Genomic DNA, 57671 nt, shown 5'->3' with positions numbered 1-57671 from the left:
AATATTTTGTGGGACGGAATGGGATTGATAGATGAATCTATTTTTCCTGATGATAAAAACGGTTTTATTTACTGTAGAAGCCATTTCTTTAAATCGTGCCTTTTTAGAGGAAATGTCCAGGAATATTTTAGAGACTACTACGGCCGCGGTTACGATACTGCATGTGCGACGGACATGTTGGGACGCAAGATAAAAATAACAGATATTAAGGTAATTATAACAGAGAACTCCTTGAAATGGTTCAAATTTATCGATCTGATGAGCAAAACGGGGGATGCCGCTGAGGCTTTCCGCTATTATGAAAAGTTTATGAAAAAAGATGGAGAACTGTTTGGTGTTGTAAAAACGGGACACAGCAGTAAATATGGAAGATTACAGAGAGTTTCCTTTCAGATAAACAATACATTACTGACAAAGGATGAAAATGTCCTTAGAAAAATTGCGGAAGTAAGTACGGAGTTTTGTAACAGGCTTAAACTCGACGATGATTTTTTTGTTGATTATCTGGAAATGGAAGGTACTGCAAAATACAGCATCTATAACGTATTGGGCGCCTTGTACCGGTGGAACGACGAATTTCGATTTATGGAGTATTTTAAATGTAAAAAAGATAAAAGAATAAGTGAATTCAAGAAAAGGCTGAAATTAGGAAAGTTATTACAAGTAGGAGATAACTTGACGATATGCGGAAATCCGGTTGCCATGCTTATGAAGGTTACAGGACAAAATTTCATCGATGAAAACTGTTTTAACCAGCTTAGGGAAGGAATACAGTGTTATACTTCCCGGTTTGAAGCGAATGAAAGAATGGCGGGTTTTCGCTCTCCGCACAATTCTCCGAACAATATTATACACTTGATAAATGTATATCCTCCCAGATTGATAAGATATTTTCCGAATTTGGGAAACAGTGTAATTGTAATCAATGGGATCGAAACGGATGTCCAGTGCAGATTGAACGGACAGGATTTGGACAGTGACAGTATTTTTGTAACAAATCAGGAGGAAATGGTTACATTAGCTAAAAAGGCATACATAGAATATCCTACGATTATAAATAGTATCCATCCCGATTCCACTGGTGAATACGATAAAAGTATGCTTTCTTATGCAAAAATGGATTCTGCCATATCGTCTGCACAATATCATGTGGGGGTCGCAAGCAATATCGCGCAGTTGGCTTTGAGTTATTATTTTGATGAGGGCTGCAATAACCGTGAACTGGAAGACATATTTATTATTTGCAGTGTGCTGGCCCAAGTAGCCATCGATTCGGCAAAAAAGAGTTATAAAATAAATATCGGTTCTGAACTATTGAGACTCAATAAAATGCAATGTATGGAACGGTACAGGAAGTATCCCGTTTTTTACGCGGAAGTTCAAAAGTATAATAATAAAAAGAAAAAGAAAAAATTGAACATAAAAGAGGAGGAAGTTGAATTTTTTAATTGCCCGATGGACATTTTGTACCGCATTCTTGATAAGGATATTCTGGATAAGAGAGTCTATAAGGAGACAAATACAAAAACATATAAAGAAAGTGTATATGGAGTGAAACCCATTTTTGAAAATAGAGGGAATAAAGCGAATTCAGACAGAAAACAGTGCAAAAAAATGATAGATTTAGTAAATGAATACAGTGAAATAGTTGGTAAACTCGATGGTGCGAACGAAACATATTATGACGAGCGTATGAACGAATTTAATATTTTGACGGACAGGATAAAAAACATCACGATAACATCGGACACAATGTATGCTTTACTGGAGTTTGCTTTTAAATCGGGAAACGAGTATTTAAGAGATGATTTGCTGATTACATTATATGACAAAGATAAAGATAAATTTTTAAATTGCTTTAAAAAAACGGAAAAAAGTCCACGAAAAAATGGGGAAAGCGCTGAAAAATAAGGAAATTCAATCTCTGCCTATGGAGGGAAGGCGAAGGGAACTTATTGCCATGGTTATGCATGGTTGGGAGATCGTTGGGGGAGCTTTTGGAATAAAAAGATTCATATGAAAAGGAAAGGAGGATATGATGACTCAGGAAGAATTAAGAACTCTCTATAACGAGAGGCTGAAGAGGGAAAAACAGTTATTTATTGCGCAGGAGACGGGAATCTGTATAACAGTGTTATCAAAATTCCGAAATGGAAAGCTCGATCTTTATGACTATCTTTTTGAAAAATTAGAAAAATATCTTTGTAATTAAATCAAAGGCATATCGCCAAAAATTCCTATGAAAAATAATGACCGGCTTTGTTGTTTTGTTGTACATGCATTATCGTAAACAGGGTATAAAACATAGATATAAATAGTAAAATATGGTACGATATAGAAAAAGAATGTGGGTTCGTACAAAACCAGAGATAAAATCAGGTATGACGGCTGAAGTGAGAATAATTGTTTGAATTGTCATTCATAAACAGTAAATTAGGAGGGGCGATATAATGGGAAGAAAAATAATTTGTGAATCATGTGGAACAATTTTTAAAGAGGAAATATTAGGTGATGCAACTATATGTCCAGTATGTGGCGCTGATTTAAGTGGAGATGATGTCCAGCGTGGAGAGGATGAGCATCCGGGATGGGTTACGTGGTGGTATTTAAAAAATAAGGAGTGTGGAGGTTTGTCTCTGTGGGATAAAATGCCATTATATCCAGAAGAATTTGAAGTGATAAAAGAATTTAAAGCACCACCGAGAGATGCTAATGGCTCAGATAAAGCGAAAGAAATCCTACGCACCTACATCCCAGACGCATTTGCCCCAGCCCAGGAAGAGCCACCTATCAGTTGCCCTTATTGCTTTAGCACAGAATACACACTTATGAACCGAGGTTACGGTCTACTTACTGGCTTTATAGGAAGCGGAAAAGTTAAAAGAGTTTGTAATCGGTGTAAACGGGAATTTTAAGAGGTAAATAGTAGGGTTCAGGGAGGAATTGTAATGGGAAGAAGAATTGTATGTCCATCATGCAATACAATTTTTGATGAAGATTTATTAAAAGCAAAAAGTAGTGAGAATAATTGTTTAGTATGCGGGGCTAATTTGAGTGGAGATGGTGAGCCGAATGTTACGGATGAGCATCCGGATTGGATTACGTGGTGGTATTATGGTTTTAAAAGTAATAACGGGAAAACAACAATATTAAAAGATGAACCGATAGATTTAGATAAACACGGGGATAAATTCTTCCTTATTAAGGAATTTAAAGCACCGCCTAGAGATGCTAATGGCTCAGATAAAGCGAAAGAAATCCTCCGCACCTACATCCCTGATGCATTTGCCCCGGCCCAGGCAGAGCCACCAATCAGCTGCCCTTATTGCTTTAGCACAGAATACACACTTATGAACCGAGGTTACGGTCTACTTACCGGATTTATAGGAAGCGGAAAAGTTAAAAGAATTTGTAATCGGTGCAAACGGGAATTTTAAGAGGTAAATAGTAGGATTCGGGGAGGAATCGTAATGGGAAGAAAAATTGTATGTCCATCATGCAATACAATTTTTGATGAAGATTTATTGAAAGCCAAAAGTAGTGAAAATAATTGTTTAGTATGTGGGGCTAATTTAAGTGAAGATGGTGAGCCGAATGTTACGGATGAGCATTCCGATTGGATTACGTGGTGGTATTAGGGTTTTAAAGAGGATAATGGGAGAACAACTTCCTTGAGAGACAAGCCGATAGATTTAATACGGTTTGGAGACACGTACTTTCTAATTAAGGAATTTAAAGCACCACCTGAAAGTAATCCGGGTGGATTAGATGAAGTGAAGCGTATTCTACGCACCTACCCGATGCGTTTGCTCCGGCAGCGGAAGAACCTGTAATACGCTGTCCTTACTGTTTTAGCACAGAATACACCTTACTTAATAAAGGCTATAGTCTATTTACAGGATTTTTAGGTTCTGGAAAAATAAAACGGGTATGTAACCGTTGTAAGAGAGAGTTTTAAGAACAATTAGATTGGAATACTTAAAGAGAGGCAAAAGTCTCTCTTTTAATATGCGCAAAACGGAGGAATTAAATGTCCAATAATAATTTTATGGTCGAACTGATAGCGGCATTAAATATTAAATCGTCGAAAAGACAAGTTAATACGGAACTAAAACAACTAGAGAAGACTCTAAATAAATTACGGCTGACGGCTACCTTATTAAAGGGTGACAGCAAGAGTCAAATTAAACAGGCTGTAGATTCAATCCAGTTACAGCTTACACCAATTAAGTTGAAAGCAAAATTAGACGAAAGAGCATCTAAAAGAGCAGTCAATGATGCATTAAAACATATTTCGTTTAGTGACATTAAAATCAATGAACAAGGACTAAAGCTCAAAGTACAAAAAGCACTTTCAAATGTTCAGTCTGCTGTTTCTAAAACACCTGTTTCACTTGATTATACGTTCAAAAAGAATAAACTGCATAACGCTCTAACAACTTTCCTGAGTAAAAACAGTAAAATCGGAGAGTCATCAGTACTACTTAAAGAATCGGATAACCTGAGAACATTGTTTGACAACATTAATGACAAAAGAACTGCTATAGAAGCAGCGGATAGCTTTAGGCTGTTTAAATCCGAAGTGCAGGCTACAGGATATGTTGGTTTGTCTACGACGGATAAGCTCAAAAGTATGATGTCAAAGATTGGTCAGATTGGAAATTTATTCGGAATCGGAGCCATGGCAGTACGGCAATTTTCTAAATCGTTGAATACTTTAAAAAGTAATTCGACAATACTCACTGAAATTGCTAAAACATCAGATATGACTGCAAAACAGATTGCAGAAATTGGAAATGCTTCTTTTGCTATTGCTTCAAAGTATGGGACACGCTCTAGTAGCTACATAGAGGGTGTACGTGAAATGGCACGTTCCGGATATGATTCGATGTCAAAAGATCTTGGCGAATTATCAGTACTTGCCCAATCTGCTGGTGATATGACAGCAGACAGTGCCAACAACTACCTTCTGGCAACAGATGCGGCATACAAATATAAAGGTAGTATTGAAAAGCTTACTGAAGCATTAGACGGTGCAAACTATATCAGCAATCGCAATTCTGCTACGCTGACGGATATTGCTGATGGTGTGCGGGTAAGTGCTTCATATGCAGCAGAGGCCGGAGTGGAAATTGATGAGTTAACAGCGGCCGAGGCTACTATGATCGTTACTACCAAACGATCAGGTTCTGAAATGGGGCGTGCATTTCGTTCCATTTTATTAAATTTGCAGCAGGTGTCAGGCGAATTTGATGGAGAGATTATTGACGAGGAATCATTAAAGAAGGTAAAAGATAGGTGCCATAGCTTAGGCGTAGAGCTTGAAACTATGACTGCCGAAGGTGCAAAATTGCGTAATCCTATGGAAGTCTTAAAAGAACTTGCGCAAGTTTATAATAGCCTACCGGATAGTAGTGCAGACAAGCAGGGACTTATTTCTGACCTTGGTGGAAAGAATCATGCTAATGCACTCTCTGCGCTCCTGAGCCGGTGGGATCTCTATGAAAAAATGCTTGGCGAATTTTCGCAGGGTACAGGTTCTTCTCTAGCTGAGGCAGCAAAAACGGCTGACTCATGGGAAGGCCGTCTCAATGCATTGCAGAATCAGTGGGACTCTTTTGTAAATCATATTACAAGTCAAAATATGATAAAAGGTAGTATCTCTGCGCTTGATTCCTTGATTGGTGGAGCAGAAATGTTGGTTGATACATTAGGCGCTATACCAACACTATTAACTACCATCACAGGGGCTTATACTGCACTTAATAAAAATTATGGCATTACTCAGGTATTTAATCCTGAAAGCGGTAAAATGGATCTTCAAGGGAATATTATGGGGATTAATATTACTAATATTAAAGCTCAGAAAAAGCATTTTGAAGAAGCTGCGGTTGTTATTGAACATTGGAATGCAATACTTAAAAATGGACAAAACGATTTAAAAGATCTTGGCGAATCAGTAGTTAAAAATAACGCACAACTAAAAGCGTATTTATCCAGTTGTACGGACGGAACAGCCTCTTTAGCTGGTTATCAAGCCTCTCTTAGAGCTGCCGGTATTCAAACAGATGCATTAAGGTTAAAAACTGTTTTAATGACATCGGCTATAACATTTGGAGCAAGTTTTGCTATCCAGGCGGCAATGACAGGGATTATGAAGTTAGTCCAGTCTCATGAAATATTGCGTCAAGAAACCCAACAAGCTGCACAAGCTTATGCAGAAGTATCCAAATCAATTGATTCATATGCCAAACGCTATCAAGAGCTACATTCAGCATTGTTGCAAGCACGAGATAATGAAGAAGAGACATATAACATAAAGAAACAATTACTCGATTTACAGCTTGAACTCAATGATCGGTTTGGTGAAGAATATGGAAAGGTAAACCTTCTTACCGATGCCTACCGTGACCAAACAGATGCAATCAGAGATTTAAATAAAGAGGCTGCCCAAAGATATCTTAATGAGAATGAAAAGGGTATTAAAGACGCTACGGATAAAATGTCAGGGGAAGAACATTACAATCTTAGTTACACGGGAATGGTAGGCACAACAGATGAAGGTAAGGGACTATTAGAAATTGCTGAAAAGTATAAGGATGCCGGAATTACCGTGAGAGATGAATTGGGGACAGGGGACTATGCACAATTCTCAATTCATCTCTCTGCCAATGCTGAGGATGCCTATGATACAATTAACAAGTTTGAGACGGATGTTAGAAATAAGGCTAAAGAACTAGGCAATGAAAATATTTATGATGATGTACTTGAAATATCATCGAAAGAACTTAATCGTTCCAAGACAATTATTGATGATTATGGAGAACAGTACAAAAAGGGATTAACAAATCAGATTATAGTAGATGAGAAATTATCCCCACAGTTTGAGATGGCAATTCAGGCTGTAGAAGATTATAATGAGTCGGTTTTAAAGAGTGAAGAGCCTTTTAAAGATGAAAGAGTGCAAGCTGCCTACCAGAATTTACAGCAGATAAAATCTGGTATACAGGATAACGAAGAAGAATGGGGGAAATATGCGTCCATAACAGGAGAAGTGTTTGAACAAGCCAATACGGAGGCTTATGAATACGCAGAAAAACTGAAAAATGGATCGTACGATAAAGGAATTGCTGAAGTGGCCGATAAGACGGCTACCGAGTTAAAAGCAATCTTTGACTCGGGCAATGCTGATAATCCATTTGTACAGCTTGTACAGGGGGCAAAAGAATATAATCTGGAACTTGACGATGTCATCTCGATTTTAGAGCAGCTTGGATATATCCAGAAGGAGACTTTTTCTGATTCAGGAGAGGTGAAGTACGATTCACTGGAAACAATGATTAAAAACGTGAACGGCCTGTCAGAAGGATTTGAGTCACTGAATCAAATCATGGCATCCATTAAGGGCAAAGATAAATTTGACATCTCCCTGCTGGATGATAATAAGTTTAAAGAGAATTTCTCCGGTTTAGGGGAAGCGTATACCGATTTCATTTCCCAAATATCCGAGTCACCAAAGGACATCACTGCATGTAAGAGCGCATTTAATGAATTGATTGGAGCGTGGATTCAGTCAGAAGAGGTTCTGAAAAATATTTCTGACGAGACCTATGATACTACTACGGCAATGCTTGAAAACATGGGTGTGACAAATGCAGCAGAAGTAGCAGCAAATGCACTTGCTATTAAAAAAGCAGAAGCAGCATGGGCAACAGAAGACTTATCGAACAAAACACGTGACGAAATTTATTCGCTTGCAGAAGAGAACGGAGTAGTTGGAAATGCTCAGGATGCCTTTTTCTCTTACATTGCTCAGAAGGCACTGGACGAAGTAATAAATACTACCGGGGATATTAATGCATTAGCGCAGGTATGTAAGGCATTAGGTTTGGCGGCTGATGCATGGAGAAGGTATTATGCAGCGAAAAAGCAATTGGCAGACATAGCCTCTGGTAAATCGGTAGCAACTCCACATGGATGGGGCGGTGAGCTATCGGTTGACGATTGGAAAGCGCAACTGGAATCTACCCAGGCCGAAGCATTTAAAGAAAGTGCTCAGATGCTTGAAGATATGGCAAAATCAACTCCTGAATATGGCGGAGGTACTAAATCAGGCAAAACAGGAGGAGGCGGAGGTTCCCAAAAAGCAAAAGAGGAACAAAAGAAAGTCCTCGACTGGATTCCGGCAGCATTAGACCATGTTGAAAAGGAACGGCAAAAGGTTGTAGACATCATAGAGGATGAGAATGTAGCTTATGAGAAGCAGCTCTCCCTCACGCATGAATTACTCGCAAACGATGAGGAAGTAATACGGGTAAACAAAGAGGCTCTTGATATCTACCTGAGCCAGTGGGAAGCAGTCCGTCAGAAAATTATTGAGGCATTTGGTGAGACAGAAGGTAATGCTCTGATTAGTAAAATTATGATGGGGAATACCTCTCCTGAGGATTGGAGAAACGAATTTAGTTATGATCCCGATGATAAAACCATGTCTGCAAAGGTGAAGCTTTTGGAGGATGGCAAAGAGGCTTTTGCAACCTTTACGAAACAGGATGAGAAATACAAAAACAAGATAGAAGAGCACACTGAGGATCTTAAACGACAATTTGAAATCCGAGTGAATATTATCAAAGAATCCCTGGAAGATTTAAAATCAGAGATGAGTCAAATCGAGTCGGAAATAAGTCTTAAAGAAATTACAGGCCGCATTATTACGGAGTCTGATTACCGGGATATGATAAATCTGGCTGATGGACAAATAGACTTACAGTATGAGCAGATTGATGTTTTAGAAGAGTATTTGGACGAATTAGATGAAGGAAGTGCCGAATGGTACAATGTCAAGTCTCAGATATCAAGCTGTAAAGACGCCATAAGGCAATGCGAAGAAAATCAAGCCAAATGGAATGAAGAAATTCTAAACCTCCCCGTCCGCAGAATTGAACGGTATTTGGAATTGCTCGGATTTATCAAGCAAGACCTCAGGAATTTCATTGATGAGCAATCCAGTTTGGGTAAAGATACATCACAGGAGCAATTACAAAAGCTAATTGAATTATCCTCTAAGCAAATCGAAAAGCTGAACGAAGAACACGAAGAATTGGTCAAAAAGCTGTCTAACTATGATTATGGCAGCGACAAGTTTAACGAAGTCCAGAAGAGCATTCAGGACTGTGAAAACGAAATGTCTTCTCTGATTCAGGAACAAATCCAGTACAACAAACAAATCCTAGATATCCCCCTCAATAAAATCAACGATTTAAAAGAGCAGCTTAACAGTATAAAAGGTGCATTAGATAACGTTACAGGCGATTACGACACAGCTATCTCTGCTGTTATTAATACGATCGAGAAAGAAATCGACAGTTATAATGACATGAAAGAAGCGGCAGAGGAATCCTATGAAGCCAGGATTAAACCATTACAGGATGAATTGGATTTATTGAATAAAACTAATGAGGCACGTCAAATTCAACTAGATGCAGAACAAAGTTTGTATGATCTGGAACGTGCTAAAAACCAGAAAACAACGCAAGTTGTAGAAAATGGTGAGATTGTTTATCGGGAAGATATAGATGCAGTCAGAAACGCTAATAAAGCGCACGAGGACGCACTGTACAATAAAGCGAAGTATGAACTGGAACAGCAGATTGAGTCACTGGAGAAAGAACGTGATGATCTTTTAGAAAGCTATGACGGACAAATCGATAAACTGAATGAAATTAAGGACAGATGGTCTGAAATAGCGGATAACATCCGTGATGCAAATGAAGCGGCCCATGCCTCCGATATTCTCGGCGCCGGCTGGGAGGATAAAGTCACTACCGGTAATGATAAAGACATCTATGATGCAATGGTAAAGAATTATGAGGCTGTAGAGGCTCAGAAGGAAATGTACCAGAAACAAATTGATGCAGCGGAAAAGGTATCGTCTCTTATGGAACAGTATATAGCAGCTTTCCAGAGTGGGACAATGAGCTATCAGGATGTACTCTCTAAATTCGATGAGCTGATTCTTGCAGCCAAAGACGGTTTCTCCTCTCAGGAATATCTGGATGCACTTTTAAACGTTTCGGGTAACAGCGATACGGCATCGGCATTGGAAAACATACAAAGCCAGATATCCGGTTTTTACGAAGATTTCAAAGCTTATCTGCAAGCGGCACACTCAAACAGTGAATTAATATCAAAGTATACATCCACCTGGGAGGAAATTAAAAAGACCCTGGAGGAACAGCTGGTGGCACTGAAGAAGATGGCTGAGGAAGAGGCTAAGAAAGTCGCTGATTCCAAGCCGTCCTCCGGAGGTAAGGGAGGTAAAGGCCACTCTTCTTCCAAAGGACCGAACTGGAATACACCGGATAGACAGGCAGAAGGCCCGGCAAAAGAAATTGAGGAACGGGAAAAAGCAAAGAATTCTCACAAAGATGGACTTGAAAGCAGCCCGGTTGGGCGTACTGTCAGCAGCAACACGGAACTTATCAGAACACTGGGACTTCGAAAACTCAATCCGGAAGAGATCGCTTCTATCCTTCATGAAGGAGAGGTCGTAGTTAACCCGGAGCAGATTGATCAGGTGGCGGAAAACTTTAATGCACTGGAAAAACTGGCACTGAGTGAAGAACAAAAGCAGCATTTACTTCAGTATTCTTCTCAAATACCGGTCAGCTTACCGGAATTTACCCCTTTTAAGCAGGCATATAATCCGTCGGCTACTGTAAAAGAATTTAATTTTAACATGGGCGACATTAATTTGAACAGTGTTGATAATACACAGAAGCTGGTAGATACCATTGCCAGAGAATTTGACTCGGCATTATGTCAAAAATTTTCCAAATACTAAAACGATTTGAGGATGCCTGGTCCTTTGGGCATCCTTTTCTAACGGGAGGTGAAATATAATATGAATTATTCTGAATTAGTTCAATACATAGCAGAGAAAACCACGGCACAGGTTGATAAAATGATAAAGAAAGAAGTAAATTCCGATAAGACTTTTACGGCCCAGATTACCGAGACGATAAATGCCACTACGTGCCGCGTGTTATATTGCGGAAATACCTTTACGGTTTCTAATATCATGCAATGTGATGCCGGTGATGTGGTGCGTGTCTGTGCTCCATGTAATAATTGGACGGATTTATTTGTTGTAGAAAACAAAACTAAACGGAGCAGATAAATTAAACGCTTTTTATTCCTTTTTATTCGCTTTTTATTTCCCCATGCGTCGAAAACACGTCGCCGGGAGCGGGGAGACTAATAATACCGGGAGTGGAATGGTCGATGTTAGAGCGTTGATTGAAGGAATGGAACAGTAATAATGGTAATGGAATTAGTGCATACAGCAGTTCAAAGACAAAATAAAAAAGTAAAAAAAGAGACAGCCTGAAAATGGGTGTCTCTTTCTTCATAAACTTTGTATATAACACAACCGGCATATTGGATTATTTAATGGATTTTTACTTATTAGGAGTAAAAGTAGTAGTATATACATACCATTCTTGAGCCTTGGTCGTTTGGTAGGAATAAATAATTGTAATTGTATCTTTTGTATGTTTGTAACTGTTAACCTGAACATCGGTGTATTTTATAGGATCAAAATAGGATACGTATACCTTTTGGACTCCTACAATATCATCTGTAGCATCATTGATAGAATAATTAGCGGTGAGTTTTATGGAATTATTTTTAACTGAAACTGTTGAAGAGTAGGTCAATATTGTTCGTGGTTCAATTGAGACACTATTAGTATCGTTTACTGTACTTTTATTAAGTGCCGCTGCATAAGATTCAAATCCCAGTATAAAAAAGCACATCATGAATGAGAGCATCAAAGAAATTATAGTTTTTTGAATTCTCATGTATGGTCTCCTTTCTAATCAATGTAATCCAACAATGCCGGTTGGCTTGATATCTCGAACATTTCTGATTCTAAAATAGACCGCCTCCTTTTTCTTTCTAAGATCTATTAAATCGTTTCCTCGAAAAGTGATTTCTATGCTTTGAGTAGTATCTACACTTTTATTTTTCGCAAGCTCTTCTATTTTCTTCCAAACTTTAGGAGATGCTGTGTAGTAGATATCCATTCCATACTCTGTTGGATCAAATGTTCCTAAAGTTGCTTTCAATAGGACCCCTTCATCGTTCTGCTCAATTATTTGGCAGTGAACAATACGGACAAATTCATATTTATTATAGTAATTTTTTCCGATGATTAATAAACATATTATCAACAAAATAGCAATAATCAAGGTCTTTCTTTTTTTCATTGAACCCTCCTTTTTTCAGAGTATCTTATGGGAAAACTATATGGGAAAAGGCAGAATAAATCAATAGAGAACAGAAGTATTAAGAATAATAAATGGAATAGTAGGAATTGTAAAGTAAATTTAAGAAAGTAATCTGTTATAAAACAATATATTTTTACGTTCTATTTATCAGTATATTTCTTCTCAATAAAATTTCTCACATCTTCACCAATCCCTTTATTTGTTTTTTGCACCGATAAAGAAAAATCTATAGCTATCCTATATTATAGTGATGACAAATCAGCACAAATTTACCGCAATGGCATTATCAAAGATTGTGAATGCGTAGGCATTCGAGTTGAAAGATTTATGCTTGCCGGGTCAGATGCGTCTATCTATACCATCAAAGAAATTCAAAAAACTGTAGATGCAGTCATTCTTCAGAAACATTCCCAGATGAAAAAACATATTCCGCTTATATATCCCCACAGAAAGACGCAGATAATATACGTGGTGACAGTCCTTACATTTCGTGTACAGCATTGGCTATTATGGAAATACTGAGATCAGAAGACCTGGCAGGTAAACATTGCGTAATACTTTCAAGGAGCAGAACAATTGGTTTACCTTTGATGGAATTACTGATCAAAAAAAATGCTACGGTTACAATATGTCACTCACAAACACGAGAGTTGGATTATTTACTTCAAAATGCGGATATAATTATTTCAGGTATGGGAAATTCAGGAATTTTGGAAAGTAAAAAAATTATACCTGGAACCATTGTTATTGATGCAGGAATAGGCTTTAAAGACAATAAAACAATAGGAGACTTACATTACTATGAATCCAAAAACGAGATATCATATACGACAGTTCCAGGGGGGATAGGACTGATTACACGGATGTAACTTCTTGAGAATGTCTTAAAAGCATATAAATTGAACCATATGGAGGAATAGAATTGAAAAGAATAGTAGCAATTTTGTTAATGACACTGTTGTACTGCAGCCCTGCCTTTGGGCAGGAGAAGAACAATCTAGAAACCGATAGTACGGCACAGGAAAGCATTAATACTAATGAAACAAAAACAATGTATGCAAAAGGGGAATTTGATATATACTCTTCTCCGGATGAGGAGTCAGAGGTACTTGGAACATCATTAAAAAACACATCCTTCGAAACAGTTGGCTCCCTTAATGAGTGGACGACCATAACTACAGAAGCTGGTTTTGCTTATATCAAATCTGAACATCTGCAAGATAATCCATTATTTGAATATACTGAAGAAGAACTTTATACTATGGCGCATGTGATTTGTGGAGAGGCACAAAGCTGTTCTGATGAAGAGCAGCTATATATTGGTTCTGTTGTTCTAAACAGAGTGGTGCATCCAGCTTTCCCCGATACAATTGAAGGGGTTGTTTTTCAAAAAGGCCAGTATGCGTGTATAAAAGATGGAAACTATTACAGAGAACCGACTGAACGAAACTGGGCTAATGCTAAGTGGCTATTGGAGAACGGCAGTGTCCTCCCGTCCAATGTCATTTGGCAGTCCGGCGGCAGACAGGGAAAAGGTGTTTATGTGAAAACAAAGTGGCATTATTACTGTTACTAATTTTTAGCTAACCCTCTCATTTACTGAGGGGGTTATTTTTAAAGGTGGTAGATCTTATAGAAAATAAAGAGAATAAAGAACAGAACGACTTATTGCAATATGCTATCACACAGGGGATAATCGACTTGGCTGATGTGCGAAAGGATATGCAAGAAAAAGAAAAGCAGAGAATTTTAAGAAAGCCCCCCTATGATATTTGGCAGTCGAATGACGGAAGGTGGAAAACCTATCTGCCAGATGAAACGAAAGCAAAAAGAACTTGAGTGATCTAAATTATTTGTACTTGAACCAATGGGCTAATCTGTTGGTGAAAAATAATAACTTGATAACAAAGAGCAAGTTTTTCTGGTGAGTGAACAGAAAATTGTTGCTGACACCGCACGATACAAGTTTGATGCCCGTCCGTGGTGTATTACACCTTTAATTATATTACTTAATTAAACACTATGTAGTAGTGCAGGGATAACTAATAAAAGCAATCATAAAACCAGGAAAACATATATATCGTCATTATTTGACTGTGGCATTAATTTTAATACGGTTCGGGAGCAAGCAGGACATGAAGACGAGCAAACATCTTTAAAAAATTATTGTTTTGACCAAAAAGATGCAACGGAAAAAGAAAGAGAACTGGAAAAAGCAGTTAACATACGGATGATTATTTAAAAAGTGTAATCAAGTGTAATCAAATTTTTTCAAAAGCAAAAACCCCGGAACCATTATAAAATAAGGATTTCAGGGCTATTAATTAGTAGCGGAAGGGAGATTTGAACTCTCGACACCACGGGTATGAACCGTGTGCTCTAGCCAACTGAGCTATTCCGCCATATTTTGTTTTCAATGGGGCCTATAGGGCTCGAACCTATGACCCTCTGCTTGTAAGGCAGATGCTCTCCCAGCTGAGCTAAGACCCCATTTGCATGTCCCTCAATCGCGACTGCTTAGATAGTATAATATTTATTGATCCAATTGTCAATACTTTTTTGACAATATTTTATAGAAATTTTCTTCTCTTTTTACTATGAAGTATGCTATAATTAAAAACAGTGAATAAAACAGATGTTTTTGCGGTCTTCTGCCTGCCGGCGGCCGCTTTAAAATGTTACGGTTCATAGCCCTGCAGTGGTTCGGCAGTTCTGCGAATGGTAACTAAAATATACAGAACAACGGAGGCTGTGATGTATTATTTTATTATAAATCCCCACTCCAGGAGTGGATACGGTTATAAAGTCTGGAAGAGAATTGAAAAACTGCTGAAGCTGGAATGCGTGGAATACAAGGCATTTCTGACGGAGAGGCCGGGACAGGCGGCCGAGTTTGCCGATCAGCTTACGAAGGGGTGCAAGGAACCTAAGATCATTGTGGTTGTTGGAGGAGACGGTACGGTTAATGAAGTGCTGGACGGGCTTTCTTTTTGCAATACGATTACGCTTGGGTATATTCCGACCGGTTCCGGCAATGATCTTGCCAGGAGCCTGAAACTTCCGCACTCCCCGAGAAAATGTTTAAAGAAGGTTCTCCATCCCAAATATCATAAACTTATGGACTACGGCGTTGTCACCTACGGAGATGATGTAGTGAAACACCGCAGATTTGCCGTGAGCGCCGGCATCGGCCTGGATGCGGCTGTCTGTCATAATCTTCTTTATTCAAGAGTAAAACCACTGTTCAACCGGATTCATCTTCAGAAGATGAACTACATTCTTGTCGGTATCAAGCAGTACCTGATGGCAAGGCCAGCGAAGGGATATATCGTGCTGGACGGAAACAAGAGGGTAGAATTTAATTACATTTATTTTATATCTGCGCATATCCATCCTTTTGAGGGGAACGGATTCAAGTTTGCGCCCAAAGCGGACTGCAGTGACGGCAGACTGGAGATTTGTGCGGTCAGCCATTCTTCGAAGATGCAGGTGCTGTCGATCCTCTGGCGTTCTCTGTTAAAACGTTCCCATAATAAGGGACTCAGAACTTACCAGTGCAGGGAAGTCCAGATTCACACGGACAGGCCGATGGCGGTTCATGTGGATGGGGAGAGCTGTCTGTACCAGAGCGATCTGCATGTGCGCTGTATTGAGCGGAAGGTCAGGATCATTGTATAAGGAAGTAAAAGGAATGACGAAATTAAATGACAGAAAGGATAGACAATATGAGAATCGGACAGGGATATGATGTCCATAGACTGACGGAGGGCCGGGATTTGATCCTCGGCGGCGTAAAAATACCATATGAGAAAGGCCTGCTGGGCCATTCCGACGCCGATGTACTGGTGCATGCGGTGATGGATGCTCTTTTAGGGGCGGCCGCGCTTGGAGATATCGGAGAACATTTTCCCGATACGGACCCTGCCTACAAGGGAATATCCAGTATTGAGCTGTTAAAGCACGTGGGAAAGCTGCTGGAGGAGAACTGTTATATAATAGAGAATATCGATGCGACAATCATTGCCCAAAAGCCGAAGCTTCTGGCCTACCGTCCGCAGATGATGGAGAATATCGCCGCGGCTCTCGGCATTGAGAAGAGCCGCGTCAATGTCAAAGCGACGACGGAGGAGGGCCTTGGGTTCACCGGAAGCGGAGAGGGAATTTCATCCCAGGCAATTACCCTGTTGACGACGGTAGACAATTACTGCTATGATAGGGAAATGATGCAGGGCTCCGGCTGCGGAGGCTGCTCCGGCTGTTCGGCCGCCAGGTAAATCAAAGAAGGTAAGTTAATAAAAAGGAAATTCAATCATAACGATAAGAAATAACAGGAGAAGCAAAGTATGAAAATTTTCAACACTCTGACCAGAAAAAAGGAAGAATTTGTCCCCCTGGAAGAAGGCAAGGTTAAGATGTATGTATGCGGGCCAACCGTATACAATTTTATTCATATCGGCAACGCAAGGCCGATGATTGTATTTGACACGGTAAGACGTTATTTTGAGTATAAGGGATATGAAGTGAACTATGTATCCAACTTTACCGACGTGGATGACAAGATTATTAAAAAAGCAATCGAAGAGGGCGTGGACGCCGACACCATCTCCAAGAGATATATCGAAGAGTGCAAGAAAGATATGGCGATGATGAACGTGAAACCGGCCACCACCCATCCGCTGGCAACGGAGGAAATCTGCGGCATGCTCGACATGATTCAGGATCTGATCGACAAGGGCCATGCCTACACGGGCAAGGATGGCACGGTATACTTCCGCACCAAGTCGTTTGACGGCTATGGAAAGCTGTCCCATAAGAACCTGGAAGATCTCCAGTCGGGTTTCCGCGAGATCAAGGTGACGGGAGAGGAAGACAAGGAAGATCCGACCGACTTTGTGCTCTGGAAACCGAAGAAAGACGGGGAGCCGTACTGGGAGTCACCGTGGTGCAACGGCCGTCCGGGCTGGCACATCGAGTGCTCCGTCATGTCCAAGAAATATCTGGGCGATTCCATCGACATCCATGCGGGCGGAGAGGATCTGATTTTCCCGCACCATGAGAACGAGATTGCTCAGAGTGAGGCATCCAACGGAACTGAATTTGCAAAATACTGGATGCACAATGCATTTTTAAACATTGACAACAGGAAGATGTCGAAGTCCCTCGGCAATTTCTTTACTGTCAGGGAAATCAGCGAGAAGTATGACCTTCAGGTTCTGCGTTTCTTCATGCTGAGCGCCCACTACAGAAGCCCGCTCAACTTCAGCGCCGAGCTGATGGAAGCTTCCAAGAACGGCCTCGAGAGAATCCTCACGGCGGTAGAGAAGCTGAATGACGGACTGAAGACGGCAGAAGGCGTTATGACGGACGCTGAGAAAGAGAATGTAAACGCTGCGAAGGAATTCGTTCAGAAGTTTGAAGATGCCATGGACGACGATTTCAACACGGCCGACGCGATTTCCGCCATTTTCGAGCTGGTGAAATTCAGCAATACGACGGCTGCCGGAGCGTCTGAGGAATATTTAACCTGGATGAAGGAAACCATCGAGAAGCTCTGTGACGTACTCGGAATCATTACGGAGAAGAAAGAAGAAATCCTGGACAGCGAGATCGAGGATATGATTGCGCAGAGACAGCAGGCCAGAAAAGACAAGAACTTTGCCCTGGCAGACGAGATCCGCGGAAAACTTCTGGACATGGGAATTGTCCTGGAAGACACAAGAGAGGGCGTTAAATGGAAACGTGCCTGAACTGTTTTAAAGATGCGCTGAAATTGAAAAAAGTAGAGGCCAGGGAATATTCTCCCCTGGCCTTGGCATATCTGGGGGATGCCGTTTATGAGCTGGCAATCCGCACCTTTGTCATGAATCACGGCAACACCCAGGTCAACAAGATGCATAAGAGGACGGCAGCCCTTGTCAAGGCGGAGGCCCAGGCCAATTTCTATAAGGTTTTGGAGGAAGAGCTGACCGAGGAGGAAAAGGCCGTATACAGAAGAGGCAGAAACGCCAAATCGGTGACGATGGCAAAGCATGCCACAATGAAAGACTACAGGATGGCAACCGGATTTGAGGCCCTGATGGGATATCTCTACCTGACGGAACAGATGGGGAGGATGGCTGAACTTTTAGGCCACGGCCTTTCAAAGTTGGGCGAGATTGAGGCGGATGGCGGACCGGAAGCGCTGAATGGGCAGGAGGAAAGTAAAACGGATGAAACAGAATGACACCAGCGCCTGCAAAGCCGGAGATACCGGAAACGATGCAGGTGAAGACAGTGTAAGATTTGAAGAACTGACGATAGAGGGGCGCAATGCGGTGCTGGAGGCGTTCCGTTCGGGAAAGACGATAGACAAGCTCTTTGTGCTGGACGGCTGCCAGGACGGCCCGGTGAAGACCATCACCAGGGAAGCCAGAAAACAGGATACGATTATCAATTATGTTGCGAAAGAGAGACTGGATCAGCTCTCCGATACCGGGAAACACCAGGGCGTGATCGCCTATGCCGCCGCATACAAATACGCGGAAATAGAGGACATGTTCAAACTGGCTGAGGAGAAGGGCGAGCCGCCGTTTCTCTTTATTCTGGACGGAATCGAAGATCCCCACAATCTCGGCGCGATCATCAGGACGGCCAACCAGGCGGGGGCACACGGGGTAATTATACCGAAAAGACGGGCCGTCGGACTCACTTCCACAGTGGCGAAGACGTCGGCCGGTGCGATCAATTATACGCCGGTTGCCAAGGTGACCAATATTTCAGCCACCATTGAGGAGCTGAAGGAAAAGGGACTCTGGTTCGTCTGTGCCGATATGGGCGGAGAGGTGATGTACCGCCTGAACCTGAAAGGGCCGATTGGCCTGGTAATTGGAGGCGAGGGAGACGGCGTCAGCCGCCTGGTGAAGGAAAAATGCGATATGGTGGCATCCATCCCGATGAAGGGCGATATCGATTCCCTGAATGCCTCGGTGGCGGCAGGTGTCCTTGCCTATGAGATAGTAAGGCAGAGGATGAATTAGGGCCTTACTCTCCACAGAACTGCGGTTTTTGCAGGGCCGTGAACAGTAACCATTCAGGACATACGGAAGAGATTATGTGCAGCAGATATTTTACGGAAGATGAAACGTCCGGAATCCGGACGGATGTGCGTCCCTGTGACGAAGCGGCGGTGCTGGTTTCGGAGAGGGGCAAAACGATAGTGCGAAGGAAGATGTACTGGGGCTTTCATCCTGCAGTCAGCGAGGGCAGGGGCAGCGGGCAGACGGTTTATAACGCACGTGTGGAAACTGCGCCGGAAAAGGCGATGTTCCGGGACTGCATGGCCAGGCGCCGCGTGGCGGTACCGGCCGGCGGCTTCTACGAATGGAACCGCGCGGGTGAAAAGGCAGTTTTCGAGCCCGCGGCGGGAAGAAAACTGTATTTTGCGGGCTGTTACCGGTTTGAGGGAGACGAACCCCATTTTGTAATTTTGACGACGGAACCCAACGAATCTGTGAGGAAAATCCATGACAGGATGCCGTTGATTCTGAAACAGGAACAGCTTGAAAGCTGGCTGTCGGCCGGCGGAGATTACCGGGAACTGCTGAAACAGACGCCCGGGGAGCTGAAAAGCACCATGGACTATGAGCAGCAGACGTTTGAATTTATCTGAGATATGTCTCTACAGGCTGCGCCGTCAATCAATAAAAAAAGAGTGAAATAAAAAAGAGTGAAAACCGTTATTTTTCGGTGTCCACTCTTTTTTATTCTGAGAACCGGACAAACGGACATGATAATAGCGATAGGGCGACATATCATCATTTTCAAATATTAAAAATAAAAACTTCATTTGCAAAATCTGATTATGGAGGAAAAACATGAATGAATGGTTGGTAAAAATCAGATTTTTAATTCCCTTCCGGCCGAGGCGGAGAAAGCTTTTACGCAGGCTCTGGTAGAAAATCCGGACGCCATTACACATCTTACGCTGGCTCAGATAGCCGCGGACTCCAACCGCAGCGAGGCATCGGTCATCCGTTTCTGCAAGAGGATGGGATATCACGGATACATGGATCTGAAGGATGCGTAGCGCCGGAGAACCGGCAGATGGAGCTGCTCAGGAGAGATATGGAAACTTTGTGCTGTTTTTGTAGACATGGTTGTTTTCATGCAGGGATGCCGATAGTGGCGCATGAAATACAGAAGTGAAAGATGGATTTTTCCTGATTTAGAAATTCCGGCAGGGACTGGTTTTCCGGCAGAAATCGTTGTAAGATGAAGGAAAGAGAAAGCAAAGGGAAACGGGGGAAGAAAAGCAGGAGGAAGAAACGGGAACGCAGGAGATAGAAAGGGAGAGACAGGAGGGGGATATATGTCAAAGGATAAGGCAGCGAAAGCGTTAAAAAAGAAAAAAATCAGGGCCGGAGAAGTCCAAAAGATGGAGGCGGACTACGGAATTCTGGAAGAATATAAGACTCTGCGGGATGAGATTCAAGGCTATATCGATGCGTCAAATCAGATCTATATGTTCATTTTTACTGCAGTAAGCGCCATCTATCTGCTGGCATACTATAATCGTGATGCCAGTTTCTACATAATTACCTTTTTCGTTTTGCTGTTGACAAAGTGCCGTCTGATTTTTTACCATGAAAGCATGATTCGGGTTGGAGAATATATAGCAAGCTATATAGAGCCGAAGGTGCCGGGGCTGAACTGGGAAACAAAAACGCGCGGGTTAAAATATGAAATGAACGAAAAGTCGGTCTCCTATTTATTGGCGGAACTGCATTACTTCTCGTATACGATTATGTCTTTGGTGACGGTTATCATTTTATGGGAGAGCGGCGGATGGAGAGAATACGAAAAATGCAGCCAGATTCTTATGTGGTGCGCAATTGGCATTACATCGCTGATTATTATCATTCTTGATTGTGGGATGCGTTTGCGGACTTCAAAGATGAGGGAAAACTATCAAAAGAAATGGGAAGAAAGACATGATGATTTTCCGCGTTAGCCAAATGTTAGCCAATCAGAAAAAAGTCCACCCGGATCATAGTCCAGGAATTTAAAAATATCAAAAAACCCTTGAAAATTCAAGGGTTTTAATCGAGCTGCTGACGGGAATCGGACCCGTGACCTCCGCACTACCAATGCGACGCTCTACCGACTGAGCCACAGCAGCATCTGACGTTTAAGCCTTGACTAGTGTACCACGGGATGACGGTTTTGTCAACTATCTAATCTGCCTGTATAAGAAAAATTTTGAAGAAAATGTGGCCGGCTGACGCAGTGTCCTTTCGCGCTCTTTTTCCACAGGGCCTCGCTTTTTGAAGGCAAATCTACACGAATGTAATATTTGTAGTATAGGCTTCACCGCCAATCGGCTGATGCATATCGATAACGGCAAAGTGGGAGGAAAGATTTTCTTTTAAAGGTTCTGCAATCGCTACAAAGCGGTAATTTGTGCCGTTGACAACCTGTTTGGCCACGGCCAGCGGCTGATAAAAATAATCCTCATGTTTTCCGATTGCATTATAGAAGATGAAAGAATCATATGGAGTAAGATAGGACTGGAAGGTCCAGCTTCCGGGCATAACGGTACCTCAATGGTGTAGTTAATACATTATATGCGTGGGCGCCGGAGAAGGAACCGGACTGGGCAGAATACAGTGTTCTGATAGAAAGGGAAGAGAGAAAGAAAATAGTATATGGAACACGCTTTTGACTGACGAATGGAGACAACGGGATTCGAACCCGCGGTCTCTGCGTTGCGAACGCAGCGCTCTCCCAGCTGAGCTATGTCCCCATGTGCTCAATTATATCACAGACAAAAAAGAATTCAATATATACTTCAAAAAAATCAAAAAAAAACAAATTTTATACAAGCGAAAACCGGCATTCCTTCCGCAATGCTTCGGATTTCCGCCTGTATCAGTTGGCAGGGCGGCAAAAACCGGTTCCCAGGAGAGCAAAGTCACTGGAAACCGGCTTTTATTTTTTTAATGGTGAGTCCGTTGCCCGTTTTGTCCTAATTTCCTCCGGGGCCGTCTTTACGTGGGCGTTCCGATTCGGGAAGCGGTTCGGTGGAAACAGGAAGTTCGTCCGGCACCTCATAAGTTGCGTTGGAAGATTTGGGCATGTCTATCTCGGGAATATTGCCGTCGTCATATAAATTTCTCAATGCATTCACCATCCTTTCCATCTGAAATGTGTTTTCTGATGTCCTTATTAGTATCTGCGAATGCGAAAAAACTATTCGGTCACAGTGAATTGGCGTTGATTTCCAATCTGATAATTTAAACAAAAAAGGTCCGGTAAATACCAGACCTTTAAAAAATGGAGCATACGGGATTCGAACCCGTGACCTTTTGAATGCCATTCAAACGCGCTCCCAGCTGCGCTAATGCCCCGTGATGTAATTGACATTATCAATCAGACAGCAATATTGTACCATAAAAAGTTTCAAAAGGGAAGAGTGTTTTTATATTTTATATAATTTATATTATCCGAAAAATAAAAAAGATTTTTATCGAAGAAATCCGGTCCCTCCTGAATCCGTGAATATTACGGACAGAGGAATCCGGCAGGAGGGAATCCTGCCGGAGGAGTATGAAAAAGTATTACTGCAGATCCTGCCTGCTGATTGCTATATTACTCAAAAAATGTGTTGAAAGTTTGGCTTCTTTGTGAAAAAAGTGTGAAGCCGGATGAAAATTTCATTTTGAGGCCATGTTCCATATTTTGATTGACAAAGTCTGTGGGTTCCTTATATAATAATAGTGCTGTTTTAAGGTGGAAAATGTATTCTATGCATTCTCACTGTCCAGCGGGTGTGGCGGAATTGGCAGACGCGCTAGATTTAGGTTCTAGTGGAAACCCCGTGCAGGTTCAAGTCCTGTCACCCGCATATGAAAAGTGCTGTATTTACAGCACTTTTTTTAGATATGTGATACAGCTTATAAGGCCGTTCCTTTCGCCGGAATAAAAAAGTGAGACAGATCCACCCCTTCTAATTCCAGCAATTTCATTTTCGTTGAGATCCCTCCGGCATATCCGGTCAGGCTGCCGTTTGAGCCTACAACCCGGTGGCAGGGGATAATAATGGAAATAGGGTTGTGCCCGACCGCCCCGCCCACCGCCTGGCTTGACATGTTTTTCCTGCCCATTCTGGCCGCCATTTTTTTGGCAATATCCCCATAGGTGACAACTTCCCCATATGGAATTTCACAAAGAATGCTCCATACGTCCTGACGGAATTCTCCGCCGATGGGAGCTAACGGCAGTTCTGAGACGGCAGGCTTCTCACCTGCAAAATACCGGTTCAGCCAGTTTTTTGCAGCGGTGAATACGGGCATGCCGTCGTTAGCCTCCATCGGTCCGGGAACCGATTTTCCATGGTATTTCTGTCCTTCAATCCACAGTCCGATAAGATGGCTGCCGTCGGCGTCGCAGGCAAGGGTGAGAACCCCTGCGGGGGATGTGAAGTTGGTCGAATAGTACATCATATACCTCCTTACAGTGTATACTAGGGATAGTCCGTGGCATAACCGCGCCATGGTCACTATCACCTGTTCAGGTTTCTGCCTTTTGCCCGCCATTTTCGGGCATTTCTTTTGTTACTCAATCCTCAGGAAGGACAAGACGGATCGACGGGGAGAGCCTCAGTTCATCCGGTTCAAAGCCAATGCTTAAAAGATACTGTTCCGACGCATGGAATTGATAAGTGCTTGTCTCTTTCATGCATCTGCCACATCGGACGAAATCGCCCTGTTCGAGATACTGAAGCATTTTCTCTGTGAAAATTCTGAGTTCGGAATCAAGTTTTGCCGTTTCCTTTTGAGAGCCTTTTAAGGGATATCCCCAGAGAAACAGGCCGAATATTTTAGAATAAATTTCCCGGATTCCGTTTAAGGGATTGCTCTGTGAGATGCAGAGAAGCAGGTGCCAGGGAGTCATTCCACAACGTTTCTCGTCCACGTTTTTTTTGAGCTGTTCTTTTAAGCGTCCGCGTTCTTTTTCGGTGAGAGCCAGGAGCGTCGCTACCGCCGCCCTTTCGCAGGAATAGATAATTATTTCATAGGACTGGACAAAAAACGCCAGGTTCCGCCGCACGGCGGGGATGGTAAAGTCGGGCATATTACACCGTTGACCAATTGAGAAGACACGGGTGCCAACTCCGTTGACGGATTCGGCTGCACCTGACTGGTTCAGGATCCGTACGGTTCTCCGGATCGTGCTCAACGAGACATTATATTTTTCGGCCATCTTTTCGTATGAAGGAAGATATTCCGTTTCCCTGTATTCTCCAAGATAGATTCCAAATAGGATCCGCGTGGCCAGGCTGTAACAGAGCTGCGGCCGTTCCCGGTAAATATGCCAGACAAAAGGGGTCTGTTTTTGCTTACCGGAAAGAGGAACGTATTGTGCAACGTACCGGAGCGCTTCTTCCATGGATTCTTTCTGGTGTTTCAATATGGCGCCGTGCAGGCTTTTTAAGTCCTGCGTATTTTTGTAACTTATAATTTCTTCGATTCCCTCACGCAATAACTTCTTATTGTAAAATCCGTCCCCGCCCTTTTCACCGATAAACATGAGTCCCATGAACATTGATATTTCCCAGAAGAGGTTCATTGCCAGAGGATTCTCCAGCTTTTGCAACACGTAAGAGTAAAAATAGAGCAGATCGTCGGACTGTGCGCGTTCTATGTAGCGTGACAGGTGCAGAAAATCGTTTTCTTCCATCCGGCGGAATGCCTCGGAGAAGAACGGGACTGAGATTAACTCCGCAGTCCGGCAGAGATCGGGGAATGCAGTCCGGCGTTCCGAAAAGAAACCGAGGACAAAACGAATCAGTTCCTGTCTGGTCTGCCTGTATATGATCCTGGTGGCTCTGCCGTTGCGCATGGAGATATAACCTTCGGCCCGCAGCTGCCTCAGAGCGGCTTTTACGGTCTGGGGGCTGACACAGAACTGTCTGCACAGTGTGTCGATGGATGGAAGGGTATCCCCGCATTTATAATATTCAAAATGTATACGCATATAAAAAAATTCATAAATCAGGTTTGATATCTGCTGTTCTTGTTCCATTGCTACCCACTCCTGTGTTTAATCCGTATGCTTTTTATTCTATCATTTCCTGCAAATAATTGCCATAAGCTGGTTGTGAAGTTTTGCAGGATATGCTATATTGTAAACAGCATAACATGAACAAGATTGCGCTGCAGATACGGCGGACTGTGGGGAACGGATGGCGGAGCTATCAAACATAAAGCATCATTCTAAGTGACAATTCTCAGGGCCAGGAGGAAATATAAATGGGTGAACGGGAAAAAGAAATTTCGTCGGGAAGCAGTGAACTGCAGACGGCGTCGGCCGAGTATGAGTATCATACGCTGATGCGCCTGATGGGAGTCAGTGTGAGCAAACATCTTCTGGATGAACATTTTACACTGATTTGGGCGAACGAGTTTTACTATAAGTTTATTGGGTGGAATAAGGCGGACTATGAGGCGGAATTCCATAACAGGCCGGATCTCTTTTATGCAAAATATGACCCAAAAGAGTGGGGGCGCCTGACGGAGACGGTCGGAGATGCACTGGCCAACCACCGGAGCGGTTACCAGTTTCTTTCACGGATGCACAGGAAAGACGGCAATCTTTTATGGATACAGTTCTCCACCCAGTTTTCGGAGGAATATGTAAACGGTTACCAGGTAGCCTATACGGTCATGACCAACATCGATGCTCTGATACGCGTCCAGAAGGAACAGTCGGTCACCTATGAAAACCTGCCTGGCTTTGTCGCAAAATTCCGTATTGACAGGGAACTTAATATGACGCTGCTGGAGGGCAACCGCCGCTTCATGGATTACTTCCGGGATGTTGAAAACGGAGGAATAGAGAGCCTGCACCGGCAAAATATAGAAAGTAATATGACAGCCATCCGTGAAAACCGGGAAAAGTTTCTGACGGGCGAACCGGTGCACTTTGTCATGTGTGTAAAGAGCAGAAAGGAACAAACGCTGTGGCTTCAGGTCAATGCCACCTGCGTGGACTGGCAGAACGGCTGCCCTGTTTATCTGGCGTTGTTTATCGATATTACCGATGTGACCGAACTCCGTCAGATGAAGGCAAAGCTGACGGAACAGGCAGAAGCACTTAGAGATGCGCTGACTGTGGCGGAACAGGCCAATCATGCCAAATCGGATTTCTTATCCCGCATGAGCCATGAAATCCGGACCCCAATGAACGCAATTATCGGTATGACGACCATAGCCGGAGCATATATAGACGATAAACAGAGGGTGGCAGACTGCCTCAGAAAAATTGGTTATTCCTCCAAACATCTCATGGCCCTTATCAATGATGTACTGGATATGTCCAAGATTGATGAAGGGAGGATGAAGATAGCGCACGAAAATTTTGATTTGGAGAGTGCGGTGGAATCACTGACCTCCATTATCTATCCTCAGGCCGCTGCAAAAGGGGTGAATTTTACGGTGCCTTTTGTGGAACTGAGCGATACGGTTTTGACCGGGGATGTGATGAGGCTGAACCAGGTGTTGTTGAACCTTTTGTCCAATGCGGTTAAATTTACGCCGGAGGGCGGTTCCGTCCGGCTGGAGATACAGCAGGTGAGGCGCCTCGATCGAAAGATCCGCCTGCGTTTTATTGTCAGTGACACCGGAATCGGAATGAGCAGGGAATTTCAGGGACGTCTTTTTGACCCGTTTGAGCAGGAAAGTGCGGCTACCGCGCGAAAATTCGGGGGCACCGGGCTTGGAATGCCGATTACAAAGAATCTGGTCACCCTGATGGGAGGTACGATATCCGTAAAAAGTGAATCGGAAAAGGGAACCAGATTTACGGTGGAAATCGATTTTGATGTGCCCGAGGCCAGGGGGAGCGTATCAGCCCAGAGACATCCGGCTATGGAATCCCTGAAGGTTCTGGTGGCCGACTATGACCGCGACAGTTGCATCCATACCTCGAACCTTTTGAAGAATCTGGGTATTTTGTGCGACTGGGTGCTCACAGGCGAAGACTGCGTGCAGAAGATCAGGAGCGCCCACTGTTCGGGAGAAAATTATGACGTCTGCTTCATTGACTGGAAGATGCCGGATTTGGATGGAATAGAGGTGACGCGGAGGATCCGGGAGATTGTGGGAATGGATACGACGATTATCATAATTACCGCCTATGATTGGAGCGCAATTGAAAGGAGCGCCCGTGAAGCGGGGGCCAATGCATTCCTGGCAAAGCCTCTTTTTTCATCCGTGCTTTATAATACCCTACTTTCGGCGGCAGGAAAAAGCAGGGTGTTCACGATGCCGTCATACAGCGTCCAGATGAACAAGCCAGATCTGTCCGGCCACTGTGTACTGCTGGCGGAGGACAACGAACTAAACCAGGAGATTGCCATTGAACTGCTTAAGATGGCGGGGCTGGAGGTGGAATGTGCGGCCGACGGAAAAGAGGCGCTGGAGAAATTTCTGGCCGACGGCGACCGTTTCGACCTGATCCTGATGGATATGCAGATGCCAGTGATGGATGGATATGAGTCGGCGGAGAGAATCCGGAAATCTCAGCATCCGCGGGCCGGGAGCATCCCCATCATCGCAATGACGGCCGATGCCTTCCACGAGGATGTGGTGAAAGCGTCGGAAGCCGGAATGGACGGCCATCTGGCGAAGCCAATCGATTCGGATTTACTCTATCAGGTTTTGAGCGGGGTTATGAAGGCAAAAAATAACACGCCCATTTGAAAATTACGATTTCGGTTCTATTCAGCAAATCAGGCTGCCCGGCAGGGCATACCTTTAACTTCGGGGCTGCGGCTTCGGAGTTAAAGGTATCGGGAAGCTATCTCTCAATGGCGGGGGCGGCCACATTTCCACCTCTGGCAATCTCAATCCGGTTGATAAAGCGGCTCTCCAGAAGACGGATCAGCCCGTCGTTGTTCTCTTCCGTATCCACACTTTCAAGCAGAACGGCCGTCGGCGTATAGTCGATTATTTTGACTCCGTAAACCTGGGAAATTCTGAAAATCTCCGTCATGTCGCCTTCCGAACAGTTTTTAATCTTGATAAACATGAGTTCCCTGACATGGACGGCGATGCCGGTAATATCCACGACCTTAATTACCTCAACGCTGCGGTTGAGCTGCTTTTTTACCTGTTCAAACACCTTGTCGTCACTGGTGAGGCTCACGGTCATCCTCGATACGGTTTCATCCTCCGTCCTGCCGACGGTCAGACTGTTCAGGTTATAGGATTTACCGGAAAACAGGCCGGAAATGCGTGCAAGGACGCCGATATCATTTTCTACGAACAGACAAATCCAACGTTTCTTCATTCTTGTTTTTCCTCGCTTTCCAGAATCATATCCTCATCCGCCGGACTGATACCGCCATTTTCCAGAATCATATCTCCTAACGCATTTCCCGGGGGAACGATGGGGAGGACGTTTGTTTCCCGTCCGATTACAAACTCTATGACGGCCGGGCCGTTTGTAATCTGTTTGGCGGCCAGCAGCGCGCTCTCTATCTCACTTTCATCGGTGACACGGATTCCTGCGGCGCCGTAGCTTTCCGCCAGCTTTATAAAATCCGGCGTATATCCGGGGCATTCCTCCCCGGGGGAGCTGCAGGAGGCGGGGCAGCTTTTCCTGCGGCGCATGCAGGTGGAAGAATAGCGCCGATCGAAGAACATTTCCTGCCACTGTCTGACATTGCCCAGATAGCCGTTGTTCAGGATACAGATGATAATGGGGAGCTCATACACGGCCGCGGTCGCCATTTCCTGGATATTCATCTGCATCCCCCCGTCCCCGGTAATGACGACGACGTCTTTGTCCGGATTGCCGAGCTTTGCTCCGATGGCGGCCGGAAAACCGTATCCCATGGTGCCGAGTCCGCCCGAGGTCAGCATCTGCCTGTTTTCATTGAGCTCCAGAAACTGTGTGGCCCAAAGCTGGTTCTGCCCCACATCGGTGGTGATGACGGCGCGCTGGAAAAGCCTGTTAACGGCCTCAATGATTTTCTGGGGAGTCAGGCCGGTCTGCCCCATGGAAAGGGGACGGCTTTTCTTCCAGCCGCCTATCCGGGCCGTCCAGGCCTCCGTGTCCAGGGGAGAGGCTTTTTCCAGCAGGGCGCGGAGCGCTTCCTTTGCGTCTGCGACGATGGGGATGTCGACGGCAATATTTCTGGAAATGGAGGCGGGATCGATATCAATATGTACAATGGAAGCGTTTTTTGCAAATTCTTCGATTTTACCGGTGATGCGGTCGTTGAACCTGGTTCCGATGGAGAAGAGGAGGTCACAGTGACTGACTGCCGAATTGGCGGCATAGCTTCCGTGGATTCCAAGATTTCCGACGTACAGAGGATGGGAGGTGGGCACGGCTCCCCTGCCCATGATGGTGGTGATGACGGGAACCTTCGTAAGTTCGGCCAGTTCCGTCATCTCACGGGATGCGTGTGCGATCTGTACGCCTCCGCCGACGAGGAAGACGGGCCGTTTCGACTGTTCCAGCAGTTCTGCCGCCTTCTTTATCTGCCCCGCATGAACGGAGGTATTCGGCTTGTAGCCGCGGATTTCCACACTGTCTGGATAATCGGGGCTGCCCTGCTCCTGCTGGATGTCTTTCGGGAAATCGACGACGACAACTCCCGGTTTTCCGCTTCCGGCGATGAGGAAGGCCTTCTTAATTATTGCGCCCAAATCCTCCCTGCGTCTCACTGTGACTGCATATTTACAGATGTTTCTCGTAATTCCGACGATGTCCACCTCCTGAAACGCATCGTTGCCAATCAGGCCGACCGGGACCTGTCCGGTAAAGCAGACGAGGGGAACACTGTCAAAGTTGGCGGTTGCAATGCCGGTGACGAGGTTTGTGGCCCCCGGGCCGCTCGTCACAAGGCAGACCCCTGTCTTGCCGGTGGAGCGGGCATAGCCGTCGGCGGCATGAATCAGCCCCTGTTCATGCCGCGGCAGGATTACGTTAATTTCTTCTTCCCCGTACAGGGCGTTAAACAGGTCGATGGCCTGGCCTCCCGGATAGGCGAAGAGAACGTCGACATGCTCCGCCTTCAGGGCTTTTACAAATAATTGGGCGCCTGTTATCATCATAGAATACCTCCTTTAAGGTTTGAATGCGTGTGCTTGCTTGCATAACCGGCGTTTTTTTGGCACCGCCGTGCGGCAGTGCCTTGCCATTGCTTCACTGTTCTATGGCAGATACCGTTGGAATGCCGTTAATCAATGTTTCAACGCTCTTTTTTATGAAATCGCTCCGGGAGTCCGAAGACAGTTGCTCCCCAAAAGAGGCTTTCAGAAACGTGTAGCCGAAGGTGGTGGAAAAGACCGTCATCGCCAGGCAGTCAAAATCCAGATGAGGCAGCTTTCCAAGCTCTTCCATCCTGATGAAATAGGCGGTGAGGGAGGAGAGAAAGGCCTGCGGTATTTTCATAATCAGGGGAGCCGCCTCCTCATAAAGCTGGGGAGCGCGCAGACCGATGGACAGGTTGACAAAATCGGGAGTGATTTTGTCCATATAGACGTTCATAAACATCTCCAGATCCGGCTGCAGTTCCCACACTACGTCCTGAAATACTTCAGGGGTCAGATTGCCCCGCCACTGTTCCTGCTCCATGCCGCTCAACGCAATATCCTTTTTACTCTTAAACTTCCTGAAGAGGGTGCATTCATTGACCCCGGCCGCCCTGGCGATATCCTTTGTCGTCGTCGCAACGTAGCCCTTGTCCCGGATCAGGCTCATCGTAGCATCAATAATTTTTTGGCTGGTAGTATCCATATTCACTCCTAATGCAAGTACATGCTTTCATTTGATTTTACCGTTTTTCCCTCTGGCTGTCAATCCCCACATATCGGAAAACAGGCCGGATGAACGGCATGCTGTTCATCCGGCCTGTTTCCGGTACACATCAATTATACCGCATCGCGGTATGGTTAAAATTTCTGGAAATCTTCTACGTTCATGACAAAGATTGTGGAACCGCCTACCTTCATATTCATCGGAACCGTCATATTGACGGTAGGACAGCAGTTTCCGGCCATAGTTGGTGGTGTGTAAACCAGTTGTTCTCTTGTACCCGACATCTTCTTGATAATGGTAATCGCTTCCTCCACACGGCTGTCGTCAACGCCGAGCATCAGCGTCGTACTTTTTTTCTTCAGAAAACCGCCCATTGTGGAAAGTTTTGTAACAAAGAAAGAATTCTGGTTCAATTCGTAAACTAAATCATCCGCATCTTCGCTTCCGATAATTGCCATAATCATCTTCATAATCAGCACCTCCTAACTCACTATTGTTACTATTTTACCATTAAATCATGAAAATGGGAATAAAAAATTGATAAAAATTAATCTCTATTTGAATTTCCTGGGATTTCACTGAATATACGGAGGGGAAAAAGCTGTAAAACAGGGCTTTTGGCGCGGAACAGGGGGAATATCTGTTTTAAGGGACAGATGGCGGCGGAAGAAGAAACAGGCGGCAGCAGAGGAGACAGCTTAGGAAATGTATGCAGAAAAAAGACAATAATCCACAGTACAAGGACAATGGATATCTTCAGGTTATATCTCCGATAACTATTTCGTATGTCTGGGGCAGCGGCTGAAAATGGACTTTTAAACGGAAATCTGATATTATAGCAGACGTGCGTCTGTTTGCAGGATGTTTTTCCCGGGAGTACAAAAAGAACGGGAATGAATGCGGCGGAAAAATAAACAAACTATGTTCAGGGGGTATGATTATCATGAGTCAGAGAAGAGGCCAGTGGGCCAGTAATCTGGGATTTATACTGGCGGCGGCGGGTTCTGCCGTGGGTCTGGGGAATATCTGGAAGTTTCCGGGAAAGACGGGAGCATACGGGGGAGGCGCTTTCCTGCTTTCCTATATCGTAATTGTGGCTCTGATTGGTTTTCCGGTCATGCTGGCTGAACTTTCGATCGGGCGGGCCACCCAGAAGAATGTGGTGGGAGCGTTCCACCAGCTTAACAGGAAGTGGACTTTTGCCGGTGGAATCGGCGTATTGACACTTTTCGTCATTATGTCTTATTATAGTGTGGTGGGCGGATGGGTTCTTAAGTACGTCTTCGCCTATCTGGTGGAACCTGGTTTTGGAAGCGGAGCCGTGTCCTACCAGGAATATTTTGTGAATTTTATCGGGAAACCGGTGCAGCCCCTTGCATGGGGACTTGTATTTCTGGTGCTTTGCATTTATGTGGTGGTTAAGGGAGTCTCCGAGGGAATCGAGAGGGTCAGCAAGATTCTGATGCCGGCTCTGTTCCTCCTTTTGATTGCCTGCGCGGTGAGGTCCGTGACGCTCCCCGGCGCAAAGGAGGGGCTTTCCTATATGCTCACCATCAAACCGGGCAGTTTTAACCGGGATACGCTGGTGGGGGCGCTTGGACAGGCCTTCTTCTCCCTTTCCGTGGGAATGGGCATCATGGTCACTTACGGTTCCTATGTGCCGAAGAAGGATAACCTGGTGAAAAGCGCGGCGTGGATTTGTGTGCTGGACACGCTGGTGGCCATTCTGGCCGCTTTTGCGATTGTTCCTGTCGTATTTGTCACCCTGGGAGCGGAGGGGCTCGGCATGGGCGGCGGATTTGCCTTTATGGCCCTGCCGGAGGTATTTGACGGGCTTCCGGGAGGACGGATATTCGGCCTGTTCTTCTTCGTGCTCCTCTTTCTGGCGGCTCTCACCAGCGCTATCAGCATTCTGGAGAGCTGCGTTGCATTTATCACGGAAGAGTGGAAGGTGTCCAGGCTGAAAGCGACGGTTATCCTGTCCGTGCCGATGACGGTATTAAGCGCCGGATATTCCCTTTCACAGATGGAGTCGAGAAACATCAACCTGCCCTGGTTTGACTTTTCAAAGGGACTTCAGATGCTGCCGATGAATGCGGTGATGGAAAAATTTACCGATAACCTTATGATACCGGTGGGAGCGCTGTGCTTCTGTATTTTTGCCGGCTGGATCTGGGGGAAGGGCAAGGCGTCCGAAGAAATCAGTTCAGGCGGAGCTTTTCCGTTCCGGTTCAGAAAGGTTTGGGAATTTATTGTGCGTTTTGTCGCTCCGGCCGTTATCCTGCTGATTCTCTACTTTACCGTGGGAAAAGGCCAGGGACTTTCATAACCGCTCCGTTGAATTGCGGATTTGATGCCCGGAATGTCCGGCCGCGGGCGGCTTCGGGACGATGGGCTGAGGAGCAGGCTCTTTAAACAGGAGGATTACAGATGATTAAAAACATTGTATTTGATATGGGACGTGTTCTTTTGGACTATGAGGCGGCCAGAGTATGCTGGCAGTTTACGGACTCCAAAGAGGATGTGGAGCTGATGGAGAAAGAACTGTTTTTTGCAGAGGAGTGGACTCTGTTGGACAGGGGAACCATCGGGGAGGATGAGGCGCTTAAGCGCGTACAGGAGAGACTTCCGGATGAGCGGACAAGGGAACTGGCGCGGCTGAGCCTCGCACACTGGCACGAGTTCAATATTGAGCCGAAACCGGGAATGGGGGAGCTTGTGAAGGAGCTTAAGGAAGCCGGGCTGTCCATTTACCTCTGTTCGAATGCCTCTCTGAGGCTGAGGGTTTTTGAAGACAGGATCCCGGGAATCGAATATTTTGACGGCGTTCTAGTTTCTGCGGAAGAGAAACTGCTGAAACCGGAGCCGGAGATATTTGAACGCCTGTTTGAGAAATTTTCCATCCTGCCGGAGGAATCACTGTTCATTGACGATATCCAGGCCAATATCGACGGTGCGGCGGCCTGCGGAATGAAGGGATACTGTTTCGCGGACGGCGACGTCGGTAAACTCAGGGAATATCTGTTTACACGCGCTGCGGTTCAGAACCAGGGATCGGAAGTAGGGAGCGGAACTAAGGAGCGGAATTAAGTATTTCATGCTGAATTGTAATAATTTTACCGCCCAGCAGGCTGGCATCGTTCCGGTCGTGGGTGGATAAGAGGACAGGACGTCCGTCTGCTTTCTCCAGAAGGTAGCGGATGGCCCTGTCTTTTGTTTTTTCATCCAGGCCGGTGAACGGTTCGTCGAAAATAAACATATCGCAGGGAGCCAGCAGGGCACGCAGCAGTGCGCAGCGCCTCTTCATGCCGCCGCTCAGGGTGGAGACGGGGCGGTTTAACGCCTCCTCGGGCAGCAGCCTTGCCATCTCTTTGAAAAGCCAGTTCCTGTCGGTGCGTCCGGGCAGGACGAGGGCGGTATTTTCCAGAGGGGAAAATTCGGGAATCAGCCTGTCCTCCTGGAAGACCGCGGAAAAACGGATTTTTTCGGGAGAGGAGGTGATTGTGCCGGAGTCGGGCTTTTCGAGTCCCAGGATCAGGCGGAACAGCGTTGTCTTGCCCATTCCTGAAGGAGCCATCAGGCAGCAGATGTCCGGGGATGCGATTTTTAAGCTGACGCCGGAGAGAACGGGCAGGGAGCCGTATGATTTTGTGATGTTTTCGAGTATCAGTTCCATTTAAAACCTCCTGATGGATGGATGTTTCGGTGATTATGGGACAGTCCGTAAAGAGCCGTACCGTATATTGTACCATATGTACCGGGACGCATTATCCCTGCTTTTTTCTGTCCAGAGAGCCGATTAAGAGCAGGAACAGCCGCTCAAAGAAAAAGGTGACGGCGATAATCACAAGAGTCCAGGCAAAAAGCCCGGCCGTGTCGAGGTAAATTTTTGACATGTAGAGTTTTTCACCGATGGAATAGCTGGGGACGCCGATGACCTCGGCGGCCACGCCGGATTTGAAGCTCATTCCAAGGGCCGTCCTTACGCTGGTCAGCAGATAGGGCAGCAGAGCGGGCAGGTATACGGCCTTTACTTTCCGGAAGAAGGAGAGACGGAAGACGCGCGCCATCTCAAGCAGCTTGTCGTCGGCGCTTTTGAGGCCCGACAGCGTTGCAGTGTACAGCATCGGAAGGACGATCGTGAATGCGATAAAGACCGACAGGTTCTCCGCGCCGGTCCAGATCAGGGCCAGGATGACAAAGGAGGCCACGGGAATGGACTTTAAAAGGAGCATCACCGGGGCCAGAAGTTCATCCAGGAATGGAAAGCGGAAGGCCAGGCAGCCTGTCAGAATCCCGCAGAAAAATGCGGCGGTAAATCCCGTGCAGATGCGCAGGGAGGACAGGCCGATGGTCTTCCAGAAATCAAATGTGCCGATCTGGGACGACAGGGAGGCCAGCACATCGGCCGGCCCCACAAACAGGATGGAATTATTGACTGCGGCAGACAAAACCTGCCACAGGATGAGCCAGAAAAGTACGATTGCGGTTTTTCCGGCGATATTTTTACTGTTCGATTTTTCTGATGTCTTTCCGTTACTCTGGGTATTCATATTCTGCTGTCTCCGGATGGAAATTTCATTTTTTACTGTTTGGCGGTGTAATAGAAACCGTCGGCCGGGAGTTTGCCGCCTACGGATTTCGGATCCTGCTCATACAGGACGTTCAGGTAACCGGCCAGGGCAGCCTTCATCTCTTCGCCCTCAATGAAGGTAATGTTGCAGTAGGGCAGCGCTTTTTTTGCAATCGGCGCCTTTTCGATAATGCCTGCCTGGACAATCTGATCGGCGGTGGCGTCCGGGTTTGAAACGGCTGCCTCGGCGGAAACTTTGTGGTCGGAGAGGAATACCTTTACGGCCTCCTCATTCTTTTTCAGGAAATCGTTGGTGACAATCGTAACGCCCGTCACAAGACGGCTGCCGTCTTCGCCCTGCACCTTATCCCACTCTGCGGTCAGATCAAGCACAATCTTAAGAGCCTCATTCTGGGCGCAGGCCACGGTTACAAACGGCTGCGGGAGCAGGCCGATGGCATCCGGTTTCTCTTTTAACACGGCGGCAACTTCGGTGGGCTCGGATTTATATTCTAATCTTACGTCGGTTTCGGCAAGGCCGTTTGCCTTTAACAGGTACTTAATCACGTAGTCGGGTGTCGTTCCCTTTCCGGTCAGATAGACTGTTTTACCCTTCAGGTCGGCGACGGACTTGATGGAATCATCGGAAGAAACAATATAGAGCACTCCCAGTGTATTGATATCGATCACGGAGATGCCGCCTTCCGTTTTATTGTACAGGACACTTGCCACATTGGCGGGAACCAGGGCGATATCCAGCTTTCCTGAGGCTACGGAAGCGACCAGTTCATCGGCGGCGGTGACCATCTTAAAATCATATTGATTGGCGGAGGCGCCGGAATTCATCAGGGAGACAAGTCCCATGGAGGTAGGTCCTTTTAACGAGCCCACCCGGATGGCTCCTTCTGCCGTGCCGCCGGTAGTTTCCTGCGTATTTTCGGCCGGAGCCGTTTCTTCGTCAGGCGGTAAAGCTTCACTGCTTTCACCGGTTTCAGCCTGCGGCGCCTGGCTTTCGGCGGCCGTGGTTCCGGCGGCCCGGTTGTTGGAAGAGCAGCCTGCAAGGGAAGCTGCGGTCATGGCAAGAGCCATAAAAACGGGTATTAATTTTTTCATAATTGATTCAGTCCTCTCTTTTTTTGTTGTGTGGATAACTCGGGTTATCACCGCTCAAACCGAGGCAACTGACGGGGAACAGCCGGAAAAAGAAATCCGGGACAAACAGCGGGATTACGATTCTCAGGCTTCCCCCTCAGCCGGTTCATCCGTTTTGAAAAAACGGGCAAAGCTTTGGAGTGAGCGTGAAACAGTGTGCCGTTACGGCTGCATAGCTGAATGCGGCCGCGCCGTTACACCAGTTACTATACAGGATAGAGGGAGAAAAAACAAGGGCATCCCTGGAAACCGTAACGGAAAACCTATGCGTAAAACGAATATATTATATCGGAATGTAATATTAGTATTTCCGCACCGGTTCCTTTATAATAGGGCCATGATGATCATCAGAAAGAACTGGAATGGGAGCCTCTGGTTTCCTCCAGCCGGGCAATGACATAGTCTTTGAAATTGCGGACAAACGGCGGCAGGATCTCATTTTTTGGCCAGCATAAATAGAGGGGGCGGCTGAGCGCTGACGATTCGAGAACCAGCGGGGTTACATTTAAAACCTGCAGCTCGGGAATCTGTGGGATAATTCCCACTCCGAGGCCGGAAGAAACGGCGGCGGCAATCATCTTCTCATTTTCCGCCTCCTGCAGAATATGGGGAGTGAGATGAAACTGTTCAAATATTCCGTCGAGACAGTAACGGGTACCGCAGTTGCGGGTATAGGAAATCAGCGGTTCTTCAAGCAGTCGGGACAGCGTAACATGTCCGGCGTGTGAAAGAGGATGATTGTTCGGTACAATCGCGATCAGCTCCTCGTCGTACAGATGGTAAAATTCTATCTTATCGCTGGGAATCCTGGCGCCAAAGCCCAGGTCGATTATTTTCTGGTGAAATGCATTTTCCATCATGGCGGCGTGCTGATCGATAAACTCAAACTGGACGAGACGGTTTTCCGGGTTTTGATGGAAACTGCTTATCATATCCGGAATGAAGTGGCTTTGAAGTGTATAACCGACAGCCATACGGATTTTACCGCTGTTGGAATTTCGCATGCTGTGTATTTCCGAAGTTGCGAGATCGAGTTCACTCAGAATTTTATTGACATGAATCAGGAAACGTTCGCCGTATTCCGTAATCCTGATGCCGCGGCCAATCTTGTAGAAGAGAGGGGCATTGAGTTCGGCTTCCAGATCGGCGATGGAGTGGCTGAGGCTCGGCTGTGCAATGAGCAGCTTACGGGATGCTTTTGTGTAGCTCTCCAGCTCCGCAATCGTCTGGAAATAACGCAGTTGTTGAAGATTCATTTTCCTTCCTCCGTTTTGGATGAACTTAGCGCCCTATTTCTGCGGTAGACGCAGAAAATGGTATGCGCAGTATAATGTCCGCTACGCCGATATTATACCATATTCACTCCGTGAATACGGTGTCTCCGACGGAACTTAGCGCCCTATTTCTGCGGTAGACGCAGAAAACGGTATGCGCAGTATAATGTCCGCTACGCCGACATTATACCATAAAGCCGCGGGGAAGGTGAAGCCTTAACCTTAAGAAGATAGAGAAAAGAGGGGTATAACAATGAAAACAAAATATCAGCTCGTACATCTGACCGATATTACCTGTCCTCCGCCGGAGATGATCCGGATTGCGGACCGGACCGGTTATGATTCCGTCGCGCTCCGGACGATACCGATGGGCGTGGAGGGAGAAAAGACGTTTGATATTGCAAAGGACAGGAAACTTTTTTCGGAAATAAAACAGGCCGTCCGGGAGACCGGGATTGAGATAGACGGGATTGAGAATACCAGGATTTTTGACGGCGTCGATATCAGGGGATACGAGCCGTGCCTGGAGGCGGCCGCCGAGCTTGGCGTACGCCATGTCTTATCCAACATCTGGACCGATGACAAGGCATATTATACGGAAAAATTCTGTGAGCTCTGCGGGCTGGCGGAAAATTACGGAATCACGGTCAATCTGGAATTTGTTACCTGGTCCAGCGTGAAGAACCTGCGGGAGGCAAAGGAGCTGCTTCTGGCTTCGGGCAAGAAAAACGTCGGCATTATTGTGGATACGCTGCATTTTTACCGATCCCGGGTTAATATAAACGAGCTGCCGGAGCTGCCGCCGGAATGGTTTGTCTGTGCGCATCTGTGCGACGCCGGTAAGGAAATTCCGGAGGATCGGGAGAGTCTGGTACATACGGGGCGTGCCGAACGGCTGTATCCGGGAGAAGGGGCAGTACCGATTCGTGACATTATCATGAATATTCCCAACCGGAATGTCATCCGGGGACTTGAGATACCGAATTTAAAACGGGTTGCACAGATGGGATACGAGGCGTATGCAGGGCAGGCGCTTAAATGGGCAAAGAGATGTATGAGGGAGGATGAAAATGAACCGATTTGATGAGAAAGTTGTTTTAATCACAGGGGGAGCGGGCGACATCGCGGCGGCTGCGGCAAAACGGCTGCTTTCAGAGGGCGCCAGGGTTGTGCTTACGGATTTATCGGAAGAGGGCCTGGCGGAAACAAAAAAGAAACTGATGGAATCCGGTTTTGAGGATGGCAGGATAAAGGTGGTACAGGGCAATGTCTGCGACTATGAGGACTGCGTGAAAGCCGCCGGTTTTACGGTGAAGGAATTTGGAAAACTCGACGTGCTGGTGGCGACGGCCGGCATTGTCCGCCATTATCCAATTGATGAAATGAGTGAGAAGGACTGGCAGGATGTGATTAATATCAATCTGACGGGAGTTTTTCATTCAACAAAATCGGTAGTCCCGGTGATGAAAAGACAAAAATATGGTAGAATTGTCCTGATATCTTCCCTTGGCGGCAGAACAGGGCGTCCCGGAGTGGGAGTCAACTATGCGGCGTCCAAGGCGGCGGTAGTGGGAATGACACAGCTTCTCGGCTATGAGCTGGGACCGTGGAACATTACGGTTAACAGCGTGGCGCCGGGGCCGATCAAAGGACGGATGTTCTTAACACTTTCGCAGGATAAGATTGACAAACTTTCGGAGGGCGTACGGATCCCGCGGCTGGGAGAGCTGGAGGATATAGCGGCGGCGATTGCCTATCTTGGAAGCGATGACGCGGCCTGGACAACCGGTGAAATCCTGGATGTCAACGGCGGGCTGCAATATTAATATTTGTAAGGCACAGGAGGAGACTATATATGAAAAAAACGGGTGTTATTGTGGGGACATTACTGGCGGCAGGGATGGCGCTGTCGCTTTCGGCCTGCGGCGGAAAACTGTTCCAGGAGGAGACGGTTGTGGGAGCGCCTGGATTTGAGCATCTGGATCAGGTGGTTCTGATCGGCGCGGATGCCAATGCCAAAGGAGCGGCCGGACAGATATTTTTTCAAAAAGTAGCTGAGAACGTGGACCGGATTACCGGGGGAAAATTGACCCTGGATCTGTTCCACAACGGGGAACTCGGCAATGACGAGGAGATTTTCCGTCAGATGCGGTTTAACGACATTCACCTGACCGTGTCCCAGACAGCGCCCGCCGTCTCTTTCGTCCCGGAGCTTGCGGCCCTGGATCTGCCGATGGTTTTTGCAAAATATGACGGCGACACAATCGACGCCGTGTTCAATGGAGAGGACAGCGAATTCCACCGGAAACTGTCCGAAAGCTATGAGAAATCGGGCCTGCATCTGCTGGGCATCATGCAGAATGCAACGTACCGGCTGACCACCGCAAACCGGGATCTGTCCACGCTCAGGGATTTTAAGGGTCTGCAAATCCGCACCATGGGCAATTCCAACCATATGGCATTCTGGACCGCCATCGGAGCGGAACCGACGCCTCTCGCGTGGTCCGAGGTCTACTTTGCGCTGCAGTCGGGCACCGTGGATGCGCAGGAAAATGCGGCGGATACCATAGTGGGGGCGAACCTGTATGAAATCCAGAAGGTTCTGGCCTGCACAAACCACATCCTCTATGCAAACCAGATATGTATCACCCAGAAGGCCTATGAGGAACTGGCGCCGGAATACCGGCAGGCGCTTAAACAGGCGGTGGATGAAGCGAATGCCGACATGCGTCGGATGCTTCTGGAGATTGACGAGACGAACAGGAAAACGCTTGAGGAGCACGGAATGAGGATTATCACATATGACGATGCATTTTTTGATGAGGTGCTGGCGCTCGACAGTGTAAAGCAGCTTTATAAGGAGATAGATGCATCCGTGGACGGCCTCGGAAGCGTTTTACAGGATAGCTTGGAGATGGAATCAATAAAGGAAAAATAGCAGACGGATCATGAGAAGGGGCTGCCAAATGATAGGAAACACCAGTGTGTTTGTATCATTTGGCAGCTCTTTTTTATATCATAGGAAAGCGCTTCTATGATATAAAAAGCCCTCCGGGCAGGATGCGCACTCGCACGAAGACGCTGGAATACTTCAAAGACTGTCTATAAATCTATATGATAAATTGATCTGGATGTGTAAAGAAAAAGTTAAAATTAACAGAAATATATGCGAATTTTAATGGTATTGCATGAATAATTGTCATTAGTATTTCTGAACTACATGCTCTATAATATCGGCATAATGGTCGAATGCAAACAGAGAGTATGATAGAAAACGAGAGAATCTGTGAACGGCAACGAAAATCTGATGGGAGGAAAATTTAAAAATGAGAAGAATTCATAGTTTTGCAGGAGCCGCGCTTGCGGCAGCAACGGCAGTGTTTCTAACGGCCTGCGGCGGTGTGGAAACAGGCACGGAACAGGAGATTAAGGGGGCGCCGGGGTTTGAGGATTTGGAGCCGGTGGAACTGATCGGCGCCGATTCCATTTCAAAGGGAGCGGCCGGGCAGATATTTTTTGATAAAGTGGCAGAAAATGTGGCACGGATTACGGGTGGAAAACTCACCATCGATCTTTTTCACAATGGAGAACTTGGTAATGACGAGGAGTTAGTTCGTCAGATGCAATACAACGATGTTCAGATAATGGTTTCCCAGACAGCCCCGGTCGTACCGTTTGTCCCGAGCCTGGCGGCACTGGATCTTCCTATGGTTTTTGCAAAATACGACGGTGACACGATTGACGCAGTATGTAACGGCGGGGATTCCGAGTTTCGCCGGAAGCTGTCCCTTGGTTACGAAGAGGCGGGATTACATCTGCTGGGGATCTTGCAGAATGCGACCTACCGTCTGACGACTGCAAACCGGGATCTCAGCAACCTTGCCGACTTTAAGGGAATGCAAATCAGGACGATGGGCAATTCCAACCATATGGCGTTCTGGACGGCGATCGGTGCGGAGCCGACACCCCTCGCATGGTCAGAGGTCTACTTTGCGCTCCAGTCCGGCATCATTGACGCCGAGGAAAATGCGGCCGATACGATAGCAGGAGCGAATCTCCATGAGATTCAGAAATTTTTGGCCTGTACAAACCATATTTTATATGCAAATCAAATATGCATCAGTAAGAAAGCCTACGACGGGCTTGCACCGGAATATCAGGAAGCGCTGAATCAGGCGGTAAATGAAGCGCTTGCGGAGATGCGTCCCGTTATGCTGGAGATTGACGAAACGAATAAGAAGATACTGACGGATAATGGAATGACAATTATCAATTATGATACCGGATTTTTCGATGAAATTCTGGAGCTTGACAGCGTGAAGACGTTGTATAAAGAGATTGATGATTATGCGGGCGGCCTCGGAAGCGTTTTACAGAATAGCCTGGAAGCGGAATCGAAAAAGGAAAAATAGCAGACGGACAACATGAAAGAGCTGTAAAATGACATGAAACACCACTGTGTTTTGTGCCATTTTGCAGCTCCTTTTTGACGGCGGTGGGAGAGTTGCCTTTTTGTAAAGAAACTGTTAAAAGTTCAAGAAATTAGTGTAAATTCGTGGTAAACGCAGGGAATGCCCTTAAAAAAATACAAGAAAACATAGCGGAAACGATTGATAATAATATCACAATATGAGATAATGATTACAGCCGGAAGGCGGCACAAAACGACAGCTTTTTCAGCGGAAGGAAAGGGGTCCCGTGCAGCCGACGGAAGGGAAACGAAAAGGACGGAAACGGTCCTGGTGATAAATGATAAAAGAAACAAAAATTCAGGGAGGATTAAGCATGAGAGTATCGATCTGTATCGGAAGTGCCTGTCATCTGAAGGGTTCCAGAGAAGTGATTAAGAAACTTCAGCAGCTTGTCAGTGACAACAAGCTGGACGGCCAGGTGGATTTGAACGGAGATTTCTGTTCAGGCAATTGTCTGAAGGGAGTCTGTGTGACGGTGGACGGAGAATTATATTCCGTAAAACCGGAGACGACGGAAGAATTCTTTGAAAAAGAGATTTTAGGACGGCTTAAATAAGAGGGAGAATAAGATGCCGATAATTGATTTCAAAGCCGCAATGTGCAAGCACTGTTATAAATGCGTCCGCGACTGTGAAGTAAAATCCATTATGATCCGTGACGGCCATGCCTACATTATGCCGAACCGCTGTATTCTCTGCGGCCAGTGCCTGATAAGCTGCCCGCAGTCGGCGAAGAAGATGTCCAGTGAGCTGGATAAGGTGAAGCAGTTTCTCAGCGAGGATAAACCGGTGATTCTGTCGCTTTCCTCCGCCTATATCGGCCTGTTTCACTACAGGACGAGGGGACAGGTGAAATCGGCCTTCACAAAGCTGGGATTTACGGATGTGCGTGATACGGCCGAGGCCGCTGCGATGGCGACCGGAGAATATGTAAAACTGCTGGAAAAGGGCGAGATGAAGAATATCATCACAACGGCCTGCCCCAGCATAGTGAACCTGATAGAAATCCATTATCCCGAGCTGATTGACGATCTGGCCCCGGTGCTGATTCCTTCGGGCATCCATACGAGAATGCTGAAGGAGGAGTATGGGGAGGAGGCCCGCATTGTGTTTGCCGGCCCCTGCATCGCAGAGAAAGAGAAGATGAGAGCAGTCAGGCCCGACGCCGTCCTCACTTTTGAGGAGCTGAAGGAATGGCTGGAGGATGAAGGAATTACGATAAATGAATGCGAGGACACCGATTTCGACGAGCGCCATCTGGGAGCCAATCTGCGCTACCCGATCAGCGGAGGGCTGCTCACATCGGTGGAGGCGACCAAGAAGAGCCACGATAAGTACCGCAAGTTTTATGTCAGCGGTGTGAAGGACTGCCTGGATGTCTGCGAAGCCATGACGACAGGGGAAGTGGAGGGCTGTTTTATCGAGATGAACGCCTGCCACGGCGGCTGTATCAACGGGCCTGCCACGGCGGCCACGGTTTCGAGTTTTAAGGTGAAGCTGGATCTGGAAGAGATGCTTCCAAAGGAAGCGGCGGATTTGTCCTCCCTGAATGAGAATGCAAGGAAGGTTCCCATTGCCCGCACCTTTAAAAACAGGGCCATGAAGGAGATTATGCCGACCGAGGAGGAAATCCGGGAAATCCTTAAGAAGACGGGCAAAAACAGGCCGGAGCAGGAATTAAACTGCGGAGCCTGCGGTTATCCGACCTGCCGCGACAAGGCGATTGCCGTCTGCCAGAAGAAGGCGGAGCTCAATATGTGCATCCCCTACCTCTATGACAGGGCAAGGTCGCTGTCCCATCTGGTGATGGAGACTTCGCCGAATATTATCATGATTATTGATGAGGATATGAAAATCCTGGAGTGTTCCGCCGCGTCGGAGAAATATTTCAGCCTGAAGCGCAAGGAGATGAAGGGACACCTTCTGGGAGAATTTATCGATACGGAGGATGTGGAGGAGGTCTTCAGGACCCACGCAAGCATTCACAGCAAAAAAGTGATTTATCCTGAGTTAAACCTGGCAACCATCCAGAATATCGCCTATATAGCCAAGGGAAATCTGGTAATCGCGACGTTTATCGACGTGACGCGGGAGGAGAAGCAGGAACAGCAGGAGTATGAGAAACGCAAAGCCACAATTGAACTGGCCCAGAAAGTAATCTATAAACAGATGATGGTAGCCCAGGAAATCGCCGGGCTTCTGGGTGAAACCACTGCAGAGACGAAAACGACGCTTACGAAACTTTGTTCTTTGATTGACGATGGGAACGAAAGTGAGGTCCGATAATGGGAATTACCGTAGATGTCACTTATAAGAGTCTGAATAAGTATTCCGAGATTCTGTGCGGAGACACGGTGGAACTTTTAAAAACAGAAGATTCCGATGTTATGATACTGGCGGACGGGATGGGGAGCGGCGTGAAGGCCAACATCCTTTCCACACTGACGGCCAAAATCCTGGGAACGATGTTTTTGAACGGGGCCGCCCTGGAAGAGTGCGTGGAAACCATAGTCCAGACACTCCCGATCTGCCAGATCAGGCAGGTGGCATATGCCACGTTTTCCATTCTCCAGGTGTTCAATAACGGGGAAGCCTATCTGGTGGAATACGACAACCCGCGCTGTATTTTTATCCGCGATGGCGAAGTTGTAAAGATTCCGAAGAACACGAAAGTGATCAAGGACAAAGAGATTAATGAATTCCGTTTTACCGTGAAAAAGGGTGATGCGCTGATTCTGATGAGCGACGGCACCATCCATGCGGGAGTGGGCAAATCCATGACCTTCGGATGGCCGTGGAAGGATATCGCGCAGTTTGCGGCGGCGCAGAGGGAGAGGCCGATTTCCTCCATCCGTCTGGCGGCGGCAATCTGTGAAGAGTGCAACAAGCTCTATGAGGAAAAGCCGGGAGACGACACCACGGTGGCTGTCATGCAGATCATTGACAGGAGGCCGGTGCACCTGATGACAGGACCGCCGGTGGACAGGGACGACGATGAGAGAATTATCCGGGAATTTATGAAAGATGAGACGGCGTCGCGCATTGTTTCGGGAGGAACGAGCGCAACCATCCTGTCAAGGGAGCTCGGAAGGCCGTTAAAGGTTTCAATGGACTACACGGACCCGGAGATCCCGCCGATTGCCTATATGGAGGGGATTGACCTGGTCACCGAGGGGGTCCTGACCCTGAGCCGTGTCGTCGATATCCTGAACCGGTTTGTGGAAAAGAAAGATTTGAGCTATGACTTTTTCAAAGAGCTGGACAAAAATAACGGAGCGTCCATGCTTGCGAAAATTCTGATAGAGGACTGTACGGAGCTTCAACTGTATGTGGGAAAAGCGATCAACAGCGCTTACCAGAATCCGGGACTTCCCTTTGACCTGGGAATCCGGCAGAACCTGGTGAGGCAGCTTATGACGGCAGTCGAAAAAATGGGAAAAAGAGTTACGGTTACTTACTATTAAGGAGGATACGTAAAATGGTAACAAATGACGCGACAATACTGAAGTTAAAGCATGATGTACTTTACGAGGTAGCGAAGCTGGCATGGGAAGATCAGCTGGTGGATGACAAGAGGGATGAACTTCCGGGAAAGATGATTCCGGGTCCCCAGGCGCATTACCGCTGCTGTATTTATAAAGAGAGAGAAGTAATCAGACAGAGGGTGCGCCTTGCGGAGGGCAAATGCCCCACAGGAAGAAATACGAATAACGTCGTGCAGGTCATCAATGCGGCCTGCGAGGAGTGTCCGATCGCTTCCTATACGGTTACGGATAACTGCCGTAAATGTATGGGCAAAGCCTGCCAGAATTCCTGCCCCTTCGGAGCCATCACAATGGGCAACAACAAGGCGTTTATCGACCCGGACAAATGCCGTGAGTGCGGCAAATGCGCGACGGCCTGCCCGTATAACGCCATCGCCCACTTAGAGCGTCCCTGCAAGAAGGTATGCCCGGTGGACGCCATCACTTACGACGAGTACGGCATCTGTGTGATCGATGAGAAGAAATGCATCCAGTGCGGCGCCTGCATCCACAGCTGTCCGTTCGGTGCAATTGGTTCCAAGACATTTATGGTGGATGTCATCCGCCTGATCAATGCGGGAAAGAAAGTAGTCGCCATGCTGGCGCCCGCCACGGAAGGCCAGTTCGGTCCCGACATCACCTTTGAAAGCTGGAGGACGGCTCTCAAAAAAGTCGGTTTTGCCGATATGATTGAGGTGGGACTGGGCGGCGACATGACGGCCTCCGCCGAGGCTGCCGAGTGGGCCGAGGCCTATAAAGAGGGCAAGAAGCTGACCACCTCCTGCTGTCCGGCATTCGTAAATATGATTAAACAGCACTACCCGGAACTCCTTAACAATATGTCCACCACCGTGTCTCCGATGTGCGGCGTTTCCAGAATGCTGAAGGCGGAGGATCCTGAGATTGTCACCGTATTTATCGGACCGTGTATTGCAAAGAAGAGCGAGACACTGGATCTGAACATCCAGGGCAATGCCGATTATGCGATGACTTATGGCGAAATCCGCGCCATGCTCCGTGCAAAAGACGTGGTTCTCGAACCCGAGGAAAATGTAAACCAGCAGGCCAGCGTATTTGGAAAACGCTTCGGCAACGGTGGAGGCGTTACGGCCGCTGTGCTTGAGTGCCTGAAGGAAATGGACGAAAACACGGATATCAAGGTCGCAAAATGCAATGGCGCGGCAGAGTGCAAGAAAGCGCTCCTTCTCCTGAAAATGGGAAGACTGCAGGAGGACTTTATCGAGGGTATGGCCTGCGTGGGCGGCTGTGTCGGCGGACCAAGCAGCCATAAAGCGGAGAACGAGGCGAAGAAATCGAGAGATAAACTGATAGCCGAGGCCGATGCAAGACAGGTGAACGAGAATCTGAAAAATTATAAGATGGAATCGTTCTCGATGCACAGACATTGAGATTAGGAAAACGATTGAAAATTTTTGGTGAGAGATAGAATAAAGGCAGCCCCAAACAGGCGCGGTACGGCGGTTTTGTTTGGGGCTGCCTTTATTCTTGCTGAGTGGCGATGAAAAGTTTGCGAAGCGAGCTTTTCGTTGTTCAGAGACGTAACTTGATATTGTGAGGGGATAGAAAATGATTTACAATTGAAGATAAGGAAAGTGGAAACTAAAGCATATCTTTAGAAGAATACGGGGGAGATATGAGCAGAGAATATGGAGGGGGATTACGATGAATAATAAAGAACTGACTGCCCGGATGAAAGAATGGAGACACTATTTACATGCGCATCCGGAAACCGCTCTTGAGGAAAAGATGACTTCGGAATATATTGCGGATATTCTGAGAAACATGGGGCTTGAAGTGCATACCGGTATTGGCGTCACCGGTGTGGTTGCCGTATTGAAAGCCGGCGACGGCAAAGAAGTGATCGGCCTGCGCGCCGATTTTGACGCCATCAATCTGGAAGAGAAGGGGGAGCCGCCTTACAAGTCACAAAATCCCGGTAAAATGCACGGATGCGGCCATGACGGCCATGCGGCAACGCTCCTGGGCGCGGCGGAACTTCTCTCCGAAAGCCGGGATTTTAACGGGACGGTCTGCTTTGTCTTCCAGCCGGCGGAGGAGCCGGGAAAGGGTGCGATGGCCATGATAAACGACGGCGTTCTGGAGCGTTTTGCCATTGATGAGATGTACGGCATGCACAATATGCCGCAGCTTCCGGCGGGTACAATTAATACCAGGCCGGGCGGAATCGGTGCTTCGGAGGACAATTTCGTCATTACGATAACGGGCCGGGGAAGCCATGCCTCTTTGCCGCATCTTGGAATCGATCCGATCGTCATTGCCGCCGAGATTATCATGGGTCTGCAGACGATTGTTTCACGTCTGAATAACCCGCTCAATCCGGCCGTGATTTCCTGTACCGAACTGTTTACAGACGGGGCGCATAATGCGATCCCGACCACTGTCACAATTAAAGGCGACACAAGAAGCTATTCAAAGGAAATGCAGGCATTTATCGAAGAAAAAATGCGCGCCGTTTCGGAGGGAGTCTGTGGGATTTACGGGGCGGAATGCCAGTTTGTCTATACCCATGAATTTGCACCGAATGTCAATTGGGAAAGTTGTGTCGGATGGGTGGAAAAAGCAGCGGAACGGGTAGTCGGAAAAGAAAATGTGGACACCGACTGCGAGCCGCTTATGGGTTCTGAAGATTTCGGCGCTTTTATCGAAAGGATACCCGGCTGCTTTGTATTTCTGGGTTCCGGAAAAAGCAAAGTTCCGTCGGAGAATGTTCCCCTTCACAATTCACTGTTTGATTATAATGATGATATTCTGGAAACAGGAGCCAGGTTCTTTGCGGAATTAATCAGGATACGCCTTCCAAAGTAATCGCTTTTTCCAGGGAAAACGTCCTGAAGGATTCATTTAACATGCATTTATGAAACTCCACGGAGCGTCGATTGTAATAATTCCGGTTCACAGATATGATTAGAACCGAAACAGGAAAAAACAGCAGGGAAAAGAGAGGGAAGGCAATGAGTGATTTCCAGCCAATCGATATGCAGACGTGGCCTATGGCGCAGGCTTTTTATTATTATACCCAGATGGCGCCGACCAGCTATACCATTAATGTGGACATGGACGTGACGGTTATGAGGAAGGCCTTAAAGGCGGGGGGATATAAGTTTTTTCCGGCCTATCTCTATCTGGTGACCGGAGCGGCTGCAAGGCAGAAGGAAATGAGGGTGGCCGTGAAGGATGGTGTTTTAGGATACTGGAATTCTCTGACCCCGGCCTATCCTCAGTTTCACAGCGACGACAATACAACTTCGCTGCTATGGACGGAATACAGTGACAGTTTTCCGGAGTTTCACAGACGGTATCTGGAAGACACGGAGCAACACGGCGGGAGCCATGGGATTCTGAGTTCCAAAGGGGTGCCGCCGTCCAACGCCTATATCATTTCCTGCATTCCATGGTTTACGTTCAACAGTTTTTCACTGCATAACCACGGGATAAAAGATTATTATCTACCCAGCTTTGAAGCGGGAGGATTTACGGAAAAGAACGGCGGCCGATCGGTTATGCCCCTGTCCGTTACGGTTCATCACGCCACGACGGACGGTTACCATATGAAGGTGTTCTTTGATGAATTACAGAGGAAGATGAATCATCCGGAAGAGTGGATGTAACGGCAAAAGTGAATGAGGGTAACAGTTCAGATAGGTCTGCTCATTTACTGCGCTGACCGTACAAAAAGGTAGTGGCAGCAAGCATTCGGCTCATCGGGCAGCGATTTAATTAGCCGAATGCCGTAACAGTTCATGCTGTCTGAACTGTTACGAATGAGGAGGCAGCAGGGTGAAGAAAGTAGTTTTATTTATTGCAATGAGTCTTGACGGGTATATTGCCGACGGAAACGGCGGAGTGGACTGGCTGAAAGGACAGGTTTCCGGCGCGGACGACATGGTGTCTTATTATGAGTTTATTAAGGATATTGATACGGTTATTATGGGAGCCAACACCTACAACCAGCTTGTCACAGAGCTCTCTCCCGACGAATGGATGTATCATGGCCTTACAAGTTATATCATAACGCACCATCCGAAAGAACCGACGGATGAAATTATTTTTACCGAGCAAAATCCGGTTAAGCTTGTGGAGCAATTGAGGCAGAATCATGGAAAAGGGATTTGGGTCTGCGGCGGCGCCGATATTGCCCGGCAGCTGATCAACAATGATTTGATAGACAGATATTATATTTCGGTTATCCCTACTATTTTAGGAAAAGGGATCCGCCTGTTCGGTGAAACGAAAAATGAGATAGAACTAAAATTGGCGGGTACAAAAAGTTATAATGGTATTGTTGATTTAATTTACGAACACAGATAGCTGAGGAGTCCGGCATGCCGGACTCCTCAGAGTGGCGACAAAGCCGCCACTCTGTAGAATTCATGGCATACGCCATAAATTCTAGTCACTGAAGGAAAAACTGCCGATTTCCTCGCGCAAGGGCTAAAGCCCCTAGAAATCGGCAGTTCAGCACTACGGCGGAACTGAATTCCGCCTGCGTGATTTGGAATGAGGGTTACACCCTCAAACTCCTGATACAAGGAAATATAGTTGTTAACAACCAGAGGAGTCCGGCGTGCCGGACTCCTCTTGATGGTAGGGGATAAGTCCCGCATTACAATTTGATAGAAGACCTATTACAAATCTTATTATTCTAACGTCTTATATTCCAAATCCAGCAGTCTTATAAATTCCTTTAATATATGATTTCCCGCCAGGCTTTTATAATACACCCCAAAACTGAGCGGAGCCGCTCCGCTTACCGGTATATAACAAAGTCCGCAGTCTTTGCGGCCCGGATAATCGGGAAGCAGGGAAAAACCAAGACCTGATTTTACCATGGCGAGGGTGGCCTCGTATCCGTCTACGAAAAAGAGTTCGGACGGATGGAGGGTGGAGGATGCGCGCACCTGGATTTGCAGGACCGGGGAGGGCAGTCTGTGCGGCTCACAGGTGATCATCGGTCCCTTAAGTTCGTCCAGCGTCAGGGAACTGCGGCCCGCGAAGGGGTGGTCCGGGGTGCACACGCAGGCAATCGGCCGTTTGCTCAGTTCATGGAAAAAACCAAGTGGCTTTTTGGACTCCTCGTGGCGGAAGGCAAACATCACGTGAAGACGTCCCTCATCCAGCAGATTTGCCATGGATTTGAACGGAATCTGCTTAATGGAGGGGTGAAGCGCGGGAAATGTACCGAGCATTTTTGCAATGACAGGGGGCAGGAGCTCAAGCTCGGACTGGTTATGGCAGCCGATATCCAGTGCCTGGAATTCTTTTGCCCCCTTTCCCAGCCTGTTTTTAGCGGTGGCGGCGATTTTTAAGATCCCGGAGGCATCTTCGATAAACATAAACCCGGCATGGGTCAGGCTCACGCTTTTGCTGGTCCTGGCAAACAGTTTTGTCCCCAGTTCATCCTCCAGCGAGGTGATCTGATGGCTGACGGCCGGCTGGGTGATCTTCAAAACTTCCGCGGCCCTGGAAAAGTTAAGGTATTGTGCGACTGCCATAAAGCATTCAAGCTGTACCGTATTCATATAAATCCTCCCTGTTGTACGATGAAATTTAATATCTGATATGGATGAAGAAGTCTTTTTCGATGGCGGAGATCGGACAATATTAAAAATAATTCTTATATATATCAATAAAAGTTGTTTATAGATTATAACATATTTGAATTTCACATTCAACGGAAATGGAGTTATAAAATATAAGGAAGGTAACTGTTAGCAAGCGAACAAATGTGGTGAGGTGAGAGAATGGAACAGAGAGAGAGCCTGCTGCTCTGGAATCTGAAAAAAGTAAATCTGGAGCTGGAAAGCGTGATAAACGGACTCCTGGAAGATCTGGGGCTGACGGCATCCCAGGGAGCAGTCCTGATCTATGTGCTGCAGAATCAGGAGACGGCAATCTGTTCGGCTGAAATCCACAGGAACTTTGGCATTGCCCGGCCTACCGTTTCCAATCTGCTGAAAAAGCTCAGGCAGAAGGGATATATACAGTTTGAAAACTGTCCGCATGACGACAGACAGAAGATGATTCTGGCAACCCCAAAGGGGGCCGGCGTGAAGGCGGCGTTGGATATCAGAATAAAGAGCATGGAGCAGGAGCTTCTGAGAGATGTAACGGATGAGGAGGAGAAAAAGATGTTCGAATGCTTCAACAAACTGGAACAGAACCTGCGGACGTACAAAATAGGCAGAAAATGAGAAGGAGATGATTTAAAATATGAAAACAATTTTAGGACAGCTTAAACAGTATAAAAAGGATTCCATTCTGACGCCCCTGTTTACGGCTTTAGAGGTCATTATGGAGGTGATGCTGCCGTTCATCACGGCGCTTATCATTGATGAGGGCATTCAGGGCGGAGATATGAACAAGGTGTATCGTTACGGCGGCATTATGGTTGCCATGGCGGCCGTCAGCCTGGTATCGGGGGCTATGGCCGGTAAATATGCGGCCAGCGCTTCTTCGGGCCTGGCCTGCAATTTAAGGCAGGGCATCTATGATAAAATCCAGACATATTCATTTTCCAACATTGACAGATTCAGCACGGTCAGTCTGGTAACCCGTATGACCACGGATGTGACCAATATCCAGAATGCTTACCAGATGTGCATCAGAATTGCGGTCCGTTCCCCGCTGATGCTTATATGCAGCATGGCGATGTCTTTCATGATAAGCCCGAAGCTGAGCATGATTTTCCTCTGTGCCATCCTGTTCCTTGGCTGCGTCCTGGGAGGCATCATGATGGCGGCCCGAAAGGTATTCGATGTCGTGTTCAGAAAATATGACGATTTAAATGCGGGGGTCCAGGAAAACGTATCCGGTATCCGCGTTGTAAAAGCTTACGTCAGGGAGAACTACGAAAACAGGAAATTCTCCAAAGCGGCGGAAAACCTCCGCAGGCTGTTTGTCAAAGCCGAGGGGCTGCTGGCGTTTAACAATCCGGCCATGATGCTTGTCGTCTACGGCTGTATTATCGCAATCTCCTGGTTTGGCGCCAGATTTATCGTGGCCGGCTCTATGAGCAGCGGGGAACTGACCTCCCTTTTCAGCTATACCATGTCGATTATGATGTCCTTAATGATGCTTTCTATGGTATTTGTCATGCTTACGATGAGCGCCGCCAGCATCAGGAGGATCGAGGAAGTATTGAAAGAGGAACCCGACATCCGCAATCCGGAAAGACCGTTGGAGGAAGTGAAAGACGGCAGTATCCATTTTGACAGTGTTACCTTTTCCTACAGGAAGGGGAATGGAAAAAAGGCGCTGTCGGGAATAGACCTTCATATCAATTCCGGGGAAACAATTGGAATCATTGGAGGCACGGGAAGCGGAAAATCCAGTCTTGTCAATCTGATCAGCCGTCTCTACGACGTGGACGACGGTTCCGTGTATGTCGGGGGATATGATGTGAGACGGTATGATCTGGAAAAGCTGCGTGATGCGGTGTCCGTGGTTCTTCAGAAAAATGTCCTGTTTTCGGGAACAATTCTGGAAAACCTGCGGTGGGGGAACGGGGAAGCAACGGAAGAAGAGTGCCGGGAGGCATGCCGTGCTGCCTGTGCTGATGAATTTATAGAGCTTTTGCCAGAGAAATACGATACGTATATTGAGCGGGGAGGCGTCAATGTTTCGGGCGGACAGAAACAGAGGCTCTGTATTGCAAGGGCTCTCCTTAAAAAACCCAAAATTCTGATTCTGGACGATTCCACAAGCGCCGTGGATACGGCGACGGATGCCAGGATACGGGACGCCTTTGCGAGGGTGATTCCGGGAACCACAAAGCTCATTATTGCCCAGCGTATTCAAAGCGTCAGCCATGCCGACAGAATCCTGGTGCTGGACGACGGAAAAATAAATGGTTTTGGAACTCATGAGGAGCTGCTTGAAACAAATGAAATCTATCGGGAAATTTATGAATCACAGAATAAGGGCGGGGGAGATTTTGACCAGCCCGGAACAGGAAAGGAAGGTGCGGCCTGATGGAAAAAAATACGACAAATAAAGCCGGAGAGTCCATAAGGATCCTAAAACGGGTCATTCAATACATGGTTACCAATTATAAGGCGGCAGTTCTGGCCGTACTGGCCTGCATCATTATTTCCGCTGCGGCCAGTTTAAAGGGGATGGTATTTGTGCAGTCTCTGGTGGATGATTACATCCAGCCGATGCTGGGACAGACGGCTCCCGATTTTTCACCGCTTTTTGCGGCGCTTTTCAGCCTGGCGATTCTCTATCTGGTCAGCCTTTTTACATCCTACGGATACAACCGGATTATGGTTACCGTCAGCCAGGGCACGATGAAACGCCTGCGCGAGGAACTGTTCCGAAAAATGGAGTCCCTGCCGATCCGGTATTTTGACACCCATGCCCACGGCGATATCATGTCCGTGTATACCAATGACGTTGACACGCTGCGCCAGTTGATGAGCCAGAGCGTGCCGCAGGTTGTCAATTCGGCCGTCACCCTGGTTGCGACGGCGGTTTCCATGCTGATTTTGAATGTGCCGCTGGCCCTTCTCACATTTGCCATGGCTGTTGTGATGCTTCTGGCGACGAAAAAACTTTCCGGGCTGTCGGCAGTCCATTTCGGTGAACAGCAGCGGGATCTGGGCGCAGTGGATGGATTTATCGAAGAGATGATGGACGGACAGAAGGTAGTGAAGGTATTCTGCCATGAGGAAAAGGCAAAAGAAGACTTCCGCAAGATCAATGAAAAGCTGCGCGGCAGTGCGGATAAAGCCAACCGATACGCCAACCTTCTCATGCCGGTAAACTCAAACATCGGAAACTTAAGCTATGTGTTCTGTGCCGTGGCCGGCGCCCTGCTTGCCTTAAACGGAGTCGGCGGCATCACCATTGGTACGATCATTGCTTTTGTGGGACTGAATAAGAACTTTACACAGCCAATCACCCAAATCAGCCAGCAGATGAACTCAATCGTCATGGCCGCGGCAGGTGCAGACAGGGTCTTTGAACTGCTGGATGAGGAATCGGAGGAAGATAACGGTTATGTGGAATTTGTAAACGTGAAGGAACTGGAAGACGGTTCCCTGGAAGAAACACAGGAGAGAACCGGTGTCTGGGCCTGGAAACATCCTCATAAAGCGGAAGGCACGGTCACCTATAAAAAACTGGAGGGAGGCGTTGTCTTTGATGATGTCGACTTTGGATATGACGATTCAAAAATGGTGCTTCACAATATCAAAATGTTTGCCGAGCCGGGACAGAAGATTGCATTTGTAGGCTCCACCGGTGCGGGAAAGACCACAATTACCAACCTGATCAACCGGTTCTATGATATACAGGACGGAAAAATCCGGTATGACGGAATTAATATCAATAAGATCAAGAAACCGGCGCTGAGGCATTCGATGGGAATCGTGCTTCAGGACACCCATCTGTTTACAGGGACCGTCATGGACAATATCCGTTACGGCAAATTGGACGCCACCGATGAGGAGTGCATCAGGGCAGCCAAGCTGGCCAATGCGGACAGTTTTATCTGCCGTCTCCCGGACGGCTACCAGACCGTGCTCACCGGGGATGGAGGAAGCTTAAGCCAGGGCCAGAGACAGCTTCTTTCCATTGCCAGGGCCGCGGTTGCTGATCCGCCCGTCCTTATCCTGGATGAGGCGACTTCGTCCATCGATACAAGGACGGAGGCGCTGGTGCAGGCCGGTATGGATGCCCTGATGAAGGGGCGAACCACATTTGTCATCGCCCACAGGCTGTCCACAATCAGAAACTCCGACTGTATCATGGTTATGGAGCAGGGAAGAATTATCGAGAGAGGCTCCCACGAGGAGCTGATTGAAAAGAAAGGGAAATACTTTCAGCTTTACACCGGGAATTTCGAGGAGGCGGGGTAAAGAGAAGGTCTGCGGAATAGGGGAAAGAGAAGCCGGGAACCAGAGAACGTATGGACTCTGGTTCCCGGCATTTGTGTTCAGGCAATAAAGAAATTCCGGTAGGTACTTTCTGTTTCCTGTTTTTGTTTATAAACTATTCCATGATACGGTACAGGATGGCTTTGTCCACCGCAAACGGACAGTTGTTCAGCTTTTCGGGGCTTGATAATACGCCTTCAGCCGCCATTTCCTTCAAGGCGTCCGACAGGGACTCTTTTCCGCAGACCGTGTCATAAAACTGTTCGAAATCCTTAAGACCGTCAAAGCCGGCACGGGAGAGAATCAATTCACGTTCTTTTTCACCGGCGGCTTTCAGGTATCCGCAGAGGAAACGGCCAATCGCCTTTCCATGGGCGGTGCCCTGTTCATAAGTGACATAGTAGCTGAGTCCGTGCGGAAGGGAGGTGCCGGTATGGGTGATGGCCATGCCGGCCATCGTGGAGGCATTCAGCATATTCCGGTAGTCCTGCAGCTTGGCCTCGCGTTTTCCGGTCAGCACATCACGGCTCCGGCCCCATACGGAAAGTCCTTCTGTGACGAACATACGGCTGTAATCGCTTGCATTCGAATTAATATAACTCTCGATAAAATGCCCAAGGGCGTCGACCGCCGTGTCGCAGAGCACCTTTTTCGGGGCAGTGGACAGATATTTTGCGTCCAGAAGGGCGAGGGCGGGAAATATCTTGTGCGGCAGACTGGATTTTGTCCGTTTCTCGTGAATGGTCAGGATGGCAAAGGGAGTTGCCTCCGAACCCGTCCCGCAGGTGGTGGGAACGGCCGCAACGGGAAGGGCGGTGGAATCGGCGTCCTTCTCATAGAGGTAATCAGCGCCCTTATCCTTGTGGTACATCATCAGCGCAATGGCTTTGGCGGCGTCCATCGGGGAACCGCCTCCAATGCCGACGACAAAGTCCGCGCCAGCCGCCAGCCCGGCATCCCTTGCGGCCATCACCGTTTCAATGGATGGATTTTCTTCGATTTCATCGAAAACGGTGAATGAGCGGCCTTCAGATTCCAGCGCCTTCATCACATCGCCCAGGGAACCGTTCAGCCTTGAAGACCGTTTTCCTGTGACCAGGAGCGCTTTTGTCCCCAGAGAGGACAGTTCTTTCTTATGGTTGGTGATACAATTTTCTTCTTCGTAAATTTTGACGGGTATGTAGAAATACATGGCGGCCTCCTTGTATGAATCATTAAATTATGGGTTCGCCTGCGTAAAAAAGCGTTTTTGCTTTTTGGCATGGCGGAGCAGTATCTGTGAAGGTACTTGATTGCTACGATTATTTTAACATCTGAGGGAGGGAAATTCAATTATTTTAAATGTAGTTTGGAGGATGTGAAAATTTTTTATCTTAAATTTTTTTCTTAAATTTTTTCTAAAAACAGATCTTGCAAATAAAATTGATTTGTGTTAGATTATAAGAACCCCATAAAACAATATGGCGGTGCAAATTGAAATTATATTCAGTATTATCAGAAGTCTATTTTTCTAAGGCGGGCAGAGAGTCAGACTGCGAAGCCGTTTATCGTTGCCGACATTCCGGCATAATTTCTTTGGGTTTTGTATTTTTTGAGAGGTTTGAATGCTTTTTTAGTCCGCAGTTTTATATCTTGAGTGCACTTTAAAATTCTTATT

General features: G+C 46.8%; 52 protein-coding genes and 6 tRNA genes (1 of these 58 only partly in view). 37 read left to right on the top strand and 21 right to left on the bottom strand.

The window, feature by feature from the left end; translation table 11 throughout:
- From V3C10_17185 to V3C10_17155, 7 genes are all read left to right on the top strand, one after another.
- A protein-coding gene (locus V3C10_17185) for a hypothetical protein (GenBank protein WVP61027.1) crosses the window boundary here: on the top strand, positions 1-1911 show its 3' portion. It extends 981 nt beyond the left edge of the window; only the last 1911 of its 2892 coding nucleotides appear in the window; the start codon falls outside the window, past its left edge; its stop codon occupies positions 1909-1911.
- A 124-nt stretch (positions 1912-2035) separates the two neighbouring features.
- Positions 2036-2212 (top strand): hypothetical protein, encoded by a 177-nt coding sequence (locus V3C10_17180; protein WVP61026.1) that lies wholly within the window; start codon positions 2036-2038, stop codon positions 2210-2212.
- A gap of 238 nt (positions 2213-2450) precedes the next feature.
- The gene (locus V3C10_17175; GenBank protein ID WVP61025.1) at positions 2451-2915 is read left to right on the top strand and encodes a hypothetical protein; all 465 of its coding nucleotides are present in this window, start codon (positions 2451-2453) and stop codon (positions 2913-2915) included.
- 33 nt (positions 2916-2948) lie between these two features.
- Positions 2949-3437 (top strand): hypothetical protein, encoded by a 489-nt coding sequence (locus V3C10_17170; GenBank protein WVP61024.1) that lies wholly within the window; start codon positions 2949-2951, stop codon positions 3435-3437.
- 33 nt (positions 3438-3470) lie between these two features.
- A complete protein-coding gene (locus V3C10_17165) occupies positions 3471-3638 on the top strand; it encodes a hypothetical protein (protein ID WVP61023.1) in 168 nt (55 codons plus the stop codon).
- 392 nt (positions 3639-4030) lie between these two features.
- Positions 4031-10843 carry a phage tail tape measure protein gene (locus V3C10_17160; protein ID WVP61022.1) on the top strand — a complete coding sequence of 2271 codons (6813 nt, stop codon included), beginning with the start codon at positions 4031-4033 and terminating at the stop codon, positions 10841-10843.
- Positions 10844-10903: 60 nt separating this feature from the next.
- Positions 10904-11179, top strand: coding sequence for a hypothetical protein (locus V3C10_17155; GenBank protein ID WVP61021.1), 276 nt, complete (start codon positions 10904-10906; stop codon positions 11177-11179).
- Positions 11180-11459: 280 nt separating this feature from the next.
- Here the strand turns inward: V3C10_17155 and V3C10_17150 are convergent, their stop codons facing one another.
- Both V3C10_17150 and V3C10_17145 read right to left on the bottom strand, forming a co-directional pair.
- The gene (locus tag V3C10_17150; protein ID WVP61020.1) at positions 11460-11861 is read right to left on the bottom strand and encodes a hypothetical protein; all 402 of its coding nucleotides are present in this window, start codon (positions 11859-11861) and stop codon (positions 11460-11462) included.
- 18 nt (positions 11862-11879) lie between these two features.
- Positions 11880-12269: a hypothetical protein gene (locus V3C10_17145; protein WVP61019.1), complete on the bottom strand. Its 390-nt coding sequence runs from the start codon at positions 12267-12269 to the stop codon at positions 11880-11882.
- 344 nt (positions 12270-12613) lie between these two features.
- Between V3C10_17145 and V3C10_17140 the strand changes: the two genes are divergently transcribed.
- From V3C10_17140 to V3C10_17130, 3 genes are read left to right on the top strand one after another with little or no spacing between them, the layout of a single operon-like run.
- The gene (locus V3C10_17140; GenBank protein WVP64649.1) at positions 12614-13159 is read left to right on the top strand and encodes a bifunctional 5,10-methylenetetrahydrofolate dehydrogenase/5,10-methenyltetrahydrofolate cyclohydrolase; all 546 of its coding nucleotides are present in this window, start codon (positions 12614-12616) and stop codon (positions 13157-13159) included.
- A 53-nt stretch (positions 13160-13212) separates the two neighbouring features.
- Complete coding sequence (locus V3C10_17135; GenBank protein WVP61018.1) at positions 13213-13866, top strand: cell wall hydrolase; 654 nt, start codon at positions 13213-13215, stop codon at positions 13864-13866.
- A 44-nt stretch (positions 13867-13910) separates the two neighbouring features.
- Positions 13911-14129 (top strand): hypothetical protein, encoded by a 219-nt coding sequence (locus V3C10_17130; protein ID WVP61017.1) that lies wholly within the window; start codon positions 13911-13913, stop codon positions 14127-14129.
- 489 nt (positions 14130-14618) lie between these two features.
- Here the strand turns inward: V3C10_17130 and V3C10_17125 are convergent.
- Positions 14619-14692, bottom strand: a tRNA-Met gene (locus tag V3C10_17125).
- A 15-nt stretch (positions 14693-14707) separates the two neighbouring features.
- A tRNA-Val gene (locus tag V3C10_17120) sits at positions 14708-14780 on the bottom strand.
- Positions 14781-15044: 264 nt separating this feature from the next.
- On the opposite strand from V3C10_17120, the gene V3C10_17115 reads away from it, so the two are divergent.
- From V3C10_17115 to V3C10_17080, 8 genes are all read left to right on the top strand, one after another.
- Positions 15045-15968 carry a diacylglycerol kinase family protein gene (locus V3C10_17115; protein WVP61016.1) on the top strand — a complete coding sequence of 308 codons (924 nt, stop codon included), beginning with the start codon at positions 15045-15047 and terminating at the stop codon, positions 15966-15968.
- A gap of 47 nt (positions 15969-16015) precedes the next feature.
- On the top strand, positions 16016-16564 hold the full coding sequence (gene ispF, locus V3C10_17110) for a 2-C-methyl-D-erythritol 2,4-cyclodiphosphate synthase (protein WVP64648.1): 549 nt from the start codon (positions 16016-16018) through the stop codon (positions 16562-16564).
- Positions 16565-16633: 69 nt separating this feature from the next.
- Entirely contained in the window at positions 16634-18037 is a 1404-nt protein-coding gene (cysS, locus tag V3C10_17105; GenBank protein ID WVP61015.1) for a cysteine--tRNA ligase, read from the top strand.
- Positions 18022-18513, top strand: a complete 492-nt coding sequence (locus tag V3C10_17100; GenBank protein ID WVP61014.1) for a ribonuclease III domain-containing protein — start codon at positions 18022-18024, stop codon at positions 18511-18513. Before cysS ends, V3C10_17100 begins: the two co-directional genes overlap by 16 nt.
- On the top strand, positions 18500-19306 hold the full coding sequence (gene rlmB, locus V3C10_17095) for a 23S rRNA (guanosine(2251)-2'-O)-methyltransferase RlmB (GenBank protein WVP61013.1): 807 nt from the start codon (positions 18500-18502) through the stop codon (positions 19304-19306). The genes V3C10_17100 and rlmB overlap by 14 nt, the downstream gene beginning before the upstream one ends.
- A gap of 74 nt (positions 19307-19380) precedes the next feature.
- Positions 19381-19938: an SOS response-associated peptidase family protein gene (locus V3C10_17090; GenBank protein ID WVP61012.1), complete on the top strand. Its 558-nt coding sequence runs from the start codon at positions 19381-19383 to the stop codon at positions 19936-19938.
- Between the two features lie 213 nt (positions 19939-20151).
- Positions 20152-20355: a hypothetical protein gene (locus V3C10_17085; GenBank protein ID WVP61011.1), complete on the top strand. Its 204-nt coding sequence runs from the start codon at positions 20152-20154 to the stop codon at positions 20353-20355.
- A gap of 282 nt (positions 20356-20637) precedes the next feature.
- Positions 20638-21279: a hypothetical protein gene (locus tag V3C10_17080; protein ID WVP61010.1), complete on the top strand. Its 642-nt coding sequence runs from the start codon at positions 20638-20640 to the stop codon at positions 21277-21279.
- Between the two features lie 95 nt (positions 21280-21374).
- On the opposite strand, the gene V3C10_17075 is transcribed toward V3C10_17080, so the two are convergent.
- From V3C10_17075 to V3C10_17055, 5 genes are all read right to left on the bottom strand, one after another.
- Positions 21375-21447, bottom strand: a tRNA-Thr gene (locus V3C10_17075).
- 157 nt (positions 21448-21604) lie between these two features.
- Positions 21605-21859, bottom strand: a complete 255-nt coding sequence (locus V3C10_17070) for a hypothetical protein (GenBank protein ID WVP61009.1) — start codon at positions 21857-21859, stop codon at positions 21605-21607.
- 139 nt (positions 21860-21998) lie between these two features.
- A tRNA-Ala gene (locus V3C10_17065) sits at positions 21999-22071 on the bottom strand.
- Positions 22072-22293: 222 nt separating this feature from the next.
- Positions 22294-22446, bottom strand: coding sequence for a hypothetical protein (locus tag V3C10_17060; GenBank protein WVP64697.1), 153 nt, complete (start codon positions 22444-22446; stop codon positions 22294-22296).
- Positions 22447-22602: 156 nt separating this feature from the next.
- Positions 22603-22675, bottom strand: a tRNA-Ala gene (locus V3C10_17055).
- A 416-nt stretch (positions 22676-23091) separates the two neighbouring features.
- Here V3C10_17055 and V3C10_17050 point away from each other — a divergent pair.
- A tRNA-Leu gene (locus V3C10_17050) sits at positions 23092-23172 on the top strand.
- A 49-nt stretch (positions 23173-23221) separates the two neighbouring features.
- On the opposite strand, the gene V3C10_17045 is transcribed toward V3C10_17050, so the two are convergent.
- Positions 23222-23767 carry a methylated-DNA--[protein]-cysteine S-methyltransferase gene (locus V3C10_17045; protein WVP64647.1) on the bottom strand — a complete coding sequence of 182 codons (546 nt, stop codon included), beginning with the start codon at positions 23765-23767 and terminating at the stop codon, positions 23222-23224.
- 118 nt (positions 23768-23885) lie between these two features.
- Positions 23886-25352, bottom strand: coding sequence for a GntR family transcriptional regulator (locus V3C10_17040; GenBank protein WVP61008.1), 1467 nt, complete (start codon positions 25350-25352; stop codon positions 23886-23888).
- A 227-nt stretch (positions 25353-25579) separates the two neighbouring features.
- On the opposite strand from V3C10_17040, the gene V3C10_17035 reads away from it, so the two are divergent.
- Positions 25580-28030: a response regulator gene (locus V3C10_17035; GenBank protein ID WVP61007.1), complete on the top strand. Its 2451-nt coding sequence runs from the start codon at positions 25580-25582 to the stop codon at positions 28028-28030.
- Between the two features lie 97 nt (positions 28031-28127).
- Here the strand turns inward: V3C10_17035 and ilvN are convergent, their stop codons facing one another.
- The 4 genes from ilvN to V3C10_17015 all read right to left on the bottom strand — a co-directional run bounded on the left by ilvN (position 28128) and on the right by V3C10_17015 (position 31570).
- Positions 28128-28619 (bottom strand): acetolactate synthase small subunit, encoded by a 492-nt coding sequence (ilvN, locus tag V3C10_17030; GenBank protein ID WVP61006.1) that lies wholly within the window; start codon positions 28617-28619, stop codon positions 28128-28130.
- Positions 28616-30391, bottom strand: coding sequence for a biosynthetic-type acetolactate synthase large subunit (gene ilvB / locus V3C10_17025; GenBank protein ID WVP64646.1), 1776 nt, complete (start codon positions 30389-30391; stop codon positions 28616-28618). Before ilvB ends, ilvN begins: the two co-directional genes overlap by 4 nt.
- Before the next feature lie 94 nt (positions 30392-30485).
- The gene (locus V3C10_17020; GenBank protein WVP61005.1) at positions 30486-31079 is read right to left on the bottom strand and encodes a TetR/AcrR family transcriptional regulator; all 594 of its coding nucleotides are present in this window, start codon (positions 31077-31079) and stop codon (positions 30486-30488) included.
- Positions 31080-31234: 155 nt separating this feature from the next.
- The gene (locus V3C10_17015; protein ID WVP61004.1) at positions 31235-31570 is read right to left on the bottom strand and encodes a cyclic-di-AMP receptor; all 336 of its coding nucleotides are present in this window, start codon (positions 31568-31570) and stop codon (positions 31235-31237) included.
- 473 nt (positions 31571-32043) lie between these two features.
- Here V3C10_17015 and V3C10_17010 point away from each other — a divergent pair, with 473 nt between their 5' ends.
- Together V3C10_17010 and V3C10_17005 are read left to right on the top strand one after the other, a co-directional pair.
- Complete coding sequence (locus V3C10_17010) at positions 32044-33429, top strand: sodium-dependent transporter (GenBank protein WVP61003.1); 1386 nt, start codon at positions 32044-32046, stop codon at positions 33427-33429.
- Positions 33430-33530: 101 nt separating this feature from the next.
- A complete protein-coding gene (locus V3C10_17005) occupies positions 33531-34190 on the top strand; it encodes an HAD family phosphatase (GenBank protein ID WVP61002.1) in 660 nt (219 codons plus the stop codon).
- Here V3C10_17005 and V3C10_17000 read toward each other — a convergent pair.
- The 3 genes from V3C10_17000 to V3C10_16990 form a co-directional block, all read right to left on the bottom strand.
- Positions 34174-34776, bottom strand: coding sequence for an ATP-binding cassette domain-containing protein (locus V3C10_17000; protein WVP61001.1), 603 nt, complete (start codon positions 34774-34776; stop codon positions 34174-34176). The genes V3C10_17005 and V3C10_17000 overlap by 17 nt on opposite strands.
- 91 nt (positions 34777-34867) lie before the next feature.
- Entirely contained in the window at positions 34868-35653 is a 786-nt protein-coding gene (locus V3C10_16995; protein WVP61000.1) for an ABC transporter permease subunit, read from the bottom strand.
- Positions 35654-35685: 32 nt separating this feature from the next.
- Positions 35686-36786 (bottom strand): ABC transporter substrate-binding protein, encoded by a 1101-nt coding sequence (locus tag V3C10_16990; GenBank protein WVP60999.1) that lies wholly within the window; start codon positions 36784-36786, stop codon positions 35686-35688.
- Here V3C10_16990 and V3C10_16985 point away from each other — a divergent pair.
- Complete coding sequence (locus tag V3C10_16985; protein WVP60998.1) at positions 36749-37222, top strand: hypothetical protein; 474 nt, start codon at positions 36749-36751, stop codon at positions 37220-37222. The two genes, V3C10_16990 and V3C10_16985, sit on opposite strands and share 38 nt — an antisense overlap.
- Here V3C10_16985 and V3C10_16980 read toward each other — a convergent pair.
- Positions 37173-38081 carry a LysR family transcriptional regulator gene (locus tag V3C10_16980; protein ID WVP60997.1) on the bottom strand — a complete coding sequence of 303 codons (909 nt, stop codon included), beginning with the start codon at positions 38079-38081 and terminating at the stop codon, positions 37173-37175. The two genes, V3C10_16985 and V3C10_16980, sit on opposite strands and share 50 nt — an antisense overlap.
- Positions 38082-38352: 271 nt before the next feature.
- Here V3C10_16980 and V3C10_16975 point away from each other — a divergent pair, with 271 nt between their 5' ends.
- The 11 genes from V3C10_16975 to V3C10_16925 all read left to right on the top strand — a co-directional run bounded on the left by V3C10_16975 (position 38353) and on the right by V3C10_16925 (position 50444).
- Complete coding sequence (locus V3C10_16975; protein WVP60996.1) at positions 38353-39183, top strand: sugar phosphate isomerase/epimerase; 831 nt, start codon at positions 38353-38355, stop codon at positions 39181-39183.
- Positions 39170-39925: an SDR family NAD(P)-dependent oxidoreductase gene (locus V3C10_16970; GenBank protein WVP60995.1), complete on the top strand. Its 756-nt coding sequence runs from the start codon at positions 39170-39172 to the stop codon at positions 39923-39925. Before V3C10_16975 ends, V3C10_16970 begins: the two co-directional genes overlap by 14 nt.
- Before the next feature lie 29 nt (positions 39926-39954).
- Positions 39955-41037 carry a TRAP transporter substrate-binding protein gene (locus V3C10_16965; GenBank protein ID WVP60994.1) on the top strand — a complete coding sequence of 361 codons (1083 nt, stop codon included), beginning with the start codon at positions 39955-39957 and terminating at the stop codon, positions 41035-41037.
- 388 nt (positions 41038-41425) lie between these two features.
- Positions 41426-42511, top strand: coding sequence for a TRAP transporter substrate-binding protein (locus V3C10_16960; GenBank protein WVP60993.1), 1086 nt, complete (start codon positions 41426-41428; stop codon positions 42509-42511).
- 373 nt (positions 42512-42884) lie between these two features.
- Positions 42885-43127 carry an NAD(P)H-dependent oxidoreductase subunit E gene (locus V3C10_16955; protein ID WVP60992.1) on the top strand — a complete coding sequence of 81 codons (243 nt, stop codon included), beginning with the start codon at positions 42885-42887 and terminating at the stop codon, positions 43125-43127.
- 13 nt (positions 43128-43140) lie between these two features.
- Positions 43141-44856: a [Fe-Fe] hydrogenase large subunit C-terminal domain-containing protein gene (locus tag V3C10_16950; GenBank protein WVP60991.1), complete on the top strand. Its 1716-nt coding sequence runs from the start codon at positions 43141-43143 to the stop codon at positions 44854-44856.
- Entirely contained in the window at positions 44856-46034 is a 1179-nt protein-coding gene (locus V3C10_16945) for a SpoIIE family protein phosphatase (GenBank protein ID WVP60990.1), read from the top strand. The genes V3C10_16950 and V3C10_16945 overlap by 1 nt, the downstream gene beginning before the upstream one ends.
- Before the next feature lie 14 nt (positions 46035-46048).
- Entirely contained in the window at positions 46049-47503 is a 1455-nt protein-coding gene (locus V3C10_16940) for a 4Fe-4S dicluster domain-containing protein (protein WVP60989.1), read from the top strand.
- A gap of 274 nt (positions 47504-47777) precedes the next feature.
- The gene (locus tag V3C10_16935) at positions 47778-48941 is read left to right on the top strand and encodes a M20 aminoacylase family protein (GenBank protein WVP60988.1); all 1164 of its coding nucleotides are present in this window, start codon (positions 47778-47780) and stop codon (positions 48939-48941) included.
- Positions 48942-49087: 146 nt separating this feature from the next.
- Positions 49088-49744, top strand: a complete 657-nt coding sequence (locus V3C10_16930) for a CatA-like O-acetyltransferase (GenBank protein ID WVP60987.1) — start codon at positions 49088-49090, stop codon at positions 49742-49744.
- A 169-nt stretch (positions 49745-49913) separates the two neighbouring features.
- Positions 49914-50444 carry a dihydrofolate reductase family protein gene (locus V3C10_16925; protein ID WVP60986.1) on the top strand — a complete coding sequence of 177 codons (531 nt, stop codon included), beginning with the start codon at positions 49914-49916 and terminating at the stop codon, positions 50442-50444.
- A gap of 329 nt (positions 50445-50773) precedes the next feature.
- Here V3C10_16925 and V3C10_16920 read toward each other — a convergent pair whose 3' ends face one another.
- The gene (locus V3C10_16920) at positions 50774-51655 is read right to left on the bottom strand and encodes a LysR family transcriptional regulator (protein WVP60985.1); all 882 of its coding nucleotides are present in this window, start codon (positions 51653-51655) and stop codon (positions 50774-50776) included.
- A 222-nt stretch (positions 51656-51877) separates the two neighbouring features.
- On the opposite strand from V3C10_16920, the gene V3C10_16915 reads away from it, so the two are divergent.
- The 3 genes from V3C10_16915 to V3C10_16905 are packed head-to-tail and all read left to right on the top strand — an operon-like array spanning position 51878 to position 55996.
- Positions 51878-52327: a MarR family transcriptional regulator gene (locus V3C10_16915; GenBank protein WVP60984.1), complete on the top strand. Its 450-nt coding sequence runs from the start codon at positions 51878-51880 to the stop codon at positions 52325-52327.
- Positions 52328-52346: 19 nt separating this feature from the next.
- A complete protein-coding gene (locus V3C10_16910; protein ID WVP60983.1) occupies positions 52347-54107 on the top strand; it encodes an ABC transporter ATP-binding protein in 1761 nt (586 codons plus the stop codon).
- Positions 54107-55996 (top strand): ABC transporter ATP-binding protein, encoded by a 1890-nt coding sequence (locus V3C10_16905; protein ID WVP60982.1) that lies wholly within the window; start codon positions 54107-54109, stop codon positions 55994-55996. Before V3C10_16910 ends, V3C10_16905 begins: the two co-directional genes overlap by 1 nt.
- A gap of 133 nt (positions 55997-56129) precedes the next feature.
- Here the strand turns inward: V3C10_16905 and V3C10_16900 are convergent, their stop codons facing one another.
- Positions 56130-57206 (bottom strand): iron-containing alcohol dehydrogenase family protein, encoded by a 1077-nt coding sequence (locus tag V3C10_16900; protein WVP60981.1) that lies wholly within the window; start codon positions 57204-57206, stop codon positions 56130-56132.
- Between the last annotated feature and the right edge of the window lie 465 nt (positions 57207-57671).

The sequence above is a fragment of the [Clostridium] symbiosum genome, from assembly GCA_036419695.1.
Lineage (GTDB): Bacteria > Bacillota > Clostridia > Lachnospirales > Lachnospiraceae > Otoolea > Otoolea symbiosa_A.
Note: the sequence above shows the minus strand (reverse complement) of the source record. Positions and strands in the feature narration are given on the sequence as shown.

Coding starts and splice junctions, on each gene's coding strand:
- V3C10_17180 (WVP61026.1), top strand. CDS start 2,036: ATGATGACTCAGGAAGAATTAAGAACTCTCTATAACGAGAGGCTGAAG.
- V3C10_17175 (WVP61025.1), top strand. CDS start 2,451: ATGGGAAGAAAAATAATTTGTGAATCATGTGGAACAATTTTTAAAGAG.
- V3C10_17170 (WVP61024.1), top strand. CDS start 2,949: ATGGGAAGAAGAATTGTATGTCCATCATGCAATACAATTTTTGATGAA.
- V3C10_17165 (WVP61023.1), top strand. CDS start 3,471: ATGGGAAGAAAAATTGTATGTCCATCATGCAATACAATTTTTGATGAA.
- V3C10_17160 (WVP61022.1), top strand. CDS start 4,031: ATGTCCAATAATAATTTTATGGTCGAACTGATAGCGGCATTAAATATT.
- V3C10_17155 (WVP61021.1), top strand. CDS start 10,904: ATGAATTATTCTGAATTAGTTCAATACATAGCAGAGAAAACCACGGCA.
- V3C10_17150 (WVP61020.1), bottom strand. CDS start 11,861: ATGAGAATTCAAAAAACTATAATTTCTTTGATGCTCTCATTCATGATG.
- V3C10_17145 (WVP61019.1), bottom strand. CDS start 12,269: ATGAAAAAAAGAAAGACCTTGATTATTGCTATTTTGTTGATAATATGT.
- V3C10_17115 (WVP61016.1), top strand. CDS start 15,045: ATGTATTATTTTATTATAAATCCCCACTCCAGGAGTGGATACGGTTAT.
- ispF (WVP64648.1), top strand. CDS start 16,016: ATGAGAATCGGACAGGGATATGATGTCCATAGACTGACGGAGGGCCGG.
- cysS (WVP61015.1), top strand. CDS start 16,634: ATGAAAATTTTCAACACTCTGACCAGAAAAAAGGAAGAATTTGTCCCC.
- V3C10_17100 (WVP61014.1), top strand. CDS start 18,022: ATGGAAACGTGCCTGAACTGTTTTAAAGATGCGCTGAAATTGAAAAAA.
- rlmB (WVP61013.1), top strand. CDS start 18,500: ATGAAACAGAATGACACCAGCGCCTGCAAAGCCGGAGATACCGGAAAC.
- V3C10_17090 (WVP61012.1), top strand. CDS start 19,381: ATGTGCAGCAGATATTTTACGGAAGATGAAACGTCCGGAATCCGGACG.
- V3C10_17085 (WVP61011.1), top strand. CDS start 20,152: ATGGTTGGTAAAAATCAGATTTTTAATTCCCTTCCGGCCGAGGCGGAG.
- V3C10_17080 (WVP61010.1), top strand. CDS start 20,638: ATGTCAAAGGATAAGGCAGCGAAAGCGTTAAAAAAGAAAAAAATCAGG.
- V3C10_17070 (WVP61009.1), bottom strand. CDS start 21,859: ATGCCCGGAAGCTGGACCTTCCAGTCCTATCTTACTCCATATGATTCT.
- V3C10_17045 (WVP64647.1), bottom strand. CDS start 23,767: ATGTACTATTCGACCAACTTCACATCCCCCGCAGGGGTTCTCACCCTT.
- V3C10_17040 (WVP61008.1), bottom strand. CDS start 25,352: ATGGAACAAGAACAGCAGATATCAAACCTGATTTATGAATTTTTTTAT.
- V3C10_17035 (WVP61007.1), top strand. CDS start 25,580: ATGGGTGAACGGGAAAAAGAAATTTCGTCGGGAAGCAGTGAACTGCAG.
- ilvN (WVP61006.1), bottom strand. CDS start 28,619: ATGAAGAAACGTTGGATTTGTCTGTTCGTAGAAAATGATATCGGCGTC.
- ilvB (WVP64646.1), bottom strand. CDS start 30,391: ATGATAACAGGCGCCCAATTATTTGTAAAAGCCCTGAAGGCGGAGCAT.
- V3C10_17020 (WVP61005.1), bottom strand. CDS start 31,079: ATGGATACTACCAGCCAAAAAATTATTGATGCTACGATGAGCCTGATC.
- V3C10_17015 (WVP61004.1), bottom strand. CDS start 31,570: ATGAAGATGATTATGGCAATTATCGGAAGCGAAGATGCGGATGATTTA.
- V3C10_17010 (WVP61003.1), top strand. CDS start 32,044: ATGAGTCAGAGAAGAGGCCAGTGGGCCAGTAATCTGGGATTTATACTG.
- V3C10_17005 (WVP61002.1), top strand. CDS start 33,531: ATGATTAAAAACATTGTATTTGATATGGGACGTGTTCTTTTGGACTAT.
- V3C10_17000 (WVP61001.1), bottom strand. CDS start 34,776: ATGGAACTGATACTCGAAAACATCACAAAATCATACGGCTCCCTGCCC.
- V3C10_16995 (WVP61000.1), bottom strand. CDS start 35,653: ATGAATACCCAGAGTAACGGAAAGACATCAGAAAAATCGAACAGTAAA.
- V3C10_16985 (WVP60998.1), top strand. CDS start 36,749: ATGGCAAGAGCCATAAAAACGGGTATTAATTTTTTCATAATTGATTCA.
- V3C10_16990 (WVP60999.1), bottom strand. CDS start 36,786: ATGAAAAAATTAATACCCGTTTTTATGGCTCTTGCCATGACCGCAGCT.
- V3C10_16980 (WVP60997.1), bottom strand. CDS start 38,081: ATGAATCTTCAACAACTGCGTTATTTCCAGACGATTGCGGAGCTGGAG.
- V3C10_16975 (WVP60996.1), top strand. CDS start 38,353: ATGAAAACAAAATATCAGCTCGTACATCTGACCGATATTACCTGTCCT.
- V3C10_16970 (WVP60995.1), top strand. CDS start 39,170: ATGAACCGATTTGATGAGAAAGTTGTTTTAATCACAGGGGGAGCGGGC.
- V3C10_16965 (WVP60994.1), top strand. CDS start 39,955: ATGAAAAAAACGGGTGTTATTGTGGGGACATTACTGGCGGCAGGGATG.
- V3C10_16960 (WVP60993.1), top strand. CDS start 41,426: ATGAGAAGAATTCATAGTTTTGCAGGAGCCGCGCTTGCGGCAGCAACG.
- V3C10_16955 (WVP60992.1), top strand. CDS start 42,885: ATGAGAGTATCGATCTGTATCGGAAGTGCCTGTCATCTGAAGGGTTCC.
- V3C10_16950 (WVP60991.1), top strand. CDS start 43,141: ATGCCGATAATTGATTTCAAAGCCGCAATGTGCAAGCACTGTTATAAA.
- V3C10_16945 (WVP60990.1), top strand. CDS start 44,856: ATGGGAATTACCGTAGATGTCACTTATAAGAGTCTGAATAAGTATTCC.
- V3C10_16940 (WVP60989.1), top strand. CDS start 46,049: ATGGTAACAAATGACGCGACAATACTGAAGTTAAAGCATGATGTACTT.
- V3C10_16935 (WVP60988.1), top strand. CDS start 47,778: ATGAATAATAAAGAACTGACTGCCCGGATGAAAGAATGGAGACACTAT.
- V3C10_16930 (WVP60987.1), top strand. CDS start 49,088: ATGAGTGATTTCCAGCCAATCGATATGCAGACGTGGCCTATGGCGCAG.
- V3C10_16920 (WVP60985.1), bottom strand. CDS start 51,655: ATGAATACGGTACAGCTTGAATGCTTTATGGCAGTCGCACAATACCTT.
- V3C10_16915 (WVP60984.1), top strand. CDS start 51,878: ATGGAACAGAGAGAGAGCCTGCTGCTCTGGAATCTGAAAAAAGTAAAT.
- V3C10_16910 (WVP60983.1), top strand. CDS start 52,347: ATGAAAACAATTTTAGGACAGCTTAAACAGTATAAAAAGGATTCCATT.
- V3C10_16905 (WVP60982.1), top strand. CDS start 54,107: ATGGAAAAAAATACGACAAATAAAGCCGGAGAGTCCATAAGGATCCTA.
- V3C10_16900 (WVP60981.1), bottom strand. CDS start 57,206: ATGTATTTCTACATACCCGTCAAAATTTACGAAGAAGAAAATTGTATC.